The organism is Limnohabitans sp. 2KL-51 (assembly GCF_003063645.1).
GTDB lineage: Bacteria > Pseudomonadota > Gammaproteobacteria > Burkholderiales > Burkholderiaceae_C > Limnohabitans_A.
This window is the reverse complement of record NZ_NESJ01000016.1, coordinates 1-57,671: the sequence shown is the minus strand read 5'-3', so window position 1 is coordinate 57,671 and position 57,671 is coordinate 1. Positions and strand designations below refer to the sequence as shown.

Genomic DNA, 57,671 nt, shown 5'->3' with positions numbered 1-57,671 from the left:
CGGTGTGCATCCGCAACTTGTTCACGCCCGAAGAAGTGGCCCTGCTGCGGGACGGCATCGAGGCCAACCTGGCCCACCCCAGCCCGCGCGGCATGGTGGCCAGTCGGCCAGACGATCCGGGGCGGTTTTTTGAAGACTTTTGCAACTGGCAGGGCATCCCGCCGTACAAGCGCTTCATCTTCGACACGCCCCTGGCCGCACTGGCGCAGCGCCTGATGCAAAGCCAGACGGTGCGCCTGTACCACGACCACCTGTTGGTCAAGGAACCCGGCACGCGCCAGCGCACGCCTTGGCACCAAGACCAGCCCTATTACAACGTGGACGGCCTGCAAAACATCAGCTTCTGGATTCCGGTGGACCCGGTGTCCCGGCCGTCCACGCTGGAGTTTGTCGCGGGCTCACACCGTGGCCCTTGGCTCATGCCACGCACCTTCATGAGCAACCAGGCCAAATGGTTCCCCGAAGGCTCGCTGACCGAGTTGCCCGACATCGACAAGCACCGCGAAGACTTCCCCATCCTCGGCTGGGACTTGCAGCCGGGTGATTTGGTGTGTTTTCACATGCTCAGCCTGCACGCATCGGCCGGGGTGGACGGAACTCAGCGCAGGCGTGTGTACTCGGTGCGCTTTTTGGGCGACGACATGACTCACGCGCCAAGGCCCTGGGTTACCTCGCCGCCCTTCCCCGGGCTGGACCAGGAACTGCCCGCCGGGGTACCGATGGACCATGCGCTGTTTCCGCTGATGTCGGTTTGAGTTGACCAGCGTGCACTGAAAGCCGCCGCCCTTCGGGGTTCAGGCGGTTTTTTGCGTCCGGGGCCATTGACCTTGAATACACAGGGTTTTCACGCATCCACATCGCATTCTATTTTGTGTACAGTTTGGAACACAAAGAAGCACACATTTAGTTTTTTTTGCAGTTTTCCCCTCTGTTTACTTTTCAGGAGACCCCTCCATGAGTTCAACCATCCACCCCGTTGACGAGCATTTGCCCAATGGCAAGCTCGCCGCTTTGGGCCTGCAACATGTGCTGGTGATGTATGCCGGCGCGGTGGCCGTGCCCCTGATCGTGGGCCGCGCCCTCAAGCTCAGCCCCGAGCAAGTGGCGATGCTGATCTCAGCCGACCTGTTTTGCTGCGGCATCGTCACGCTGATCCAATCGCTCGGCGCCACACAGTGGTTTGGCATCAAGCTGCCCGTGATGATGGGCGTGACGTTTGCGTCTGTGGCCCCCATGGTGGCCATGGCCAACAACAACCCGGGCGTGCAAGGCGCGGGGCTGATCTTCGGGGCCATCATTGGCGCGGGGGTAATCTCCATCTTGATTGCGCCCATCGTCAGCCGCATGCTGCGGTTTTTCCCGCCTGTGGTCACGGGCACCATCATTGCCGTCATTGGCATCAGCTTGATGCGTGTGGGCATCAACTGGATTTTTGGCAACCCCTTCGGCCCCACAGCCCCCAGCATCCCCAACCTGGAACACCTGGCTTGGCTCGATGCCGCCAAACAAGCCGCCAGCTCAGGCGCAGTGCCCCCGGTGCCTGCAGGCATGAACATCGTGGGCTCGGTGCCCAACCCCAAGTACGCGCAGCTGTCGCACATCGGCATCGCTGCCATTGTGTTGGTGTCCATTTTGTTGATTGCCAAGTACGCCCGTGGCTTTGTGGCCAACATTTCGGTGCTGTTGGGCATCGTGATCGGTGGCGTAGTGGCCACGGCCGCTGGCCTCATGACGTTCGACAAAGTCGGCAAAGCCGGCTGGTTTGACTTGGTGCTGCCCTTCGAAATTGCCGCCCCCGTCTTTGACCCGATCCTGATCCTGACCATGACCTTGGTGATGATCGTGGTGATGATCGAGTCGACCGGCATGTTCCTCGCCTTGGGCGATCTGACGGGCAAAAAAGTCGATCAAAAAATGCTCACCGCAGGTCTGCGCACCGATGGTCTGGGCACCTTGATCGGCGGTATCTTCAACACCTTCCCCTACACCAGCTTCTCGCAAAACGTGGGCCTGGTGGGTGTGACGGGCGTGAAAAGCCGCTTCGTCTGCGTGGCCGGTGGTGTGATCCTGATCGTGCTGGGGCTGCTGCCCAAAATGGCGGCTCTGGTCGAGTCGCTGCCCACCTTTGTGTTGGGCGGTGCGGGCTTGGTGATGTTCGGCATGGTGGCTGCCACCGGCATCCGCATCCTGGCCAACGTGGACTACAAGGGCAACCGCAACAACCTGTTCATCGTGGCCATCTCGATCGGCTTTGGCATGATCCCATTGATTGCCCCGCGCTACCTGCAGTGGATGCCGCACAGCATCCACCCACTGATCGAGTCGGGCATTTTGCTGGCCTCCATCAGCGCCGTGCTCTTGAACCTGTACTTCAATGGCGCCAACGGCGACAGCAGCGAAGCCGTCGAAGCGGCCAAACAAGCCGATTCGCACTGAGTCCACTGAACGCTGAACAGCGTCACAAAGACCGCAAAAGCCAAGCCCAGCGCTTGGCTTTTTTGCTTTTTATGCAGGTAATCCGCATGGTCTTGTACACGCCAAATAGGTTACGCTTTCTCATTGATTCCTTTTCCTGAGCAAAAGAGACACCTTCCATGAGCCAAAAACCACTGTCCCCCGCCGAAGAAGCCCTGCGCGATGCGGCCCGCGATTACCACCGCTTTCCCACACGGGGCAAGGTCTCGGTCAACCCGACCAAGCCACTGTCCAACCAGCGCGACCTCTCGCTGGCCTATTCGCCCGGTGTGGCTTACCCCTGCCTGGACATCGAGGCCGACCCGTCCAAAGCGTTTGACTACACCTCGCGTGGCAACCTGGTGGCGGTGATCACCAACGGCACGGCCGTGCTGGGCCTGGGCGATATCGGACCGCTGGCAGCCAAGCCGGTCATGGAGGGCAAGGGCTGCCTGTTCAAGAAGTTCGCGGGCATCGACGTGTTCGACATCGAGCTGGCCGAGCGCGACCCGGACAAGCTGGTGGACATCATTGCCGCCATGGAGCCCACTTTAGGCGGCATCAACCTCGAAGACATCAAGGCCCCCGAGTGCTTCTACATCGAGAAGAAGCTGCGCGAGCGCATGAACATTCCGGTCTTTCACGATGACCAGCACGGCACCGCCATCATCGCCTCGGCAGCCATGCTCAACGGCCTGGAGCTGGTGAGCAAGGACATCGGCAGCATCAAGCTGGCCGTGTCGGGCGCAGGCGCTGCATCCATCGCCTGCCTGGATGTGATGGTGGGCTTGGGCGTGAAGGTCGAGAACATTTTTGTGTGCGACTCCAAGGGCGTGATCTACGAAGGCCGCCCCGGTGGCTACGACGAATCCAAAGCACGCTACGCCCAAAAGACCGACGCCCGCACCCTGGCCGACGCCGTCAACGGGGCCGACGTGTTCCTGGGCTGCTCAGCCCCCGGCGTGATGACGGTGGACATGATCAAGACCATGGCCCGTGACCCGGTGATCCTGGCGCTGGCCAACCCCGAGCCCGAGATCCGGCCTGAGCTGGCCAAAGCCGCCCGCCCGGATTGCATCATCGCCACCGGCCGTTCGGACTACCCGAACCAGGTCAACAACGTGCTTTGCTTCCCCTACATCTTCCGAGGTGCCTTGGACTGCGGTGCGACCAAAATCACCGAGGCCATGAAGCTGGCCTGCGTGCGCCAGATCGCCGATCTGGCCAAGGCCGACATCAGTGAAGAAGTGGCCAGCGCCTATGCTGGCAAAGAGCTGTCTTTTGGGCGCGACTACCTGATCCCCACGCCCTTTGATTCGCGCCTGATCTTGCGCATTGCGCCTGCCGTGGCGCAGGCTGCTGCCGACTCGGGTGTGGCCACGCGCCCCATCACCGACATGGACGCTTACCGCCAACAGCTGCAAAGCTTTGTTTCACAAACCGGTTTGTTGATGCGCCCCATTTTCAACGCCGCCAAGGCCGTGCCCCAAGCCGACAAGCGCGTGGCCTATGCCGATGGCGAAGACGAGCGCGCGCTGCGTGCCGCCCAAATGGCCATCGATGACCAACTGGCCCACCCCATCCTGATCGGCCGCCCCAGCGTGATCGCCGCACGCATCGAAAAAGCCGGGCTGCGCATGCGCCTAGGGGTTGATGTGGACAACGTGAACCCAGAAGACGACGTCAGATTTCGGCAGTATTGGGAGCACTACCACCAGCTGATGAAGCGCCACGGGGCCACGCCCGCGGTGGCCAAGGCAGCGGTGCGCCGCTCCAACACCATCATTGGTGCGTTGATGGTGTCGCTGGGCGATGCCGATAGCCTGATTTGCGGCCTGACCGGCAGCTACATGACGCACCTGGAGCGCATCGATAGCATTTTGGGCAAACGCGCAGGTGCGACCAATTACGCTGCCGTGAACGCACTCGTGAGTGACTTGGGGCCACTGTTCATCACCGACACCTATGTCAACGAAGACCCGAGCGCCGACCAGCTTGCCGAAATCGCGGCCATGGCGGTCAAAGAGATTCAACGCTTTGGCATTGTGCCCAAAGTGGCTTTCCTTTCGCACTCCAGCTATGGCTCGTCCAAGCGCGCATCGGCCCGCAAGATGCGTCTGGCGCGTGACCTGTTTGTGGCGCAGCACCCCGACATCGAATGCGATGGCGAGCTGCACGGCGATGCGGCATTGCAGCCCGAAATCCGCAATGTTTACCTGGAAGACAGCACGCTCAGCGGCTCGGCGAATTTGCTGGTCTGTCCCAACCTGGATGCGGCCAACATTTTGTACAACGTGCTGAAAACCACCACCAGCGGCGGCGTGACGGTAGGCCCGATCCTGATGGGTACAGCCGGCACTGCGCACATCCTGACCCCTGCGGCCACGGTACGCCGGGTGCTCAACATGACGGCACTGGCGGTAGCCCAGGCCCACAGCTGAGCCCCCAAAGCCCTACAAAGGTCCCACGAATTCCCCATTTTGGTGCCAAGCCAGAACCAGCCTGGAACCAAAATAGGGGGTTTCTAGGGGTACAACCTGACTAGCGACGTCAAGACCATGGCCGATAATAGGCACCGAATTTGCTATACAAGATTTACCGTTTCTTTGAACCTGGAGCCCCTCATGAACAAACGTTTCTTACTCAAGGCCACCGCCGCATTGGCCGCAGTTGCCGCTTTTGGCACCGCACAAGCCCAAACCACCCCCATCAAATTCCAGATGGACTGGCGCTTTGAAGGCCCCTCGGCCTTCTTTTTGCTGCCCGTTGCCAAAGGTTATTTCAAAGACGCCAAGCTTGATGTGACGGTGGACTCGGGCAACGGCTCTGGTGGTGCGGTCACCCGTGTGGCTTCTGGCACTTATGACCTGGGATTTGCCGACCTGGCTGCCCTGATGGAATTCCACGCCAACAACCCCGACGCGCCCAACAAGCCTGTGGCCATCATGATGGTCTACAACAACACCCCCGCTTCGGTGATGGCTTTGAAGAAGTCCGGCATCAAGACCCCCGCCGATTTGGCCGGCAAAAAGCTGGGCGCTCCGGTGTTTGACGCTGGCCGTCGTGCCTTCCCGATTTTTGCCAAGGCCAACGACGTGCAAAACGTCGCATGGACCGCCATGGACCCACCTCTGCGTGAAACCATGTTGGTGCGCGGCGATGTGGACGCCATCACTGGCTTTACCTTTACCTCGCTGCTCAACATCGAAGCGCGTGGCGTTAAAGCCGAAGACGTGGTCGTCATGCAGTACCCCGACTTCGGCGTCAAGCTCTATGGCAACGCGATCATCGCCTCGCCCAAGATCCTGAAAGAAAACCCTGCCGCCGTGAAAGCGTTCTTGGCCGCCTTCACCAAGGGCGCCAAGGATGTGATCGCCGACCCGGCCAAAGCCATTGAGACGGTCAAGGCACGTGACGGCATCATCAACGTGGCCCTGGAAACCCGCCGCTTGCAACTGGCGATTGACACCGTGATCAACAGCCCCTCGGCACGCGCCGAAGGCTTTGGCCAGATCAACGCGCCCCGCATGACGCTGATGGCATCGCAAGTGTCTGACGCCTTCAACACCAAGACCCGCGTCAAATCCGAAGACATTTGGAACGGCTCCTTCCTGCCCACAGCCAAAGAGCTGGACATCCTGCCCAAAGCCAAGAAGTAAATCAGCGTCAGCATCGGGCATGAGGTCCCGGCGTTCCGAGCCCACCAAAACCTGCACAGGTCGGTGGGCTTTTACAGGACGCAATGTGTATACACTATCGAACACCATTTTTTAAGCTTTCACCATGACCCAAGAATCATTCGTTGATTTCCAGAATGTCTGGCTGGCCTACAACGACGAGTTGCTGGCCGAAAACCACTTTGCGGTGGAAGACATCAATCTGCAGGTCAAACAAGGCGAGTTCATCGCCATCGTCGGGCCATCGGGCTGCGGCAAGTCCACCTTCATGAAGTTGACCACCGGCCTGAAGATGCCCAGCAAAGGCCGCATCCTGGTCGACGGACAGCCGGTGACCGGCCCACTCAAGATCAGTGGCATGGCGTTTCAAGCCTCGTCGCTCTTGCCTTGGCGCACCACGCTCGACAACGTCTTGCTGCCCTTGGAGATCGTGGAGCCTTACCGCACGAACTTCAAACAGAAAAAAGCCGAGTACGCAGAACGCGCCCGCAAGCTGCTGAACACCGTGGGCTTGGGCGGCTATGAAGACAAGTTCCCCTGGCAACTGTCGGGCGGCATGCAGCAACGCGCCAGCATCTGCCGCGCCTTGATCCATGAGCCCAAAATGCTGCTGCTCGACGAACCCTTCGGCGCGCTCGACGCATTCACGCGTGAAGAGCTCTGGTGCATCTTGCGCGACCTGTGGACCGAGCAAAAGTTCAACGTGATCTTGGTCACGCACGACCTGCGCGAATCGGTGTTTTTGGCCGACACGGTGTACGTGATGAGCAAGAGCCCCGGCCGCTTTGTCGTCAAAAAAGAAGTCGACCTGCCGCGTCCGCGCGACCTGGAGATCACCTACACCCCTGAATTCACCAACATCGTGCACGAGCTGCGCGGTCACATCGGTGCCATGCGCAAAACCGGTGCAGCGATCAACCAATAAGCGGGAGCCCCTCATGAACAAAAAATCCCTCGAAAGCTGGTCGCCCTGGATTTTGCTGCTGCTGAGCATCCTGATTTGGGAAGGCCTGTGCCGCGCCTTCAACGTGTCGGAATTCATCTTCCCCAGCCCCTCGCGCATCGCACAGCAAACCATCGAATACCGCGACGTGATCGCGGGCCACGCCTGGCGCACCTATTGGGTGACCATGGTCGGCTTTGGCATTGCCATCGTGGTGGGCGTGTTGCTCGGCTTCATCATTGGCAGCTCACGCTTGGCCTATGCCGCCGTGTACCCGCTCATGACCGCCTTCAACGCCCTGCCCAAAGCCGCCTTCGTGCCCATCTTGGTGGTGTGGTTCGGAATCGGCATCGGCCCCGCCATCTTGACGGCCTTCCTGATCAGCTTCTTCCCGATCATGGTGAACATCGCCACAGGTCTGGCCACGCTGGAGCCTGAGCTGGAAGACGTGCTGCGCGTGCTGGGTGCCAAGCGCTGGGACGTGCTGGTCAAAGTCGGCCTGCCCCGATCCATGCCTTACTTTTACGGTTCACTCAAAGTGGCCATCACTTTGGCCTTTGTGGGCACCACAGTGTCCGAGATGACCGCATCGAACGAAGGCATCGGCTACCTGCTGATCTCGGCGGGCTCGGCCATGCAAATGGGCTTGGCATTTTCTGGCTTGGTCGTGGTCGGCGCGATGGCCATGCTCATGTATGAGCTGTTCAGCTACATCGAAAAGCGCACCACCGGCTGGGCGCATCGCAGCTCGCAAGGCGAATAAGGCCAAGTCGTCATGACCTGGCACGCCAGCCTGAAGCTTGACTACACGCTGGAGTCCAACCGCAGCGTTGCCCGATACCTGCACAAGGGGCCGCTGCGCATCCTGCAAAGCCTCTACCCTGAAGGCGATACGGTTTGCCACAACGTGCTGGTGCACCCGCCCAGCGGTCTGGTGGGTGGCGACACACTCGACATACAAGTCACTGTCGCATCAGGGGCGCATGGTCTGATCACCACGCCCGGTGCCACGCGCTTTTACCGGTCTGAAGCCGGGCTGGCCACCCAGCAAGTGCATGCGCGTTTGGAGGCCGAAGCTCGGCTGGAATGGTTGCCGCTCGAAGCCATTGCCTACAACGGCTGTGATGCCCTCAACCGCGCCGTGTTTGAGCTCGCCCCCGGGGCAGAAATGATGGCCTGGGATATCACCGCCTTAGGCTTGCCCGTAGCTGATTTCCCCTTTGTGCAAGGCACGTTTCGCCAACACCTGGAGATTTCCGGTGTGTGGTTGGAGCGCGGCACCCTGAAGGCCACCGACACCCGACTGATGAACAGCCCCCTGGGCCTGGCTGGCCAGCGCTGCATGGCCACGCTGGTGTTTGCGGCGGGCAGCGCCATCGCCGACGAGCGCATCGAACGGGCCCTGGCCTGTGCTCGCACGCTGCTCGAAGCGTCTGAACTGCGCCTGACTGCAGGCGCCACCTCACCGCACAAACAAGTCATTGTGCTGCGCACCCTCTCACCGTTAACCGAGCCAGCCGTGCTGCTGCTAAGGCAGGTGTGGGCCGCGTGGCGCCGCGAGATGTGGGGCTTGCCGGGGGCTGTGCCAAGGCTGTGGAATCTGTGAGATGGAGCCAATTGATTTGAGCCATTTTTTGCCAACAAGCTGGATATCTCATCAAAAAATCCATCGGGATGGAACGATGGCTTTTTTAACCATCGAGGCAAAAATACCCCCCAATTTTCCGAATGTCCCAATTGAAACCCTAATCCTCAAAAAGAGCTTTCTGGGTAACATGATCGGATAAACAGCAACAACCCGAAAGCCAGCATCATGAAAATAGTTTTCACTCTGCTCCTCTCTTTGCTCTTGGGCTTGACCGCACAAGCGCAAGAATTTCCCATCAAGCCGATCCGAATCGTTGTGCCTTACAGCCCTGGCGGAGGAACCGACACAGTGGCACGACTCATGGCAGCTCACATTTCAAATTCATTGGGTCAACAAGTCATCGTCGAAAACAAAGCTGGCGCGTCGGCCAACATCGGTACTGAATTTGTTGCGAAAGCCCCTGCCGATGGTTACACCATTTTGGTGACAGCACCCAATTTCACCACCAGCGAAGCATTGTTTGACAAATTAGGATGGCGCTTTGAAGACTTCATCCCCCTCATCCATTTGGTTCGATACGGCAATTTTTTAGTCGCAGCACCCGGCACACCATTTACGAGCCTCGAACAAATGATTGCCAGAGCCAAATCAGCGCCAGGCGCTTTGTCGTTTGGCTCTGCCGGAACAGGCTCCAACTCTCACTTGGCCATGGAATTGCTTGCGCAGCGCACGGCTATCAACGTGCCCCATATCCCCTACAAAGGTTCTGGCCCCTTGAAAACAGACCTGCTGGGTAGTCACCTTCCCCTCGGCGTAGATGGACTGGGCGGCTTGAGCGAATTGATCCGTTCAGGGAAACTCAAGCCGCTGGCTGTGTTGGCGTCCAAACGCTCCACGCTTGCCCCTGAAATTCCTAGCCTCGGCGACTTCGGCATTCAGGATGTGGATGGCAACGGGTGGTATGGCGCACTCCTGCCTGCAGGTACACCCGCAGCAGTTGTCAACAAACTTCATTCGGCATTTGCTGCAGCATTGAATGCGCCGGAAATCAAAGACCGCATGACCACCATCGGTGTAGAACCTGTCGGTGGCTCCAAAGAAGATTTCAAAAACTATCTGACGGGCGAACGCAGAAAGTGGGCGCAGGTGATCAGTACCGCCAAAATCAAAGTCGACTGACCAAGATCAGATAAGTATTTGAGGTTTCCTCTGGGCTTGTATGACACGAATGAGCTCCTCAACTGAGCTCACTTAACTGGCTTATGAACAAAGTTTTTCCTGACACGCCAGCTTATCCAGAGTTGTTCAAACCGTTTGCTTTAGCAGGCAAACCTTTGAAGAATCGCATCGTGCACGCTGCCATTTTGACAGCGCTCGCACAAAAGGGGCGCGTGACAGACAAACTGGTCAACTACTATTCAAACCGCGCCAAAGGTGGTGCGGCCATGATTGTGACGGAACCTGTCGGTGCATTGACCAGACACCAGTCATCAGCACGCGTGTGTGCTTGGGATGACAGTGAACTCTCAGGCTTGGCCCGCTTGGCAGACAGCGTTGAAAGGCACGACTGTCGCATCCTTGCCCAAATTCAAGATCCTGGGCGTGCAAGGCACGTGGGCGGTCGACTGAAAGATGCGATTGGTGCATCGCCAGTCGCAGACGATTTGAGTTGGTCCATGCCAAGCGAACTGAGTATCTCTGGCATTGAAGAAGTCATTGCGTCTTTTGCGCAAACCGCCACCAGGCTTCATAGATGCGGCTACAGCGGAATTGAAATTTCTGCTGGACACGGTCATCTTTGGCATCAATTTTTATCGCCTTGGTCGAACCTGCGTGAAGATCGATATGGTGGTGAACTGATCAACAGAGTTCGAATATTGGATGAATTGGTGGATGCCATTCGCGCTTCAACCGACTCACATTTCATCATTGGTATGAAGTTACCAGGAGACGACGGCGTCAGAGGTGGCATCGACCTAGAAGAATCTTGCCGCATAGCCGCGCACTTTGCGCAAGTCGGAAACATTCACTATTTGTGCCCAACTCAGGGATCACACGGCCCCTCCCTTGAAATGCACATGCCCAACGATCAATATTCGCGGGTACCGTATCGCAGCATTTTCAACAGACTCAAAATGGCTGCGCCCAACCTGCCTCTCATGGCCGTGGCACGCATCACGGATCCATCCGAAGCGGATCAACTGGTGGCCAGTGGTCAGGTTGACTTGGTTGCTTTGGGTCGTGCACTCATCACCGATCCAGCCTGGCCACTCAAAGCGGCAAGCGGCAAAGCTCGCGACATTCGCTATTGCGTGGCCGCCAACAGCTGTTGGAACACCATCGTTCATCAAATGCCCATCGCCTGTGACAACAACCCGAGGGTGGCTGAACCTGATGAATTGTTATGGCAACCGCCTGTTGCATTGAAGAGCAAAACCATCGTGATCGTGGGCTCAGGGATTGCAGGCCTGGAAGCCGCCTGGATAGCCGCATCCAGAGGCCATCATGTTGTTGTCATGGGCAAATCTGAAGAAGTAGGCGGCAGTACACGCCGTCATGCAGAACTGCCCCATAGCGAATCGCTCAGCAGCATTTACGATTGGCAATTGAATGCATGCCAAAAAGCGGGGGTCGTCTTTGAATTGGGATCCACCGCCAACCTAGAGAAAATTGTTGCGCATAAGCCTGATGAAGTGATCTTGGCCACAGGAGCCCAAATGAGTGTTCCTCGGTGCTTACCGAAAAGTGTGTTGGATGAAGGTTTGTTTATGGATATCCGTCAGTCTCTTCAGACCATTCACGCCATCAAATCACAGCAAGCGGGCTGCGCTGTTCTTTTTGACATGGACCAAACCGAAGGCACCTATGCCGCTGCTTTTTTGTTAGCAAAAAAGTTCAGAAAAGTCATACTGATCACTCCAAGAGAAGGCGTGGCGCAAGAAACACCCCTGGTGACGCGTCAAAATATTCAACGCGCCATTTTTGAGAACCATATTGAGGTCAGGTATTTGTGCGAGCCTTGGTTCTCTCCTTCATTCAGTCAAGATGGCGGCTTGGGTTCGGTCAGTGTATTTGGTGGTGAACCTTCCCTCATAGAAGATGCCGCTTTCTTTTCATGGTCTAGCCCAAGACAACCGAACGCGCACTTAACATCAAAACTCTTAAGCGCTGGATTGATTGTTCACAAAATCGGAGACTGCAAAGTAGCAGGCTCTGTCATGCAAGCCACTTCCGATGGCAATGCCGTAGCCCTCAAAATTTGACTCCATCAAATTGGATTGCGCACGCCAGCTTGCGAATCAGCCCTTCCTATAGCTTGAAGCACCGTTAAATCGCCACCCACTGCTGAATGTTCTTCTCCCTCATCTCGCTGCCTGGCCCACGCGCGATCACTTCACCGCGCTCCATGACCAAATACTGATCGGCCAGTTCTTCGGCAAAGTCGTAGTACTGCTCGCACAGCAACACCGCCATGCGCTGGCCTTGCAGGCCCACATCGGCCAGCTGGCGGATCACGCGACCGATGTCCTTGATGATGCTGGGCTGGATGCCCTCGGTGGGCTCGTCCAGGATCAACAAGCGAGGCTTGGCTGCCAGTGCACGGGCAATGGCCAGCTGTTGTTGCTGGCCACCTGAAAGGTCACCGCCCCGGCGGTGCAGCATTTGTCTCAGAACAGGGAACAACTCAAACAACTCCGGCGGAATCGGTGTGCCGCCCGGCTGTGTGGCCAAACCCATCAGCAAGTTGTCTTCCACCGTCAAGCGGGCAAAGATTTCCCGGCCTTGAGGGACATAACCGATGCCGGCTGCGGCGCGTTCATAGGGTTTCGCATTCGTCAGGTCTTGGTTGTTGAGGGTGACGCTGCCGCTTTTGATCGGCACCAGACCCATGAGCGATTTGAGCAAGGTGGTTTTGCCCACGCCGTTGCGGCCCAGCAATACGGTGACTTGCCCTTGCACGGCGCTCAGGCTCACATCGCGCAGGATGTGCGAGCCACCGTAGTACTGGTGAATGTTCTTAACTTCAAGCATAGAAACCTCTTTGAAATGTCATGTCGAAGCCGACAGCTTTGGCAATCCATGGACTGCCGCGCTTCGCTCGCAGTGACAAGACCTGACACTCGCGCTGGTATGCATCATCGGCCGAGATAAACCTCAATCACCCGCTCGTCGGCCTGCACCTGGTCGAGAGTGCCTTGGGCCAGCACCGCGCCGTCGCACAGCACGGTGACGATGTCCGAAATGGTGCGGATGAAGCCCATGTCGTGCTCCACCACCATCAGCGAGTGTTTGCCTTTGAGGGTGAGGAACAACTCGGCCGTGCGCTCGGTTTCGTGGTCAGTCATGCCGGCCACGGGTTCATCGAGCAAGAGCAGCTTGGGATCTTGCATGAGCAGCATGCCGATCTCCAGCCACTGCTTTTGCCCGTGGCTGAGCAAGCCAGCGGGTTTGCTGACGCTGTCCGCCAGGTGGATGGTGTGCAGGACTTCGGCCAAGCGGTCACTTTGGCGTGAATCGAGCTTGAAGAACATCGAAGCTTTCACGCCTTTGGGTGTCTTCAAAGCGAGTTCGAGGTTTTCAAACACGGTGAGGTGCTCGAACACAGTGGGCTTTTGGAACTTGCGGCCGATGCCCAGCTGTGCGATTTCGGGTTCGTTGTGGCGCAGCAAATCAATCGTGCTGCCGAAGAACACGGTGCCTTCGTCGGGCCTTGTCTTGCCGGTGATGATGTCCATCATGGTGGTCTTGCCCGCGCCGTTGGGGCCGATGATGCAGCGCAGCTCACCGGGCGCAATGTCGAGCGACAACTTGTTGATGGCCTTGAAGCCATCAAAGCTCACGCTCACGTCTTCCAGATACAGGATGCGGCCATGCGTCACATCCACTTGGCTGGCGTCTTGGACCACGCGGCCATAGCCTGCGCTGCGGCCACCGGACTCTGTGTCTTCAACGCGTTGTTGGGCCATGCGGGCCACGCGTTCAGCGCCTTTCTTTAGCAAGTCGGGCGTCAAGCGGCACCGCCTTTCATCTTTTTGAGTTTGGCGACCAACCCCACCACGCCTTGCGGTAAATACAAAGTCACCGCGATAAAGAGCGCACCCAAAAAGTACAGCCAAAATTCAGGCGCACTCACCGTGAGCCAGCTCTTGGCCCCGTTCACCAAAAACGCTCCCACGATGGGGCCGATCAAGGTGCCGCGCCCGCCCACCGCCGCCCACACCGCGATTTCGATCGAGTTGGCCGCGCTCATCTCTCCGGGGTTGATGATGCCCACTTGCGGCACGTACAAAGCCCCGGCAATGCCGCACATCACGGCCGAGATCACCCAGATGCTCAGCTTGTAAGGCAGCGGCGAATAGCCCGAGAACATCACCCGCGTTTCGGCATCGCGAATCGCCATCAGCACCCGGCCGTACTTGCTGCTCACCAGCCAGCGCGAGAACAAATAAAAGCCCAACAAGGTCAAGCCGGTGAAGACAAACAGCGTCATGCGCATGCCGGGGGTGGCAATGGGTAAGTCTAGGATGCGCTTGAAATCAGTAAAGCCATTGTTGCCGCCCAAACCCGTTTCATTGCGGAAGAACAGCAACATGGCCGCATAGGTCAGGGCCTGGGTGATGATGGAAAAATAAACGCCCTTGATTCGCGAGCGAAAGGCAAAGTAGCCAAACACAAAGGCGATCAAGCCGGGCACCAACACCACCAGAACAAGTGTGGCGATGAAGCTGTCCGACAGCGTCCAGTGCCAGGGCAGCTCTTTCCAATTCAGAAACACCATGAAGTCGGGCAAGTCACTTTTGTAGTTGCCGTCTTGGCCAATCTGGCGCATCAGGTACATGCCCATGACATAGCCGCCCAAAGCGAAAAACAAACCGTGGCCCAGCGACAAAATTCCGGTGTAGCCCCAGATCAAGTCCATGGCCAGCGCGCAAATGGCGTAACACATGATCTTGCCAATCAAGGCGATGGCGTAGTCGCTCAAATGAAAGGCGCTGCTCTCGGGCACCCACAAGTTGAAAACCGGGGCCAGCACGCCGACCACAATCAGCGCCAGCAAAAACGCCGACCAGGCTTGGCGGCCCATCAAAGGGGCGGAGGTGGGGAGTTCCAAATTTTTCATGTTCATGGTCCTCTTCACGCTTCCGCGCTGCGCCCCTTCATCGCGAAGATGCCTTGCGGGCGCTTCTGGATGAAGATGATGATGAACACCAGCACGGCAATCTTGGCGAGCACCGCGCCCGTCCAGCCTTCCAGCAACTTGTTGACCAAGCCCAGGCCCAAGGCGGCGTACACCGTGCCTGCCAGCTGCCCTACACCGCCAAGCACCACCACCATGAATGCGTCCACGATGTAGCTTTGGCCCAGGTCAGGCCCCACATTGCCCACCTGGCTGAGCGCACAACCCGCCAGACCTGCAATGCCCGAACCCAATGCAAAGGCATAGGTGTCGATGCGCGCCGTGTTCACGCCCATGCACGAGGCCATGGGGCGGTTTTGCGTCACGCCGCGCACAAACAAACCCAGCCGGGTTTTGCCGATCAAGAGCGCCACCCCAACCAACACCGTCAGCGCAAACACGATGATCAGCACCCGGTTCCACGGCAGCTGCAAATTGGGCAACAGCTGCAGCGATCCACTCATCCAAGAGGGGTTTTCCACACCCACGTTTTGCGCGCCAAACAGGCTGCGCACGCCTTGCATCAGCACCAGGCTGATGCCCCAGGTGGCCAGCAGGGTCTCGAGCGGGCGGCCATACAAATGCTGCAGCACCGCGCGCTCCATCACCGCACCCACCAAGGCCGCTGTCAGGAAGGCCACCGGCATCGCGACAAAAAGGTAAGCGTCAAAAACGCCCGGCAAATGCTCGCGAAACAGCGCCTGCACCACATAGGTGGCATAGGCGCCAATCATCATCAGCTCGCCATGCGCCATGTTGATCACGCCCATCAGGCCATAAGTGATGGCCAGGCCCAGGGCCACCAACAACAAGATGGAGCCCAAGCTGAGCCCGGTGAACATGGCCCCCAAGCGCTCGCCCCAGCGCAGGCTGTCCTGCACTTTGACCAAAGCGGACTGGATTTGTTTTTGGACTGCAGGGTCTTGCTCTTGGGCCAGTTGCTGGTTGAGCAGCAGCAGGGTCTCGGGTTGTTTACTGCCCGCCAACTCGCGGGCGGCCAGCAAACGGTCATTCGCAGTCTCGCTGTTCAGCATGGCTGCTGCGCGGGCTTGGCGCACCAGGCTTTGTACCGTGGGGTCTTTTTCAGTCGCCAAAGCCTTGTCAAGCAAGGGGGCACGGCTGGCATCGGGTTCTTTGAGCAGCGCCAAGGCCGCTTGCCTGCGCACTTTCACATCGGGGCTGAACAACTTCAGGGCCGCCAGGGCCGTGTCAATCTCGCCGCGCAGGCGGTTGTTCAGCATCACTTCTTCGGCGTCTGGCGGCACAGCAACCGCTTGTCCTGTGACGGGGTCCAAGCCTTGCCCGTCGCGAACCACTATCACCTGATCTCCCGAAATTTTGACCACATCATCGGCCAAGGCTTGCAGGAAGACCGCTGTTTTTTCACTGCCTTGCGCCACAGCTTTGGCCAAGGCTTCCACGCGGGCATCGCTGTCTCCCACGGCCATCCCTCTGGCTTCGTCCATCGTCAGGGCTTGAGCTGCCGACAGGCCCCACAAGGCGATGACCATCAACGCCGCTTTCAACATCCATCTTTTCATCTTGCTCATTTCCGGGTCTGGCCACTGGCCACCGTCCATGTCGGGGCTAAAGCCACCGACCTACACAAAGACTATGTAGGTCGGAACTTCAGCGCCGACAAGCACTCACACTTTCAAAAAATCACTTTTTGGCAGGCTCGTCAGGCTTCTTGTCGTTGCCTTCGATGAAGGGGCTCCAAGGCTTGGCCTTGACGGGGCCGGGTGTCTTCCAGACCACGTTGAACTGGCCGTCCGCCTTGATCTCGCCGATGAACACCGACTTGTGCAGGTGGTGGTTTTTCTCGTCCATCTTGCTGGTGATGCCGCTGGGCGCCTTGAAGGTCTGACCTGCCATGGCGGCGATCACTTTGTCAGTGTCGGTGGACTTGGCTTTTTCAACCGCTTGCTTCCACATGTTGATACCGATGTAAGTCGCTTCCATCGGATCATTGGTCAAAGGCTTGTCTTTGTGACCGGCGATGTTCTTGGCCTTGGCATAAGCCCCCCACTTTTTGGTGAACTCGTCGTTGGCAGGGTTCTTGATGGACATGAAATAGTTCCATGCAGCCAAATGACCAACCAAAGGTTTGGTGTCCACACCGCGCAGTTCTTCTTCACCCACCGAAAAAGCCACCACAGGCACGTCTTTGGCCTTCAGGCCTGCGTTGCCCAGCTCTTTGTAAAAAGGCACGTTGGAGTCACCGTTGATGGTGGACACCACCGCGGTCTTGCCACCGGCAGAAAACTTCTTCACATCGGCCACGATGGTTTGGTAATCGCTGTGACCGAATGGGGTGTACTTTTCGTCGATGTCGCTGTCTTTCACACCCTTGCTTTTCAAGTAAGCGCGCAAGATTTTGTTGGTGGTGCGGGGGTACACGTAGTCGGTGCCCAGCAAGACCCAGCGCTTGGCGCCGCCGCCGTCTTTGCTCATCAAATAGTCCACCGCAGGAATCGCTTGCTGGTTGGGCGCAGCGCCTGTGTAGAACACGTTCTTGCTCAGCTCTTCACCTTCGTACTGCACGGGGTAAAACAGCAGACCGTTCATTTCTTCCACAACGGGGAGCACCGATTTGCGCGACACCGAAGTCCAGCAACCGAAGATGACCGAGACCTTGTCTTGGCCTAGCAGCTGTTTGGTTTTTTCAGCGAACAAAGGCCAGTTGGAGGCCGGGTCCACGATCACGGGTTCGAGCTTTTTGCCCAGCACACCACCCTTGGCGTTGATCTCGTCAATCGCCATGAGCACGGTGTCTTTCAATACGGTCTCGGAAATGGCCATGGTGCCGGACAGGCTGTGCAGCACGCCGACCTTGATGGTGTTGCCCGCTTGCGCTTGGGCTTGGGTTACCAATGTCAAACTGCCAGCCAAAATGGCAGTTGCAGTTGCGAGGGCTTTGAGATGGCCACGACGATTCAACATGAGATCACTCCAATCAGGAAAGTAAGTTGTTCAAACAAACACGCGAAGACTTGCAACGCTGATTCACTCTTTGCAAACGCCGTGCCAGCTTCAGGACGCCCCTTGATAAACCCCAAAATGGCATCTGATTTCCCTAGAAAATCAGACATCCTCTATAAAGAGGCACGCTCTTTGCTACATTGAGCCCATTCAATGCACCAGCTCAAGCAGAGCGCACCAAAATGGAACTCACTCCCCGAGAAAAAGACAAGCTGCTGATCTTCACAGCAGGCCTTTTGGCTGAACGCCGCAAGGCCCGTGGCCTGAAGCTCAACTACCCCGAAGCCATCGCCCTGATCAGCGCCGCAGTGATGGAAGGCGCTCGCGACGGCAAGACCGTGGCCCAACTCATGAGCGAAGGCCGCACTGTGCTGACGCGTGCCGATGTGATGGACGGCATCGCCGACATGATCCCGGACATTCAGGTGGAAGCGACTTTTCCGGATGGCACCAAATTGGTGACGGTGCACCAGCCCATTGTTTGACCTTCCCATTTCAACGCACAACAATCCGCCCATTCGGAGAACTTCATGACACAAAAAATCCAGACTCTTATCAAGTTGAGTACCTGCGCCCTGATGGCCGCTGCACCAACTTGGGCCTTGGCCCACACCGGGCACGACCACAGCGCACTGACAGGACTCGCTGAAGGTTTTCTGCACCCCTTGACCGGACTGGACCATCTCGCGGCCATGCTGGCCGTCGGTGTGTGGAGCGCCATCGCGGTGCGCCCGGTTTGGTTGGCCCCGCTGGCCTTTGTGCTCATGCTGGCCTTGGGGGCCGTGTTGGGTTTTGCGGGTGTGCACGTCCCTGCGGTCGAGCCGATGATTGCGGCCTCTTTGTTGGTGATGGGTTTGCTGTTGGCCTGGCGTCGAGGCATGCCTTGGGCGGCTGCCGCAGCCGTCGCCAGCGTTTTTGCGGTGTTCCACGGTGCAGCGCATGGCAGCGAAATGGCGGGCACGCCAACCTGGTCTGCCCTGGCAGGCATGGTCATGGGCAGCGCCCTGCTGCACGGCGCTGGTGTGCTGATCGGCCAACACATGGCTGGCCGTGTCTGGCTGCAACGCAGCGCCGGTGGTGCTCTGGCCTTTTCATCGCTGCTGGTCGGCTTGGTCTGAAGGATTGCACATGACACCCGGTGAACTTCTGATCGACCCCGGCCAACACGCCCTGAACGTGGGCCGCCGCACCTGCACGCTGGTGGTGCAAAACGCCAGCGACCGCCCCATCCAAGTGGGCTCGCACTACCACTTTGCCGAGACCAACGCGGGCCTGCGCTTTGACCGCGCTGCTGCACGCGGCATGCGCCTGAACATCGCCTCCGGCACCGCCGTACGCTTTGAGCCCGGCCAGCAACGCACCGTGGAGCTGGTGGACTACGCGGGCGACCGTGTGGTGTATGGCTTTCGGGGCTTGACCAACGGGCCGCTGGGCGACAACACACAGAAAGGGACCTGACATGGCCCACATCGACAAACGTGCTTATGCCGAAATGTTTGGCCCCACCGTGGGCGACCGCGTTCGCTTGGCCGACACAGCCTTGGTGATTGAGGTTGAAAAAGACTTCACACTGCAAGCGGGTGGCTACGGTGAAGAGGTGAAATTTGGCGGCGGCAAAACCATCCGTGACGGCATGTCGCAATCACAGCGCACCAACGCCGAGGGCGCGATGGACTGCGTGCTCACCAACGCGCTCATCATCGACCACTGGGGCATCGTCAAGGCCGACATTGGTTTGCGCGGCAACCGCATTGCCGCCATTGGCAAAGCGGGCAACCCCGACACGCAACCGGGCGTGGACATCATCATCGGCCCCGGCACCGAGATCATCAGCTGCGAAGGCTTGATCGTCACCGCAGGCGGCATTGACTCACACATCCACTTCATCGCACCCCAACAAATCGACGAGGCACTGGGCAGCGGCGTGACCACCATGCTGGGCGGCGGCACCGGCCCGGCCACCGGCACTTTTGCCACCACCTGCACACCCGGCCCTTTCAACATCGAGCGCATGATGCAGGCGGCCGACGCCTTTCCGATGAACCTGGGCTTTTTGGGCAAGGGCAATGCCAGCTTGCCTGCCGCGCTGCACGAGCAAATCAACGCGGGCGCGATTGGCCTCAAGCTCCACGAAGACTGGGGCACCACACCTGCAGCCATCGACAACTGCCTGACGGTGGCCGAAGAAACAGACACGCAAGTGGCCATCCACACCGACACACTCAACGAATCGGGCTTTGTGGAAGACACCGTGGCCGCCTTCAAAGGCCGCACCATCCACACGTTCCACACCGAAGGCGCGGGCGGTGGGCACGCGCCCGACATTTTGAAAGTGGTGGGCGAGGCCAATGTGCTGCCGTCATCGACCAACCCCACACGGCCTTACACCATCAACACACTCGACGAGCATGTGGACATGCTCATGGTCTGCCACCACCTGGACCCGGCGATTGCCGAAGACCTGGCCTTTGCCGAGAGCCGCATCCGCAAAGAGACGATTGCAGCCGAAGACATCCTGCACGACCTGGGTGCCATCAGCATGATGAGCAGCGACAGCCAGGCCATGGGGCGGGTGGGCGAGGTCATCATCCGCACTTGGCAAACCGCACACAAAATGAAGCAGCAGCGTGGCAGCCTGCCCGGCGACACCGCGCGCCACGACAACGCCCGCGTCAAGCGCTACATCGCCAAATACACCATCAACCCCGCCATTGCACACGGCATCAGCCACGATGTGGGCAGCATCGAAGTGGGCAAGTGGGCCGACCTGGTGATCTGGAAACCGGCCTTCTTTGGCGTCAAGCCATCTCTGGTGCTCAAGGGCGGCTTCATTGCGCTGGCGGCCATGGGTGACCCCAATGCCTCCATACCCACGCCCCAGCCGGTGCACTACCGCCCCATGTTTGGCAGCTTTGGCGGCGCGCTCACGCGCAGTGCCTTGACCTTCGTTTCCAACGCGGGATTAAAAGCGGGCATTGGTGAGCGTTTCGGCTTGCAAAAAACCTTGTCCGTGGCGCACAACATCCGGGGCGTGCGCAAGCAGCACATGGTCCACAATGCTTACCTGCCCCACATGGAAGTCGATGCACAAACCTATGCGGTGCGCGCCGACGGCCAGTTGTTGGTGTGCGAACCCGCCACCGAACTGCCCATGACCCAACGCTACTTTTTGTTCTGAAACACTCCCCTGTAGGAGCCCACCCCGTGGGCGATGGGCGTGGCACACGCCCCACAAAACCATCGCCCAAAAGGGTGGGCTCCTACAAAACCCAAGACACATGACCTCGCTTTTACATTGCTCCAAACTCATGCCGCAAGGCCGTGGCCTGGCACGTGTGCTGATCCAACGCGCCAGCACCCTCACGCTCGACTGGGACACTCGCCAAAAAAGCCGCTTTGACGCCACCGACAGCCAAGGCCGCAGTCTGGGCGTGTTTTTGCCCCGTGGCGCCGTGGTGCGCGGCGGTGACGTGCTGGTGGCAGAAGACGGCTCGCTGATCCGTGTCGAAGCTGCGCCGCAAAGCGTGCTGCGCATCACATCGTGCACAGAACACGGCTCGCCCTTTGACCTGACACGCGCCGCCTACCACCTGGGCAATCGCCATGTGCCCATTGAGCTGCAACCCGACCACCTGAAGATCGAGCCCGACCATGTGCTGGCCGACATGCTGCGCGCCATGCACATGACGGTGGTGACGGTGTCTGAATCCTTCGAGCCCGAAAACGGTGCCTATGGTGACCACGGCGCGTCCTCACACGGGCATGGGCATGGTCATGGGCACAGTCACGAACATGGTCATGCGGATCATTCTGTCGCAGCCCACGCCGAGCCCCATGTGCACGGGCCCGACTGCCAACACGAACACGCGGCACCTGCATCCAAGCCGTCAGCTGGCAAACGCATCGCCATCCCGATCCGCTCTGCCCCTGCTGAACCCCACGTGCACGGCCCCGGCTGCGGACATGAGCACTGAGACTGCGCCCTCGGCCCTGCTGCAACTGATCTGGCTTGCTTCGCCTGCATTGCCGATCGGTGGCTTCTCGTATTCCGAAGGGCTGGAGGCGGCGATCGAACAAGGCTTGGTGCATGACGAAGCCAGTGCCACCGATTGGGTGGTGGACCAGCTGCACCTGACGCAGTCACGCGGTGATATGGCCGTGCTGGCGCAAGCCATTCCGGCTTGGCAGCACATGGACACTCAGCGCCTGCAAGCCCTGAACGACTGGGTCATGACCACCCGAGAAACCGCCGAAATGCGCTTGCAAGCCGAGCAAATGGGTCGCTCCTTGCTTGACTGGCTGCGCAACCTGCATCAAGCCAGCGACGCCCAATTGCAATGCTGTGCCCAATTGCCACCCACTTACCCGCTGGCCATGGCGCTGGCTTTGTCTTTGGCGTCTGCGCCGCTCGACCAAGCCCTGCAAGCAGGTGCCTTTGGCTGGGCCGAAAACATGACCCAAGCCGCCCTTAAGGCTGTGCCCTTGGGCCAAAGCGCCGGGCAGCGCATGCTGGCACGCCTGGCCCGCGAAATTCCGCAAGCGGTTCAAACCGCCATTCACCTGAACGATGAAGACCGCCAAGCCTTCACCCCCATGCTGGCCATCTTGTCATCTCGCCACGAAACCCAATACTCCCGGATCTTCCGATCATGAACACCTCGTCTGCACTGCACCACATTCCCCACCGCACCAAAAAACTGCCGCCCCTGCGCGTGGGCATTGGCGGGCCTGTGGGATCCGGCAAAACCACGCTGCTGGAGATGTTGTGCAAAAACATGCGCGAGCGCTGGGACCTGATCGCCATCACCAACGACATTTACACCAAGGAAGACCAGCGATTGCTGACGGTGAGCGGCGCGCTTGCCGCCGAGCGCATCATGGGCGTGGAAACCGGTGGCTGCCCGCACACCGCCATCCGCGAAGACGCGTCGATCAACCTCGAAGCGATTGACCGCATGCTGGAAAAATTTCCGAACGCCGACGTGGTCTTCATCGAGAGCGGCGGCGACAACCTGGCCGCCACCTTCAGCCCGGAACTCTCCGACCTGACGATTTACGTGATCGACGTGGCCGCAGGTGAAAAAATTCCCCGCAAAGGTGGCCCAGGCATCACCAAGAGCGATTTGTTCGTGATCAACAAAACCGACCTGGCCCCGCATGTGGGTGCAGATTTGCAAGTGATGCGCGACGATACCAACCGCATGCGCCCCAACCGCGAAACACGCCCCTGGGTGATGACCAACCTGAAAACGCTGGATGGCCTGGCCGAAGTGGTGGCCTTCATAGAAAAGCGGGGCATGCTGATTTAAGGCAGCCCGCGCAGCCCACGCAGTTCAATGACCACCATCGGCCATGAAGGACTGAAAGGCGGTGATCGAATCCACATGGGTTTGCCCCTGCAAATCCAACAATTGCGCCCAGACCTGCTCCATGTCGGTGCCTGCCACCGACGGGGTCTCAACCGGCCAAGACCTGGCATACCGACCACCCCCCGCCACCAGCACCTGGCCGTTGATGGCGCACTCGGGACTGAGCAACCAGGCCGCTGCCGGGGCCAGCGCCTCGGGGGCCAGCACATCCGCCCAAGCAGGCGGCAAATGCGATGCGGTCATTTGCGAATGCGCATAGGGCGACAAGGCATTGCAATGGATACCGTGTTTGACACCCTCCAGCGCCAGCGAGCGCATCAGCGATTCGATCGCCCCTTTGGAGGCAGCGTAAGCCGTCAAACCATGGTTGCCAAATCGGCCAGCGCTCGACGTGCTGACCAAGGCGCGGCCATAGCGCTGTGCACGGAACACGGGCCAGGCCGCGTGCAACAAGGACAAGGTGCTAACCACGCCCGAGTCGATGATGGTTCTGAGTTCATTCAGGCTCAGGGTATGAAAGACCGCCTGCTGGGCCACGGCCGCATTGGCATACACCATGTCCAGGCGACCCCATTCGTTCATGGCCTGCGCTACCATGCGGGCGCCAGCATCGGGGTCCAGCGCATCGTCATGGTTGGCAAGCGCTTGCCCGCCTTGCGCGCGGATCATCGCCACCACCTGGGCCGCGCTGGTCTGCTCATCATCTTCACCCATATGACGGCGGTTGTTGATCAACACCAAGGCCCCACGGCTGGCCAATTGCAGGCTGACCGCCCGGCCAATGCCCTTGCCCGCACCGGTCACGATCACCACGCGCCCTGTCAATGAGGTGGAGGTGGCTTGTCTTGCTTCGTTCATGAAAACTCCTCTTGTGAAAACCGGGTACATCAGGGACTGGCACAAGGTCTGCCCTTGAAAACAATCAGGATTGAATGCGGGAAGTGCACCAAAAAGTAGTCACCAAAGTTACTGCCCATCCGCTCAAACCCCGTTGCTTTCCTCACAGAACTTACATAGTATGAGTTCATTAGAGACAGTAAATCAACTTGGGAACGAGATGACCATCGACATCGTGAACACACTCACCAGCGACTTGGAGCCGGGCGACCACCCCTATCTTCAAGGCGCTTGGACACCCTTGCTCGAAGAAGTCAACGCCACCGACTTGAAGGTCCTGGAGGGAGCCATTCCGCTGGACATCGATGGCGTCTATTTGCGCAACACCGAAAACCCGGTCTTGCAAGCCAAAGGCAAATACCACCCCTTTGATGGTGATGGCATGTTGCACATGGCGGCCTTCAAAAATGGCCAGGTCAGCTACCGCAACCGCTTCATCCAGACCAAAGGCTTGCAAGCCGAACTGGAAGCGGGCCGGGCCTTGTGGGCGGGCTTGATGGAAGACCCAGCCTTGTCCGAGCGCGCGGGCTGGGGCGCTCACGGCAGCCTCAAAGATTCTTCGAGCACCGATGTGGTCGTGCATGCCGGACGCGCCTTGACCACGTTTTACCAATGCGGAGAAGGCTACCGCGTCGATCCGCTGAGCCTGGCGCATGAGGGCATCCCGCCCTGGTCACCGCTGGACGGCATTTCTGCCCATTGCAAAGTGGACGAAACCAACGGCGAGTTGCTGTTTTTCAACTACTCCAAGCATGCGCCCTACATGCACTATGGCGTGGTCGACAAGCACGACAAGCTGGTGCATTACGTGCCCATTCCTTTGCCGGGCCCACGCTTGCCGCACGACATGGCTTACACCGAAAACTACGCCATCCTCAACGACTTCCCTCTCTACTGGGACCCCGAGTTGCTGAAACAAGGCAAGCACGTGGTGCGTTTTTTCAAAGACACGCCCTCACGCATCGCCATCATTCCACGGCGCGGCCAGCCCCAAGACATCGTCTGGTTTGAAGCCGCGCCCACCTTTGTGCTGCACTGGCTCAATGCCTACGAAGAGGGCGACGAGATAGTGCTCGACGGCTATTTCCAAGACAACCCCATGCCACGCAACTACGAAGGCGCGCCTGCGGGCTACGAGCGCATGATGTCTTATCTGGATCAGAAAAAAATGGGCTGCCACCTGCACCGCTGGCGCCTCAACCTGAAAACCGGCAAGACCACGGAAAAGCGTCTGGATGAGCGCATTCTGGAGTTCGGCATGTTCAACCAGCGCTACGCCACAAAGCCTTACCGCTATGCCTACAGCGCCGTGCAAGTGCCCGGCTGGTTCTTGTTCCATGGCTACGTCAAACACGACTTGCAAACCGGCGACTCCTGGGAGATCCGCTTGCCCGAAGGCCAATACGCCAGCGAAGCCCCCTTTGCCCCACGCGTGAACGCACAAGACGAAGACGATGGTTACTTGGTGAGTTTCATCACCAACGAAAAAACCCAGCGCTCGGAAATCATCCTGATCGACTCCAAGAAGTTTGAGGCCGGTCCGGTTTGCCGCATCGAGTTGCCGCACAAACTGTGCAGCGGCACGCATGCCTGCTGGGCCAGTGGGGCTGATTTGGAAGGCGGCGGTTTGCTCTCCGGGCAAGCACACTGATTCCACCCCACCACCATCCACCGAAACGCACACAGATCCGGAGAACACCATGGGACTTGAAACCTTCGTTGAAACGCCCCCTTACCTGCTTGACAACCCGAATTTGCAGGGTGGTTTTGCCCCTATCGATCAGGAGTTGGTGGTGCAAGATTTTGAAGTCATCGGCAAGATCCCAAAAGACTTCAGCGGCATGTACGTGCGCAACGGCCCTGTGCCACAACACACCCCCAAAGGCAAATACCACTGGTACGACGGCGACGGCATGTTGCACGCCGTGCATTTCCGTAACGGCCAGGTCACTTACCGCAACCGATGGGTCGACACCGATGGTTTGCAGGCCGACCAAGCGGCGGGGGTTAGCCTGGCCCCTGGACTCAAACAACGCCTGCCCGAAGGCGCATTGCCTGACGATGCGCTGAAAAACACCTCCAACACCGATGTGAAATTTCACAACGGCAAATTGCTGTCCATGTGGTACCGCGGTGGCGCTGTTTACCAGGTCGATCCCTTGACGCTGCAGACCGTGGGCAAGCTCGAATCCGATCCACGCTTGAAGGGTCTGCAAATCTCGGCCCACTCACGCGTGGACGAACGCACGGGTGAGTACCTGTTTTTTGCCTATGGCAACCAACACCCCTATATGCATTACGGCGTGCTCAGTGCCACCGGCGAATTGAAAACCCTGGTTCCAGTTGAACTGCCGGGGCCCCGTTTGCCGCACGACATGGCCATCACCGCCAACTACAGCGTCCTGCACGACTTCCCGCTGATCAACAACCCCGAGGCCTTGAAGGCGGGTCGTTACAGCCTGGAGTTTCACCCCGAATGGAAGTCGCGTTTTGCCGTCATTCCCAGACACGGCAGCGCGCAAGACATCCGGTGGTTTGAAGCCGACCCGCGCTACATGCTGCATGTGGCCAATGCCTGGGAAGAAGTCAACGACAAGGGCGAAACCGAAATCGTGATGCTGGGCACGCCTTACGCCATGCCCAAGCAGTTTGACGGCAGCCTGGATGTCAAGCGCTTGCTGTTCACCATTGGCACCCAAGGCACCGAATACGAGTTTTACCAATGGCGCTTTAACCTGGCCACTGGCCAGACCCGCGAAAGCGTGGTGGACGACATCCTGAACACCGAGTTCCCGATGATCAACGCCTGGTACCAAGGCTACAAAAACCGCTACACCTACCATGTGCTGATGGGCCGAGCGCGCACCGTGGAGCAACCCCACTTTGCAGGTTTGGCCAAGTACGACCTGGAAACCGGCAGCGCTGTGACTTACCACCCTGGTGAAGGTTATTGGTTCAGCGAAGCCCCGTTTGCAGCGCGTGACAACCCGCAGGCAGAAGACGATGGCTACCTGATTGGCTTTGTCTGGAACGGCCTGAAAGACCGGTCTGAAGTCTGGATCATCGATGCACAACAACTGGCCAATGGGCCGGTGGCTCGGGTCATCTTGCCGCAGCGAGTGCCCCATGGCTTTCACAGCACCTGGGTGCGTGAATCGCTCCTGCCCACCGCTTGATGGCTTGGCGCGTCACATGAACACAGCTGTCAAAACCCCCACGGCGCAAGACCTGCACGGCGTTTGGACCTTGGTGCGTTGGGAAATCACCTACGACGATGGTCGCCCCACCACCTACCCTTTTGGCCCCGATGCCACCGGCCTGATCCAGTACACGCACGACGGCGGCATGGCCGCTTGCATTGCCCGCTCGGGTCGCGCACCCCTGTCCAGCGCCAGCGTGCGCAGCGCGCCAGAGGCTGAGCGTCTGGCCGCGTTCGAGAGTTTCTTTCAGTACGCCGGGCGTTATGAAGTGCGTCAACACGAAGGCCGGGCCCAGGTGGTTCACCACGTCAGCCATGCGCTGAACCCCAACTTTGTGGGCAGCGACCAGATTCGCAACATGGACTTTGCAGCCGATGGCACGCTGACCCTGTCGGCATCCGACCCGGTGCCTGGCACCACCACCCTGCGCCACCACCGACTGATCTGGAGACGTTGATGACCCTCTTCGAAAAGCACCAGGCTCGCTTTGAACTGGCCCAGCAAGCCTGTGCCACGCGCCACTGCTGGAGCCCTTACCCGGAAATGCCCGACAAGTACCCCGAGGCTGGGCATGCCAAAAGCGCTGGCCTTGCCGCTTTCGAACAGCACCTGAAAAACGGCCGGTTTGACTTGGACCAACCCGGCATCATGAACTGGATCGGCGAAGAAATATCGCCCTACACCCAGAAAGCCTTGGGTGTGGTCTACCCGCAATCGGACATCCACACCCTGTTCGACGCCGCCGAAAATGCAATGGACAGCTGGGCACAAGCGCCTTACACGCAGCGCATTGGCGTGCTGATGGAAGTGCTTGAAGTCTTGTACCGTGACCACCTGTTTGAAGTCTTGCACGCGGTCATGCACACCGCAGGGCAAAGCTACAACATGGCCTATGCCGGTTCGGGCGTGAACGCGCTCGACCGCAGCATTGAAGCCTTGGTGTATGCCGAACAAGCCATGCGCTCGGTGGCCCCTTCGGCACACTGGTCCAGGCGCTTTGGCAGCTCGGAGATCCATCTGCAAAAAACCTACCGACTGGTGCCCCGTGGCACGGCTGTGTGTTTTTCCTGCGCGAGTTTCCCCACTTGGAACGCCTGGCCTTCCATGATGGCGAGCCTGGCCACCGGCAACCCGGTGATCCTCAAACCCCACCCGGCCACCGTGTTGCCTATGGCCATCACGGTCAAGGCCTTTCGCCAGGTGCTGCAGGCTGCAGGCTTTGACCCCAACCTGGTGACCCTGGCCATCGACACCACAAGCGAGCCGATTGGCAAAGTGCTGATCAAACACCCCAAAACGGCCATTGTGGACTTCACCGGCAGTGTGCGTTTTGGCCAATGGGTGGAACAAAACGCCCACCCCGCATTGGCCTTCACCGAAACAGCCGGTTGCAACACCGTGGTGCTGGAGTCGGCGCAAGACCTCGACGCGGCTTTGCGCAATCTGGCCACCACCATGTGCCTGTTCAGTGCGCAAATGTGCACCAGCCCGCAAAACATCTACATCCCGCAATCGGGCGTGAACACACCGCAAGGCACGGTGCCTTTCAATGAAGTCGCCCAACGCCTGGCCGCAGCCGTGCAGGCCCTGACCTCGGACCCGAAAAAAGCGTCCATGATTTTGGCCACCATCCAGTCGCCACAAACCTTGGCTTTGCTGCAAGACCTGCAAGCGCAAGGGCAGCAGCGCGGCCAGGTGTTGCTGTCACCCCATCCCTACCCGCACCCGGAATTTCCGGACGCCCGCACCAGCACGCCACTCATGCTGCAGGTCAGCACGCGCGAGCGTGACCTGTACGCCGAAGAGCGTTTCGGACCGATCAGTTTTGTCATCGCGTGTGAGGACGCAGAAGACGCCCTGAAACAAGCCACGCAAGACGCCCGCAGCCAAGGGGGTTTGACCGCATTTTTGTATTCCACACGTGAAGACTTCATCGCCCAAGCGGAGGCCGCCTATGCCCGCGCAGGCGCCCAGCTGACCATCAACCTGGTGGGGGCCATGCCTTTGAATTTTGCAGCGGCTTACAGTGATTACCACGTCACGGGTCTGAACCCGGCGGGCAATGCCACACTGACCAACCTGGCTTTTGTGGCGGGTCGGTTTGGCATTGTGCAGTCGCGCCGCCCGGTCACACCAGAAAGTGGCACCAACCCATGACCCACGACCGCATGACCAACCCACGCTTGCCCCTGCGACTGCCGGTGTTTGCTGCACCCATGTTTTTGATCTCGGGCCCCGAGATGGTGATGGCCGCTTGCAAGGCGGGCATTGTGGGGGCCTTTCCCACCCCCAATGCACGCCCTATTGAAAAACTCGACGAGTGGATGAAAACCATCACCGAAGGCTTGGCGGCCGCCCGTGATGTGCAAGGTGCCGACACCGTGGGCCCTTGGTGTGCCAACCTCGTCACCCACTCTTCCAACACACGTTTGGCGCAAGACCTGGAATTGATCGCGCGCTACAAACCGCCGGTGGTGGTCACGGCTTTGGGCAGCCCCAAACCCGCCATCGAGGTGGTGCACAGTTATGGCGGCCGGGTGTTCGCCGACGTCATCAACCTGACGCTGGCCCAAAAAGCCGTCAAGGCCGGGGCCGATGGCCTGGCTTGCGTCTCGGCGGGTGCAGGGGGCCACACCGGTTTTTTGTCGCCGTTTGCGTTTGTCAGCGCCATCCGCGAGTTCTTCGATGGCGAAGTGGTGTTGGGCGGCGGCATCAGCGACGGCTGGGGCATTGCTGGGGCCATCGCAGCAGGCGCCGATTATGTGTACATGGGCACGCGTTTCATTCCGGCCACTGAAAGCATGGCGCCCGATGCCTACAAACAAATGATCGTCGACAGCACGGTGGACGACCTGATCGTCAGCGCTGGGGTGACCGGCACCTCGGCCAGTTGGCTCAAGCCCTCGCTGCGACTGAACGGCCTGGACCCGGACAACATGCCCGATGCCCCTTCCCGTCAATACGACAGCAGCACTTCCTTCGCTGGCAAGAAATGGCTAGACGTTTGGGCAGCAGGCCAGGGCCTGGGCACCATCCACCAAACTGCCCCCATGGCCAGCATCGTGGAGCAGTTGGCCCTTGAATTCACCACCGCAACGCAGCGCCTGCAAGCCCTGCCCTACCCCCAAAGGAGTTTCCAATGAGCGCACCCGTTTACATTTTGGGCGGCTACCAGTCCGACTTCGCCAAGTCCTGGTCACGCCAAGGTCAGGACATCTCTGACATGGTGAAAGAAGCCACGCAAGGCGTGCTGGACCATGCTGGCCTCGACACCTCGGCCATTGAGAGCATTCATGTGGGCAATGCCTTTGGTGAACTGCAGCGCCAGCAAGCCCACCTGGGCTCTATGGTGGCGCAAATGACGCCCGAACTCTGGGGCGTACCGGCCATGCGCCATGAAGGCGCCTGCGCGTCTTCATCTCTGGGCGTGCTGGCGGCCATGGCCGAAATCGAAGCGGGCCGTTACGACTGCGTGCTGGTGATGGGCGTCGAGGAGTTCAAGAACACCTCGGGCAATGTGGCCTCGGTCAACCAAAACTCTGCAGCCTGGCAGGGGCACGAAGACATTGATTGCACCTACATGTGGCCCGCCGCCTTTGGTTTGCTGGCACAAGAGTACGAGCGACGTTACGGGCTTGACCGCAAACACCTCAACCGCATTGCCGAAATCAACTACGGCAACGCCAAACGCAATCCCCTGGCGCAAACCCGAAAGTGGGAATTTGATGCCCTGAGCTTCACCGATGACGACGAGGCCAACCCGATCATCGAGCCCGGCACACGCCGCCAGGACTGCGGCCAAATCACCGACGGGGCCTGCGCCGTGGTGTTGGCCTCAGCCCGTTTTGCCCAGGCCTATGCCCAAAAACGCGGCCACGGCGTGGACCAACTCGCCCGCATTGCGGGCTGGGGCCATCGCAACGCGGGTCTGCGCCTGCGCGACAAGATCGAACGCAGCCAAGGCCAGACTTATATTTTTCCCCATGTGCGGCAAACCATCGAAGACACCTGGCGCCGTGCCGGTGTGTCGGGCATCGACGCGATGAGCGGCATCGAAACCCACGACTGCTTCACCACCACCGAATACATGGCCATCGACCACCTGGGCCTGACGGCCCCAGGGCAAAGCTGGCAAGCGGTCGAAGACGGCTCCATCGCACCGGGTGGTCGCTGCCCGGTCAACATGAGTGGCGGCCTGATTGGTTGCGGCCACCCGGTGGGCGCTACCGGCACACGCATGCTCTGGGACGCGACTCGCCAAGTCACCGGCCAAGCCGAGGCCTGTCAGATTGAAGGCGCCAAGCGCATCCAAACCTTGAACATCGGTGGCTCTTGCGCCACGGTGGTGAGTTTTGTGGTGGAGGCAGGACAAGCATGATCGAAGCCTTGTGGCAACAGCACGGTCAAACCCTTCTGTTGACTTGGGCCTTGCTTGCCACCGTATGGCTGTGGGCCATGCCGCGCGAAAACATCCGTTGGATTGACCGGGCCTACCCAGTGCTGCCCTTGGGCGTGGCAGCCGTGGGCGCCAGCGGGCAACTGGCACCGGGGTTGTTGTCGGATTTTTTGCAGTTGGGCCTGTGGCTGTGGCTGTGGCTCACCGTGGTGTGGGTCATCAGCCTTGTCAAACGCGATGCCAGCATCATGGACATCGCCTACGGCCTGTTGTTGTTGGCAGCACCCTGGTGGCTTTACCAGCATTTGGGGGCTGACGGTCAGGCATCGCATCTGCTTTTGCTGGCCATGGCCACTGTCGGTTTCGGCCGTTATTCGCTCTACATTCTGTGGCGCAACCTGCCGCACGGCGAAGATCCGCGCTACGCCCGGTGGCGTCAGCGCTCAGGCGCTCGCTTTTGGTGGTGGAGCTATTTCCAAATCTTTTTGCTGCAAGGCGTGGTGATCTGGGTGTGGGCCATTCCCTTGTTGTTTGGCATGACCTCTTCTGGCCCCATAGGCTTTTGGCATGTGGCGGGGGCTTTGGTGTGGTTGGTCGGTTTTGTGTTCGAAGCCGGTGCGGACTGGCAGCTGACACGCTTCAAGCGCCTGCGCACAGACCGCTCGCAATTGCTCAACACCGGTTTGTGGGCCTTGACACGCCACCCCAACTATTTCGGCCAGACCTGCATGTGGTGGGGCTACAGCGTGTTCGCGCTGTCCCATCCTTGGGGCTGGCTGTCGGTGGTCCCAGCGGTTTACGTGACCTGGTTCATGAACAAAGGGTCGGCCACCTCGCTCATGGAGCGCCATATGGCCAAAAGCAAACCCGGCTACGCAGCATATTGCGCCAATGTGCCGGCATTTTTTCCGCGCCTGCCGGCCAAGATATCTCAACCCAAGGACAACGCATGAGCCAAGCCCTCATCATCGAAGCCCTGCGCACCCCCCGGGGGCGAGGCAATGACAAAGGCGCGCTGCGAAGCCTCAAACCCGTGGATTTGCTGGCCCAGCAACTCAAGGCACTGGCCCAGCAAACCGGCATCGATACGGCGCAGGTGAGTGACGCCATCATCGGCTGCGTCACGCAAACGGCCGATCAAGGTGCCAACATCGGCAAACTCGCCCTGGTTCGTGCAGGCTGGAGCGACCAGGTTCCCGGCCTGAGCATCAACCGCTATTGCGCCTCGGGTCTGAGCGCTGTTCATTTGGCTGCACAGCAGGCCATGGACAACGACAGCTTGGCTGTGGGAGGTGGCGTGGAGATGATGTCGCGCGTGCCCATGGCCTCTGACCAGGGCCCCCTGACGCACGACTTCGAATTTCAGCAACAAACCACGCTGGTGCCCATTGGCATTTCAGCCGACACGATTGCCACGATGGAAGGTTTTGACCGCGCCCAATGCGACGCCTATGCCTTGGCTTCCCAACAACGTGCCGTGGCGGCTTTGCAATCAGGCCGCTACCGTTCGGTCACACCCGTACTCGATGCCGATGGCGCTGTGCTGCTGGCCCAAGATGAAACGCCCAGGGCACAGACCACACTCGAGAGTCTGGGTCAATTGACGCCCGCCTTCGCGGCCATGGCCGAGAAATACGGCATCGACAAACTCATGTGCCAACGCTATGGCCTGAGCCACGTTGACCATGTGCAACACGCTGGCAACTCCCCCACCATGGCCGATGGTGCCTCGGCCGTTCTGCTTGCCAGCCCTGCGGCTGCAAAGCGCCTGGGGCTGAAAGCGCGAGCCCGCATCCTGGCCACCGCCACCGTGAGTGTGGACCGCACCCTGGCCCTGACAGGTGCGGTGCAAGCCACCGAAAAGGCCCTGGCACTGGCGGGCATGACCGTGCAGGACATTGATCTGTTCGAGGTGAATGAATCCTTTGCCTCGCTCATGTTGCACTACATGAAGCACCTGAACGTTCCTCACGACAAGCTCAACGTGAATGGCGGTGCCATTGCCCTGGGCCACGCCATGGGCTCCACGGGCAGCGCCCTCGTGGGCATGGCCCTGGACGAACTGGAAGCCCGGCAAGCGCGCCGTGCCGTGATCAGCCTGTGTGGCGCCGCCGGCTTGGCTGTGGCCATGGTGGTTGAGCGCGTCTGATCGTCCAGACCTTCACACGCGCTCAATTGGACACATGATCAGTAACCCCGACCTGGAACTGACGCACGCAGCGCTGGCGTCCAGTACGCTCAGCCACGGCCTAAAGGTCTTGGGTGACCGCTGGACGGTGCAGGTCTTGCTGTCGGCTTTTCTGGGCATTCGCCGGTTTGATGAACTGCAGAGCTTCTCCAGCATTCCCCGCCCTACCTTGTCAGATCGTTTGCGCTCTCTGGTGCAAATCGGAGTGCTCAAAGCCCGTCCATACCAGGAAAAGCCACCTCGCTACGAATACCACCTCAGCCGAAAAGGGCTGGGCCTGTACGACGCCACCTTGATGATTTGGGCTTGGGAAAAAAAATGGGGTCAACGCGCCCAGGACCTGCCCAAAACCCTCTTTCACCAGACCTGCCAACACAGCTTCAGCCCGGAGTTGTGTTGCAAAGCCTGCGGTGAAGAAGTCAGCATGAAAGACTTGGACTACAGCCTGGTGCCCAATGCCCGTCTGCGTCACCAGCCACTGGAAGGCGTGCGTGCGCCGCGCATGTCTGGGCGCGAAGCCACCGAGATGAGTCTGGGGCTGCGCGTGGACCGCTGGAGCTTGTTGATCCTCACGGCGGTGGTGCTGGGATGCCACTATTTTGACCAGATCACACTCGCGCTGGGCATTGGCCCCAAGGTGCTGTCGCGTCGGCTCTCGGACATGATCGAGGCCCGATTGTTGCAATGCGAAACCGATGCCCAGGACGCCCGCAGGCGCCTGTACCGCCTGACCCCCAGCAGCCGCGACCTGTTCGGCTACATCGTTTGCTTGTCCAACTGGGCCGCAGAGTCACACCTGCACGAAACCAGTTCGATCCGTCCGCGCCACCGGGCTTGTCATCACAGCTTTTCTCCCATGGTGGCGTGTGATCACTGTCACCAGAACCTGAACCCCTGGGAAGTCTCCTTCCCGACATCCAACGGAAAAACGCCATGAATGACTTTTGGCTCACCTTTGCCCAGCTGACCGTCAACGGCATCGCCGTGGGGGCCATCTATGCGCTGGTGGCACTGGGCCTTGTGCTGATTTACAAAGCCACCGAAGTGCTCAATTTTGCCCATGGTGACTTGCTGGTGGTCTCGGCCTTCAGTGCCTGGGGCTTGATCACGGTGTGGGGCTTGCCGTTTTGGCTGGCCTTGATGATCACCGTGCTGGGCGTGGCCCTGTTTGCTTTTGCACTGGATGCCTTGGTCATCCGTCGCATTGCAGGCCAGCCGCAATTTGCGGGGGTGATGCTGACCATTGCACTGGCCTTCATGATCCGTGGCGCTGTGAGCATGCTGTTTGGCCCCGAGTCACGCAACTACCCCACACCCTGGAGCCAGCAGAGCACGCAATTGGCAGGCCTGTCGATTGCCAACTTGCAATTGGTCATTCTGGGCGTGTCCATGATGGTGACCTTGGTGCTGTTCTTCTTTTTCCGCTTTACCCGACTCGGTGTGGCCATGCAGGCGTCTTCACAAAACCAACTGGCCGCTTACTTGAACGGCGTGCGCGTCAAGCGCGTGAACTCCATGGTCTGGGCCCTAGGCGGCGTCACGGCAGCCTTTGCAGGTGTGCTGTTGGCGCCCATCACCTTGGTGGACATCAGTTTGTGGTTTGTCACCCTCAAGGCCTTGTCGGCCCTGGTGCTGGGCGGCTTTGGCAGCATTCCAGGCGCGATTGTGGGCGGGCTTCTGATTGGCCTCATCGAACAGTACGCCGGGGTCTACATGCCCGATGGCACCAAAGACATCGTGGCCTATCTGGTGCTGATTGCCGTGCTCATTGTGCGACCCCATGGCTTGCTGGGCGAAGCCCATGGCCGGCGCGTCTGAAACAAGAAAGAACCCCACCGATGCGTTTTGACTACCACACCCAATACCGCGAAGGCTTCGCCCTGTGGCGCAGCCCGTTTGACCGCAACCTATACGCCTTGCTGCTGCTCGTCTTGTGTGCCCTGCCGTGGTTCTTGACGCCTTTCTTGCTCGGCGAGATGGCCTATGTGTTCATTCTGTGCGTGGCCAGCCTGGGCTTGATGTCGCTGACCGGCCTGACCGGACAAGTGTCATTGGGGCATGCCGCCTTCATTGCGATTGGGGCCTATGGCCACGCCTGGTTCCTGTCCAAAGGCGTGCCCTTGCCGGTCTCCATGATGTTGGCCGCAGTGCTCAGCGCCTCTGCCGGTTTGCTGGTGGGCATACCTGCCATTCGGGTCTCGGGTCTCTACCTCGCCATGGTGACCCTGGCCTTTGCCATCATCGTGGAACAGATCATCGGTCACTGGAGTTCGGTCACCGGCGGTTTTACCGGCCTGGCGGTGAATGACCCTGTCTTTCTGGGCCTGTCACTCAGCGGCTCCAAGGCTTTTTATTATTTCTCTCTGATCACGCTGGTGCTGGTGCTGCTGGTCTTGCTCAACATTTTGCGCTCGGGCATGGGCCGCGCCTTGATCGGCGTGCGTGAATCCGAAGCCGCTTCTTATGCCTTGGGCATCCCGGTTGAGCGCATGAAGGCGGGCGCTTTTGCCTTGTCAGCGGGCATCACCGGGCTGGCTGGCAGCATGCTGGCACACCACCTGAAATACCTCACGCCCGATGGCTTCACCTTGCTGCTGTCGCTAGAGCTTGTGTTGATGGTCGTGATCGGCGGCTTGGGCAGTTTGCGCGGCGCGGTGCTGGGGGCAGTTCTCATCAGTTCCCTGCCCACCGCCATCTCCCGCATCAAACCGTTTTTGCCCGATAGCGTGGCCAAACAGTTTGGCCTGGAGACCTTCATCTTTGGCTTGGTGCTGGCCCTTTTTGTGCTGTTTGAGCCCATGGGGCTGAATGGACGCTGGCTCAAGATCCGCAGCCTGCTGGAATCTTTTCCGATCTACCGAAAAGACACCTTCAAGCGCAACAAGCGATACATGAAATCGGAGCGTTACCGTTGAAAACATCCAACGCCACCCCCCCGCTGCTGACCGTGGACAAACTGTCGCTCACTTTTGGCGGCGTGCAAGCCATTGCCGATTTGAGCCTGGAAGTCAGGCCCGGCGAAGTGCTGGCCGTGATTGGACCCAACGGTGCGGGCAAAACCTCGCTGCTCAATGCGGTCACCCGCGTGTTCGATCCCAGTGGAGGACAAATCCACTTCAAGGGCCAGGACCTGACCCAAATGCAGCGCCACCAAATCGCCACCCTGGGCATTGCACGCACCTTCCAGAACATTGAGCTGTTTGAAGCAGCCACGGTGCTGGACAACCTTTTACTCGGACGCCACCGTTTCTTTCAGGGCCATTGGTGGCAACAAGTTTTGCGCACACCGGCCCTGACCCGACTCGAAGAGGCCGCCCACGCCGAAGTGGAAAAAATCATCGACTTTCTGGACCTCACGCCCTGGCGGCATGCGCCCATTGCAGGCCTGCCTTACGGCGTGCGCAAAGTGGTGGAGCTCGGACGTGCCTTGTGCGCCCAGCCAGAGCTCTTGTTTCTGGATGAACCGGCCTCGGGCCTGAACCCAGAAGAAACGCGTGAGCTGGCCTTCTGGATCGACGACATCCGCAGCGAACTGGGCATCACCGTGGTCATGGTGGAACACGACATGTCCCTGGTCAGCGCCGTGGCCGATCGGGTCATTTGCATGGCACAAGGTCGGGTATTGGCACAAGGCAGTCCGACCGAAGTTCAAAGTCATCCGGCCGTGATTGCCGCTTATTTGGGAGCTTGAGCATGAGTGCCTTGCTGGAAGTACGCAACCTGGAAACCTGGTACGGCCCCATTGCGGCCATGCAAGGGGTCAACCTGCAGGTTGAAAAAGGACAAATGGTCACAGTGCTGGGGGCCAATGGCGCGGGCAAAACCACCTTGCTCAACACCTTGGCCGGGGTGATCGACCCGTTCAAAGGCCAAGTTCTGCTGAACAACCAAACCATCCACGGCCTGGACGCCGATGCGGTGTGCCGACGGGGTGTGGTGCTGGTGCCCGAGGGTCGTCAAATTTACCCCTTCCTCAGTGTGCGGGAAAACCTCAACATGGGGGCCTACACACGGCGCGACGCCGATGCGATTCGACAAGACCTAGAGCGCGTTTTTCAATGGTTTCCGCGTTTGTTGGAACGGGCGCAACAACACGCTGGTTTGTTGTCCGGAGGCGAGCAGCAGATGCTGGCGATTGGTCGCGCCTACATGGCGCAACCGCAGCTGCTGATGCTCGATGAGCCCTCGCTGGGTCTGTCGCCCTTGCTGACCAAAGAGATTTTCAACATCATCAGCCGCATCCGCCAGGAAACGGGCACCGCGGTTTTGGTGGTCGAGCAAAACGCCGCCATTGCACTGGCGCATGCGGACTACGGCTACATCATGGAGTTGGGCCGCATCGTGGCGGCCGACAGCTGCGCTGTGCTGAGTCAAAAAGCCGATGTGCGCGAAGCTTATCTGGGCGGTCACAGCACCCAAGGCATCAGCGGCACGTCGCAACGCTGGAAACGCCGCAAAACCTGGCGCTGAAGCCGCACACCATGAACACCGCAGACACCATGAACGCTCCTGCCGCCATCTCTTTTCTGGGCGAAGACACGCCCGCCAAAGTCTTTCGCCAGCGCTGCCGCACCTGGGCCGATCAACCGGCCTTGCGCTACAAGCAAAGGGGCCTGTGGCAAAGCACCACATGGGCCGAATATTTTGCCCGCGCACGGGCAACCGGCCTGGCCATGCAAGCGCTGGGTCTGGAACGCGGTCAAGTGGTCTGCGTTCTGGCCGAAAACCGACCCGAATGGCTTTACGTCGACATGGGTGCCCAATGCATGGGCCTGGTCGGCAATGGCGTCTACCCCACCTCGTCAGCAGGTCAACTGCAACACATCCTGCTGGACTCGGGCAGCCGAATGCTGTTTGTTGAAAACCAAGAGCAGCTCGACAAGGCCATGGAGATTCGCACCCAATGCCCGCAGCTGCAGCGCATTGTGGTGATGGACCGTGAAGGCTTGCGCGGCTTTTCCGATCCGGATGTGGAATTTTTTGATGAATTTCTGGCACGCGGCATGGCCTTGGCCGACACCCGTCAAGCCCTTTTTGAAGCCTCGATCGACAGCACCCAAAGCGAGGACCTGGCTTTTTTGGTTTACACCTCGGGCACCACCGGGGCACCCAAGGGGGCCATGACCCTCAACCGCAACCTGGTCTTTCAACTGAGCCTGGCCACCGACTACCTGGACATCCAGCCGGGTGACAAATCCGTGTCCTTTTTGCCGCTGTGCCACATCGCCGAGCGCATGTCTTCTGTTTACAACCCCTTGGCATTGGGGCTGGTGGTCCACTTTCCGGAAAACTCGGGCACGGTGTTCAACGACATGCGTGAGGTGGCCCCGCATCTGGTGTTTGCACCGCCCCGTTTTTGGGAAAAAATGTACTCCCAAATCGACTTGTTCATGCGCGATGCCATCGCCCCGGCCCGCTGGGCTTACCACACCACACGCGCCATGGGCGCGGCCAGAGTCGAAGCCCAGTTGCAGGGCCAAGCCACCAGACCACCCGGCCTTTTGCTCCAGGCCATGCAGTGGCTGGCCTTGCGCAATGTGCGGATTTTTTTGGGTTTGCAAAACGTCAAAAGTGCACTCACCGGTGCCGCGCCTGTCCCCCCGGATTTGATCCGCTGGTATTTGGGTTGCGGCATCGAACTGCGCGAAGCCTTTGGCATGACGGAGACCACCGGCTTTTGCACCGCCACGCCCAAAGGCGCCATTCGGCTGGGCTGGGCAGGCGTCAAAGCCCCGGGTACCGAAATTCGAATTGGCAAGGACAACGAGGTCTTGGTGCGTGGCCCCAACGTGTTCGGCGGTTATTGGAACCTGCCCGACAAAACCCGCGAAAGTCTGGACGATGAAGGCTGGCTGCACACCGGCGACTGCGGCGAAATCAATGCCGAGGGCTACCTGGCCATTCGCGACCGCATCAAGGACATTTTGATCACCTCGGGCGGCAAGAACATCACCCCCAGCCACATCGAAAGCCTGCTCAAGTTCAGCCCTTACATCACCGATGCCGTGGTCATTGGCGATGGCCGCAAATACCTCACTTGCCTGGTCATGATCGACCAGGAACATGTGGCCCGTTATGCCCAAGAGCACCAAGTGCCCTACACCGACTTTGGCAGCCTCACACGAGCCCCCGAAGTGGTCGCACTGATCCACAGCGAAATCGAACGCATCAACCCGCAACTGGCACGGGTCGAGCAAATCAAGTCTTTCAAAATCATCTCGGAACTGCTCACCGCCGAAGACGAAGAGCTCACGCCCACCATGAAACTCAAACGCAAAGTCATTGCCAGCAAATATGCGGCGTTGATTGACAGCATGTACCCCAACTGAGGTGACCGCTCAGGGTAAGCACGCATGCGTAAACCAGGCCTAGAGACTATCTTTTAACCACCAGGAGACCACCATGAAATTGAACCGAAGACTTCTTATCCTCGCCACCACCGGCTTACTGGCCAGCGGGGTGCAAGCCCAAGCCACTCAAGGGGTGAGCGACACCGAAATCGTGATTGGCACCCACATTGACTTGTCGGGCCCAGCCGCCCCCGGCATGCCCATGCTTCGCAACGGCATGCAACTGCGCGTTGACGAACTCAACGCCGCAGGTGGGGTTCACGGGCGCAAGATCAAACTCATTGTGGAAGACAACGGCAGCCAGCCCCAACTGGCCGTGCGGGCCGTGCAAAAGCTGATCAAGAGCGACAACGTTTTTGCCATCGTCAACCCCTTTGGCTCCGGCCCCAATGCAGCCACAGTCAAACTCGCCAACGACGCAGGCGTCATGGTCTTTGCGCCATGGGGTGCATCGGGCATCATCCAAAAAGTCAGTGGCAACAGCCCGCTGTTGTTCACCACCGTCATGAACTACGACACCACCACCGCCTCGGCGTTGACCTGGGCCGTGAACAACTGGAAAACCCAAAAAATCGGCGTCATCTACCAAGAAGGCCCCTTTGGTGATCTGGTCCGAGGCGGCATCACCCAAGCACTCAAGGGTGGCGGTTTCACTGTGGCGGCCGAAGCGGCCTACAAAGTGGGTGACATCGATTTTTCATCCCAAGTGGCCAAAATGAAGGCTGCCAACGTCGACCTGATCGTGGCCGGCACCGTGGTGCGTGAAACCCTGGGCGTCATGAGCGAAGTGAAAAAACTCAACTGGTCGCAAGTCAAGGTCTTGACCACCATTCCAGGTCGCTCCAGCATCGTCGCCCGATTGGGCAAGGACAGTGTGGAAGGCCTTTATGGCATCGGTGGCTGGAAACTCCACGAGGCCGACAGCAGTGACCCCGTGGCCAAAAAATTCATGGCCGACTTCAAAGCCAAGTTCAACATGGACGCCGATGAGAACGCAGCCAATGCGTACTCCTACACCTCGTGGTTCATTGCGGGCTTGCAAGCAGCCGGGCGCAATCTGACCTCGGCAGGTATGGCCAAGGCCATGCCCGCTGTGGCCCATCAGGACTTCACCACCTTCACGCGCCAAAGCTTCACCAACAACCACGTCGGGCCGGAGATGGTCTCTATCGACCAGATCAAAGGCGGCAAGTGGGTTCAAGTGGCCGCACCCGGCAGCAAATGATGGCTTAAACAAGGGGCGCTCTCGGGCGGCCCCCTTGCTGATCAGGCTACAATCTGGCCCCATGGAAGCGTGGCAGAGTGGTCGATTGCACCGGTCTTGAAAACCGGCGACTTGAAAAGGTCCGTGAGTTCGAATCTCACCGCTTCCGCCAATCACCATTTATAAATGCGCCTTTCGGCGCATTTTTCATTTCTGTAGGCCATTTTGTAGGCCATTTTTTCAACGTTAGCGGAACTGTTCTCGCTCTTTTCTAAAGTGCGCCTGTCGAGTCGTCGGAAGCTTGCGACGTCATTTGTAAGCCCGCCCCCAGCAAGATCGTGGTGATAGTAGTCTCGAACCGAATTTCCCCCGATAGTAGGTGCGCCAGCAGTGATAGTAGACATCTCGGGCTGGGTGATAGTAGTCACCCTTGATAGTAGTTCCGCTGACAAAGGTGGCAGAAGATGGTGATAGTAGCTGCTACCCACCCCCAGTAGGTCCCCCAAGCCCAGGGGGGTGGGGGGATAGCTTCATGGTGGTTCCTCACAGCAAAGGTCAATTTTTTTAGTCCAAATAAGCTGCAGAGAAGTTGAACAGAAGAATCCCTACTCTGCCTCACATGAAGCCTTCTGCCTTTTGTACGCTGCCACCAGATCGCATCATTGATTCCAGCCCTCTTGGGCTGGTAATTCGCGATGGCTTTCCGATTTCACCCGGTCACACGCTGATCATTCCAAAGCGTCACGTTGGCTCTTTCTTTGAGCTTGAGCTTGAAGATCGCTCCGAACTACTGGCCCTTCTCGACAGAGCGAAGCTTTTGCTGGATAAAGAGTTCAGCCCACAGGGCTACAACATCGGCATAAACGACGGGCCAGACGCTGGGTAGAAGGTGTTGCACCTGCACATCCATTTGATTTCCCGGTGTGCAAACGAACGGGCAGACCCCCGTGGCGGTGTCAGGTGGATCACTCCAGAGAAAGCTGATTACTGGAGCCAAAGGTGAAGCCGGAGTTTCAGCTTGCCTTCCTGTCCAAACTCCAACGCCTTTTTGCAGAGGGTGATTTAACAGCCACCTACAAGTTCGCCCTGTTGATCGCCCTCGCAGACTTATCCGTCGAAGTGGGGCGTGACCCCTGATGGCCACCCAAATTCCCCCACTTATGGCCACCTCAAACTCCCCCACCTGAATTGATCGGGGACAGGGTCTCAACGCCGACACCGTCGGCACCTGTGGGCAGGACGCATGTTCTGGCTTTCCTCGAAGGAAGGCCAAGGAGTGAATGTCTTGAAACCCAACCAACGCGCCACCGTCATTACGCTGCTGGAGCGCAACACCCCACAGCGAGAGATTGCCCGCATCACCGGCATCGACCGCAAAACCATTCGCAGCTACCACGCCCGCTGGCTGCTTGATCCTTCAAACTCCCCCGGGGTGGCCACCGGCTCTGAGGCCGTGGCCACTCAAATTCCCCCACCCTGGCCACCGGCTCTCGTTTCCACTTCCTCCAGCCTGTGCGAAGTCCACCGCGTCTTCATTGAGGCCCAACTGCGCCTTCGCCGCAACGCCACCGCCATCTTCCAAGACCTGGTCGATGCCCACGGCTATTCAGGGGCCTACAACTCCGTCAAACGCTTTGTTCGGGCACTGCGCCACAAAGAGCCCGAGCAGTTTGACCGTCTGTCCTTCCTGCCCGGCGAGGAGATGCAAGTCGATTACGGCGAAGGCGCACCGACCTTGGTGCCCGGCACCGATCGCTACAAGAAGCCACGTCTGTTTGTGGCCACACTGCGCCACTCCCGGCGCAGTTTCCGCCGCGTGGTCTGGAAGTCCAGTCAACAAGTGTGGGCCCAGCTGCACGAGCAGGCGTTTCGCTACTTCGGCGGCTGCCCCCAGTACGTGGTGTTGGACAACCTCAAAGAGGGCGTGCAGAGGCCCGATTTGTACGAGCCTGAACTCAACCTGGTGTATGCCGCCATGCTCGAGCACTATGGCGTGGTGGCCGACCCCGCCCGCGTGCGCGACCCCAACCGCAAGGGCACGGTGGAGCACGCCATCGGCCACACCCAAGCCACCGCCTTGAAGGGCAGACGCTTTGAATCGATCGAGGCTCAGAACGAGCACCTGGAGCATTGGGAAACGAATTGGGCCGCCAAGCGCATTCACGGCAGCGAGCGCCAACAGGTGCAGGCCATGTTCGAGGCCGAACGTGCGCACCTCAAGCCCTTACCCCTGCTGGGCATGCAGTACTTCACGCAAGGCGTGCGCACCGTGTGCGACGACAGCTGCGTGCGGGTCGATCACAGCAGCTACGCAGCACGCCCTGCGGCCATCGGCTCCAAAGTGCTGGTGCGCATCTTTGAGCGGCGCATCGAGATCCGGGATGTGCAAGGCGCTTTGCTGCGCACACATGCCAAAGCCGAGCGGCCAGGCTCGGTGGTGCTGCCTGCGGATGAGCGGGTGTTCAACCCATCGCGCGAAACTCGGTTGATCCTTCGCCAGGCCAAAGAAATTGGCGAGCACGCCAGCCGCCTGTGTGAGCTGATGTTTGCAGCCGAAGGTCGGGTGGGCCAAAGAAAGCTCTGGGGCATCGTGGGATTGACCAAACGCTACCCGGCCCGTTGCATTGATGGTGCCTGTGCCCAGGCCTTGGAGCAAGGGGTCTACAGCTACAAACATGTCAAAGCCTTGGCCGAGCGCTTGTTTGACCAAGCCATGGTGGCCATGGACGAGGCAGCCAACATGGTCAGCTCAGTGCACGCTGACACCACGGCCCTTGAGGGCACTTTGGTTCAGCAGCACGAGTTGATCCGCCAAGCCGACGAGTATGCAGATTTGTTCACCCACGCAGCCTTGGTTGCCAGCGCTGTGGTGGCCAAGGCCATGGATGAGAAAGCAGGAGGCCAATCATGAACATGACCGAAATCGACAACGCTTTACGCCAGTTGCGCCTGTCGGGGATGCAGCAAACCCTTTCCACCCGGGCGATGCAGGCCCAGGCCAGCCAGGAGCCGTTTTTGGAGACCTTTGCCGCCTTGCTGCAAGACGAGCTAGAGCGGCGCAACTCCGTCCAGATGGAGCGCCGCTACAAGCGCTCGGGACTGGATGAGATGGCCTCGTTGGCGGACTTGGACTGGCGCTTTAACCCCAAGATACCCCGGGCTGCGTGCTTTGAATTGAACACCTTGAAGTTCATCACCCAAGGGGCCAATGCACTGATTGTGGGCAAACCGGGCACCGGCAAGAGCCATGTGGCCAAAGCGCTGGCGTACCAGGCCACGCTGCAAGGCTACGACGTGCGGTATTTGGAGGCGGACACCGAGTTTGCGCGTTATGCGCTGGCGGGCAGCCAGGACAGGGCGAACATGCTCAAAGAGTGGGTCAAGCCGGATTTGCTGATCGTGGACGATTTGTTTCTGGCCAGGCGGATCACGGCGGAGGCAGCAGAGGCGTTGCAGGCCATCGTGCACCAACGCTACAAGCTGCGCCGAGCCCTGGTGGTGACATCGAACCGGGTGGTGCAGGACTGGGGCAAGTATCTGGGGGATGCCACGATGGCCAGCACGATTTTGGACAGGCTGATGCACCGCTGCGCGATGCTGGAGTTTGAGGGCAAGAGCTACAGGCTCAAGGAGGCGGCGGCACGCTTGGCCATCCAAGCTGAAGGGTCATAATCTGGCAGCGCTGCCTGGGGGAATTTGGGGTGGCCACGGGTGGGGGAATTTGGACTGGCCATCAGGGGCGTGACGACAACGAACCGTTGAAATTGCCCTACCGAAGCATTGGTTTGAAGCTCATCCAACTGTAATGGCAGCAAGCGGTCCCATTTACTGGGGGCGCCATCCTGATGCAAGGCTTGGGCGTCAAGCCCGAGGTGGTGTACGCAGACCTGGGCTACCGGAGTGTGGACAAGGACAAGCCGCACATCGAGATCAAACACCGGGGCAAGGACAAGCGGCTGACCGATGACGAGCGCAGACTGCTCAAGCGAAGACATGCGATCGAGCCGATCATCGGGCACCTCAAAGCTGATCACCGTATGGACCGCTGTCACCTCAAAGGCACAGAGGGTGATGCACTGCATGCGGTGCTGTGCGCGGCGGGATACAACACCCGATGGCTGCTGCGGATAATTGTCAAAAAAGGCCTTGGCCTTTTGTTGTGCCTGCGGCAAGCGAGCGGTTTGACGGGCTTGTTTGGGAAATTGGCCGAAATCTTCGGCCTCAAACGACTGCAAAACTCAGGTCAGCGTTGGGCGTTAGCTTGAAATGAATTTTGCAGTGGCGACTCTTTAGCCACACGGTGAGTCAGAGAAACGGCGAAGTTCGACCAATTTTCATCCATCCGACGCGGATCCTTTCTTCAAGCCGTCTATTTTCCGAACAAGGTGTGCGTTGCCTTCTTGTAAGGCTTGTCGCGCGCTTTGCTTGTCCAGCATTGCTTCTCCTGCGTGCTGCAGGTCAGACCACCGCGCATGGTGAAAATCGTCGGATCGAAGTTTTCTGAGCCCACCTTGCCGATCTCGGCCATCAGCTTCCGCTCGGCCTTCTCGCCCAGGTATAGCTTAGTCAATCCGACCGAGACGCCCATGTGGTCTGCACAAAATCCGGACTGCGGATCGCAGATGGCGCCTTCCTTGAAGTGATATTCGATGCCAGCCCAGGCGGGTATCGTCATGCCCAGGGCAAGACAAATGGCAAGGAAGCGACGCATGCAGATCTCCAATTACCCTGACAATTTTAGAAGGGTTCCGCCAAAAACATTCGCGTGCCCGAGAGGATCGGGCTGATAGCGGAACCATGGAAAGTTCAGGGTGTCATGGCGCGAGCTGCCGACGCCTCAAGCGCCATACGCTCGCCATCAACATCAACAAGGCCAGCGCCGTTGTTGACAAAAACCCCAGGGCGGGCACCGGCGCCGCAACAACATTCAGCGTCATTGTCAGGTTCCCTTGGCTTTGGTTGTAGCCATTGTCCCTGATCACCGTCACCCCATAGGTCCCGGCAGATCCTGTCGGGGTGCCGCTGATTTCACCCGTAACGGCGTTGAGGCTGAGACCCGAAGGCAATGGTGTGGAAGGATCGACGGTATAGGTGGCCGGGGACGGGCCTTCGACAGTCGGGACCAAGGACAAAGCGGTGCCAATCGGTCCCGAGTATGGTGGATAACTGACAGAATTCAGGGGCGGGCTGGTATTGATGCTCACCGCGGATTCCACGAAATCCAGGGACGGCGAGAAGACATTGACCCCCGTGCTGTAGCGAACGACAAGGCTGGAGACACCGCTGCTGTTGGGCGTGCCGGAAATGACACCCGTGGCCGGATTCAGCGTCAAGCCTGCCGGCAGGCTTCCGCTTGCAAGCGAAAAGACGCCGCCTGACCACAATTTATTGACGACCGGTTTGAAGGTGAGCGATTGCCCGATTACGCCCCCAGTATGTGAGGGATAGGCGACAGTAGGCGTTATCCAAAGCGGCAAGAACGCCAGCCGGACTTGATTGGGCTGCGTGCATTGATCCCAGCAAGCCTTCACGGTCACGGTCGGCACTCTTCCCGGCGCCGTGAGCGCTGCGCCGGTAATCACGCCGGTGCCCGGATTGATCGAGAAGCCGGCGGGCAATGGATCACCGCTGGAATCCACGCTGTAGATTGCGCCGGCAGGTATCAGGGACGTGGTCGGCACCACCGACACCATGGTGCCAACGGCGGCCTGCAATACCGAGTAGTGCAGTTGAGGAACCGGCGTGGCCGTATCCTGGATGACCAAGCGGACGTCCGCCTCGGCATAGAAACCGGTCACCCCATCCGTTACGCGGATCGTTACAGTTGTATCCCCGACGTCCGTCGGGATGCCGCTGATCGTGCCGTTGGGGTTGAGGCTCATGCCCACTGGCAAGGTGCCTGAGAACAGGGTGTAGGTCCCGGCGCCGACCAGGCTGTGGATCATCGGCGTGAGAGTGAGCGCGGTGTTACGCGGCCAGGGATTGGGCGCCGCGTAGGTCAAGGTCGGCGGAGACCAGACCTGGCCGTTCGCGGTGCCGGGGAGGCCCGACCCGATGGCATTGCTGGCAACGACCTGTACTTCGTAAGTCGCGCCGGAAATCAATCCAGAAAATACCGCTTGGTTGGTCCCGAAGAGTACGACGTTGCCACCGACGCCCGCACCGCCAACCAGCTTGTAGGTGACGAGGTAAAAAGTGATCGGCGAGTTGCCGTCGAAGGGCGTAGTCCAGTTGACCCTCAGTGTCCGGTCGCCCGGCTGGAGCGTGACGACCGGGGTGCCAGGAGCCGTTATGAGGCCCGTTCTCTTCACCACCGTATTGCTGAGGGGACTCATGCCTCCGGGCGGCGTCGAATAAATGGCTACCATCCTGAAGTCGTAATCGATATTCGGGACGAGCCCATGAACTGTCGCAGCCCTAATGGCCGGGTCAGTAACGAGTGGGCCCTGTAGCCAGGTCGGATCAACCGATTTCTTGTATTCCAACTGGTACCCCGTAACGGAGCCCGTGCTCGGCGGCTTGACAGTGGTCCAGGACAGATCCACCGAATTGACGCCGGCACTGGGCGCATCGAGGTGCGGTTTCTCGGAGACCTGCACGGCTCCGATGTCGCGCTTGCCGTCGCTGCCACAACGCGGATTGCCGAACACATCGGTCGTGATGGGGGAACCGTCTATCGGATTCACCAGAGGACTGGCAAGGCAGTTGATCTTGTTCAGCAAGACGCCCGGCACCTGCGGTGACCAGAGCAGCCGCTGGTCGTATGTTGAAAAGGGGATCAGGCCGAGATCGGAAACGAGGCCGGGGGTGCCTGAGAGCGCATTCGGCAAGAGCGACGCGATGTCGTTGACACCGAAGCTGGCCCTGGGTTGAATCCAGGTATTGGCGTCGCTGGTGGCGGTACCAACAGGATCCCAACTCGGTGAGCCGATCGGCTTGACCAGGGCGGCCTGCAGGTCGGCACCGCCAATGGCGCTGCTCTTGAAGTTCAGAGAGCCGCCTTCAAGAAAGAACGGCAGAGCCTGCCCGGGACAAGCCCCCGCTTTTTCGTAAGCACTCACGGTGGAGCAAGCGCTGACATTCGACGTATAAAAGGTGCTTGCCTCGGCGTCGAATGTGCCTCCAATGTTCTGGATCTGATCCCAGAATATGATGTTTCTTGAAAAGCCAAGGAGGGCTCGGGAAGACCATGCGCTGTTGACGAATTTGGTTACGTTGCCAGCAAGGTTCTGAAATCCACCGGCCTCATGAAAAGTGGACGAAGCGACATTCAGCCGGCCCCCTATTCCTGTATAGATCCACTGGCCGACCTGATAACGCATCTCTACGCGCTCCAGATCGACCCGGGAACCCTGGAGGGCGGAAATGACGGAGGGAGTAGAGGCGGCGTAAAAGCCTGGAGCTGGCTCTCCCCAGGAATCCTCGAAAAGGGTGTCCGCTACCTTGAGCTTGGCGTTGGGATTCACCACGATCCATGTCGGATTGCAGTTCCCAACAGGATAGTTCTCGGAGAAGCGCGAGTTCTTTACCTCCAACTCGGCCCCATCATAGATACGAAACCAAGCGTTCATCCGTTCTACGGTGATGCCGTCGATCGTGACTTTCACATTAGGGTTGTCCCTGCCTCGCTCACCGATCTCGAACAACCAGCCCGAAGGTGCGGCAATCCAGTGATCAAGCGAGGTCGGACAATGTCCTGTGATTTGGTTGCCGATGCCTCCAGAGATGATGTATTGGTGGCTCCTGACCTTCGAACCCTTTCCCGCACCGTCCTTCTTAAACACGATATCGACGGACTCGGTAATCTTCCCGACGTAGAAGTCTAAGTGCTTGGTGCCGGGGGCTGCCCCACACTGGAGGGGGTCGGGGCTGATCACCAACCCCGGATCGACCTCGATCCGGTCCCTTCCGGGATTGCCGTTGGCCGCGAGAATCGCTTGCCTGAGGCTGCCGGCCCCATCGCACTGGTTACTGGTCACAGTAAAGGTGTCCGCACTGGCCTGCTGGGAGAGAGCCAAAAGGAACGCGCAAGCGAGAACCCCAGCGATTGGTGTTTTCATGTTATCTAAATGCTTAATTCATGAAATAGGCAAGTGCAATCAACATTGCCATAATGGCAATGATTCGCCACGCGCTTGCTTGGGAGTTGGAGCCGGAATTCAACAATGTCACAGGCTCTGAGGTGGCCAGAATTGGCTCATCTTTGTTCGGGGCCACCTGTGCCGCTTCCGTTACATCCGAGGGAGGCTCCTCATTGACGAGCTCTAGGTGGTCGAATGCCAGTCCCAGTTTGCGCAGGAGTTTGACCCCAGTCGTGTACTTGATGCTTTCCGAATAAAAGGCCGAGCAACCACCCGTTTCCAGCTCTTGCAGCTGTTTCAAACTCAGCGTGTTCTCCATGGCTAAGGTAGTTTGCTCAAGACCGGCCGCCTGGCGCCCCTCCACCAGCAAACTCGCATAGTCTGCTGACCAGATTTGAGATCTGCTGGTACTGGGCGAAGTCATTTTGATGGGCAATGATTGGTTAAGAATGTCCATTTCTACTACTGTAGTCAAGCAATCCAAGCTAGTGCATGTAACGCGTTACATTCAAGATTGTTTTGAAGGCCTTCACAGTCACCTATGCAATTTCAGTTGTCAGCCCTGATTTTTTTAATGCGCCTTTTTTCTCATGAAGCACCATTCCCTCCAATTCGATAACTCAGTCAAAGCGGTTTTGGGTTCCGAGACCTTCAAGCGGGCTTCAAAAATCTGCAAACTGCTCGAATTCTTGGCAGACAGAACTGCTGCTTTAGGGGCAGAGAACGTCACCGCTCAATTGGTGGCAACCGCGTTCTTTCAGCTCACTGCGCAACAAGCCGAGAAGTCCTCCATTCACCGTGTCCAAATTAGTCGCCTCAAGACGCTACTAACTGACTTCTACCGGCAAGAGGGACGCAACCAAAGCTGGCAATTGAGCATCCTTGCAGGTTGTTACGGCCTTGATTTGGTGCCCAGTGCGGACGACCAATCCAATTTTTCGCCGCGTCTGGCCATCATTCCGTTTCAGAACCTGGGAGGAGACTCTTCGCAGCTGGAGATATGCATCGGTATGGCGCATGACTTGATTCACATGTTGGCGCAGACCCGTACGCTGAGGCTGATTTCTATGACCCATCAAATGGACTATTCAGAAGCCTCGCGTGCCAAGTTTTTATCGGCCGCGAATGAGAACGCCGATTACGTCTTGGATGGCTCCGTCCGGTTCAAACCCGGAGGGTATGAAATCTTGTCCAAACTGACGGATGTGAAGACTTGCCAAGTGATGTGGTCACAAAAATTCGAGCTCCCAAGCGATCCATCTCAGTTGTTCGAGTTTCAAAATGAAATCGCCCTCAAGATTGCAGCTTCGCTGGCTACGCCTTCAGGGGTCATTTCACGCCTGGTTCGAAACAAGCCCTCAGACGGGTCGGCTTATGCGGCCGTTCTCCACTTTTATGCCCACACTGAAAAGTACACCCCCCAATCGCATGCGATTGCCAAAGCGTCTCTGCTGTCAGCAGTCCAAAATGCACCGCTGTATGCAGAAGCCTGGGCTTGCCTGTCTGGTATTCACTGGAACGAGCATGTCTTCGGTTTTGAAAAGGCTCTTACGCACAGTAAGGCCTTGAACGAATCCATCCGGTGCGCCATGCATGCTTTGACGTTGGCCCCGGACTGTGTTACAGCCATCTACGCATTGGCGTCATCGCATTATCAAAGAGGCGAAAAATCACTATTTAAAGAATATTCAAGCAAAGTATTGAAGCTGGCGCCTTACAGATCAGACATCATGGCAGGGATCGGGGTGTTCACTGCATGCAATGGGGACTGGGAGGATGGCCTCGTGCTCATGGACCGCGCCCGGGAACTCACCCCATTGCATCCAGATTGGTACTGGCTCCCGTATTACGCCAACGAATACCGTCAAGGGAACTTGGACAAAGCGCTGAATTACCTTTCGAAGGTCAATCCACAGACATTTCCGCAAAGTCTGCTGTTTTTTGCAGCCATTCAAGCTCGGCAAGGTAAATACCCTGCTGCGCTGAAGACGTTCAGTGCCTTGAAAAAAATCTTTCCTGATCTTTCTGAGAATCTTCCAACTTATCTGCAACGTCTGTTTCCACATCACGAGATGGGTCATCTGTTGCTTGCCGACTTACTTGATCTACAAGCGGAGTCTGCAAGTGAAACTGGTAGCGGCTTGTCCATGCCGAATTTGTAATGTCTGTTAACGGCCGACTTCTGTCCGACAGCACATATGACCCGATGACCGCTCACGCAGACATCCACCCCAGCTCAACGTTTGTCCACTTTGGGTCGAATTCTGCTAGTCAATTTTTACTCAATCGTTGAGTTGCCCTTTGCGCCTATTTTTCAACGTCGGACTGGTACCACAAAGCGCAGAAGCTCTGACTACCGTCATTCCAGTTGCGGCGGCGCTCATAGCCCAGCCGTCTTAGCGCTATACCCAGCTCGCCTGGATGGCATTTCCCGCGCCATTTGCCTGCCAGCATGGTTCGAAGTGCAGGCAGTGATAGGCCTTGGCTCTTGATCTCTGCGGGGATGGTTGCCAGCAGCTTGGCAAGGCGGTCCTCCAGCGGGGTGAGGCGCTCGGTCCACTCAGCCTCAGATTTTTGGTTGCTGGCCTCGCGGGTTGCTAACTTGTTGGAAATTTGGGTTTCGGATTGTGCGCGGACGGAGTCCATATAAGTGCTCATTTTTACCTCCTGTGGTGATAACATGTTTTCCGGCATGGGACGATAACTTCTGTCGGTTTTGTCACTGGGCAACCCCTGCCACCCGTGAAATCCACCAACGAAACTTAAGCACTGACAAAAATGCCATACGGCTATTTAATTGATCAGTCACTTTTGTCAGTTCATAGAAGATATTGAACTTAAAGAGGGGCGGTAGCCCCTCTCCACTGACAAAACTGCCATTACCCCCCAGTTGCCACCTTTGGGTTGATCATGAACCGCACGGTCGGCCGCCCATCATTTGCACTGACTTTGTCGTCACGAACCGCACGCAGCCACCCCAAGTCTTGAAGAACTTCAGTTGCTTCAGTTGCCTCCTTGACCGTGGCGAGTAGTGACCAGTTTTTTCGGTACACATTGCGGACAGTAAAACCGTCCTGCAGGTCACCCTGCTTTATGTGCTTTGCCAGAGCCTTAGCTGCATCTTTCGATCCTGCTGTTACAGCTGCGTAAGCACGCTCAGCATGCGACAACAGAAATTTCTTCCACGCAATGGCACGTTTCAGTGAATCAATTCCGATTCCCCCGGTGCTACCAACAATCAAATGGTCCAAAAGTGCGAGTGCAGGCACAAGCTTTCGGTATTTGCTGATGTGCGACTCCATGAAAGGAGAGTTGACCCCATTGCGTAATTCGTTTTCCAACGCAGTCCACCATAAATTAAAGCGCTCCTGTGCTTCCTCTGTGAACTGCAAAACTGGGATGCTGTCTGTGTAGACTTGCCTTGCGCCTAGGGATATAGGGTTTAAAACAGCTAGTCGAAAAAAAACATCGTTTGCTGCGTCTGCAGCAGCTAGGTCCACCTGACGGTCGACCATGTTCCACTTTTCGTTCAAGTCTGGATAAACAAGCAACTGCAGTCGTTGAGCAAGCCCATCGTCGCCTTTCCCGCCGGTTACGGCTGAGTGCAGATACTCACGCAACTTTGTTGGCTGAAGTCCCCCGAGCAGTGAAATGGATAACCGTGGAATATGTAGCGTCCCGCGTTCTACACGATCGAAGGTGTAGCTTTGCTTGCCGTTCCATGCCTCCAAATAAAAGGCTCTTGCAGCTTCCTGTCCCTTTTCATCAAGGCGAACCAGCAGACCGGAGAGTTCGTCTTGAAATACCAGTACACCGTGCGGGTTGCCTGATAGTACTTGGCCAAGTTTTTGATAAGTTGCATCGTTGAGTAGATGTCGCGGTGGCTCAGGTTTTTGTGGTTCAACCGGGAGTTGATTGATTGAAACGCCGGCACCCTTTTTGATCTGTGCTTCAAGCTGTTTCTTCGTTGCTTCATAAATCATCCGATCAATTTCATACTTTGCCAACGTCGTAGCAAAGGCCGCCTGAGCAGTAGATTCCAGCTTCCGTACGGGTGCAAGGACTTGATCAAGTGCTGGCGACTTCATGACTCCAGGTCGACCAACTACGGCACCCCATAAATTCGGCACCTCTACCCAACCAGTGTCATGCTTTTTAGGCTGCACCCCGATCCGATTACCAACTACAGCGCCTGCGCCTACCAGTGCACCAACTGCAAGATATTCAATAGGGCATTGCATACGCTCGGCGATATCTTTGATCCAAGGTGCAAAGACATCGGGAAGCAAACGCTCGTCAAACTTAATCACACCTGGCAATGAGGCGCTGATTTCTGTCGGGTCAGGCCACACTTCTGGTTCGTTTGCTGAGGTTTGCTGATATCTGCGTGAGCGATCGAGGACGACCTCTTCGTCGAGGGGTGGTGAAATATGCAACTGGTTGTAATCGAGTAACGTTCGCTCGACTGTTGACTGATCAAGCCCCTTGCCCCGCAGATGCCCAGCGTACCGTAGGATGTAATCCTCACGTCCTTGGCCATCCGAGATCTGGTCGGGGATTGTGAAAACTCCGGTATTGGCTGCTGGTTTGGTGTTCACTATGCCCCCAGTGGACTGCTTGCCAATCGGGTTCAGGGCCAAATCAGTCAGCCACTTTGGCGCGGGAGCTATCCAATCAAGCTGGGGCAGCCCCTCGCCCTGCCACGTGTAGAACTTGCCATTTTCATGTCGGCTTGGTGCAGCAACAACATACCCACCGTTAGCTCTGATATCAATGCCAGGTGCAATGTTTCCAGCGCGACTTTTGATGTCAAGCTCTTGCGTCTGCCGAAATACATAGTGCGCACCGTTACCGGTAGTCTGTGTGAGCGTTTGAGGCAATACTCCGTATTGAGCTTCAAGTGCCTGGAGCGATGTTGCCCCTCCGTCCCGGTCATCTCGATCGAGGACAAAGATACCGCTCACCCAGCCCGTAGCCAAGCCAAGGTTGTAAAAAGTGTTGGTGAACCACTCGCGAATTTGCTCCACGTCAGAGCTGGCATCACGATGCCCATGAGGTACCAAACGTGAAAAGGGATGCTTACCGGGTTTGCATTTGGGGTTGACGGAGGAACCACCGCATGAGCACGCGCCAGCTGGCGTAATGTAGTGCAGGGGGAAAACACGCATCCCCAGCGATGCATAGTTCAGAGCGTGGTCGAGTGTCGACATTTGGATCATGGTTTTAAGCCTTGCTTTCTGAGACGCAAATTTGTTCGCTAATAGGGCGCGGCGTTGGCGGCGTCAGACCCTCTGATAGGTAGATCTTTTTAAGAATTCTTAAAGCCTCTTCGGTGGAAAATGCCCGCCCACGTTCTGCTAATTCCATTACGAACGTGACAAGACGCCCTTCGGGAGTTGACATATTCACGCAGCGGCTAAACAAGGTTTCGTTCGGTTTCAGGTGCCAATGCTCAAGACGCAACCCTGCATAGCCTTGGTTGTGTATTTCGACGAGTGTCTCCAATGCCTGCCGAGTGGCGCGTTCTGATGGCCACAATGTTGAATCAACTACCTCTGCTGCGTATGGATCGCCTGTTATGGGGTGAATCCCAATTGCAATTCCTGAGGCCGTTATTTTGTTCATGCCTTCACTCCTTCGAACTTGGATGAAAGCCACTGGTCAACCAGGGCAGCATCCCAGACGCTGACGCGCTCTGAGAGCTTTACAGGTCGTGGAAATTTTTCGGCTTGGATGAGGCGATACAGGTGTGTTTTGCTAACCCCTGTGCGTTCGATAACACTGTCGATGCGCAAGGCTTTGCGCGGAGTGATGTGCTGTTCCATGAGACTCCTTGGTTGAAAGAGTCCTCATGATTTCGCTAATATTTTTTAACCCAAGTGCTATTTGGCCAATTCAACTCTTCGCTTGGTGATGTACCTGCGAATTGTTCTTTTACTTGGTGCTGGTGAATCGTTTTTAGGCCAAGATTCGAACGTTAGTTTCGCAGCTCGATTCATGGATTCGTCGGAGTAGTCATCGACAATCTTTGCAGCAACAAGCTCCCATATTGGCGTTGATTCGCCCTTTGCCTTTCCTCCTTTTCTTCCCATCTCTCTCATGGATGGCAATCGTGCATCTACCGCCAAAATTTCGTTTTCCGTTATCCCATCGCACGCACCGTTCATAAGCACTGCAGCCTCTGAAAATTTAATGCGTAGACTCTTGCGGTAAGGCTCCACTTTTTCCACTGTGGCATTCAAATCTTGTAGAACGATCTGCCAGATCTCGCTCTGGTTACCACCACGACCGCGCACTCGATCTCTTATGTAGGCTGGCGGATTTTTGAGCGTCCCTATTTTTGGTGGGCGTCCTCTCAGTTTGGCACTCATTAGCTACCCCCACAGTAATTTGCCCAGTCATTCATCATGTGAAAGCGCTTGTCGAGCATGTCTCCTCGACGGTACGCAGCCTCCACCTTATTGCTGATGCTGTGCGCCAGTGCGAGCTCACAGGCCTCATTGGGGTAGTTCGTTGTCTCGGCTAGCCAGTCCCTGAAACACGACCTGAAACCGTGAACCGTGTATGTGTTGCCACTAGACCTACGCAAAACGGCGGTCAAAGTCATGTCCGAAAGAGGAGTGTTCGGCTTGCTGCTCGGGAAAACGAGGTCTGCGCCATCTAGGCGCGGAAGGGAAGTGAGTAATTCAACCGCAACTTCCGAGAGTGGCACACGATGTTCCTGAGCCATCTTCATTCTCTGGGCCGGTATCACCCAAAGTTTGCAGCCGAGGTCGATTTCATTCCAAACAGCCCCACGGATTTCACCGGACCTGCAGGCTGTCAGGATTAACAACTCAAGTGCTTTAGCACCCATCCCGCTACGCCCCCTCAGTTCTTTCATAAAGCCCGGTAGCTCTTGATAGGGCATTGCAGGATGATGCGTGACTTTGGCCACTTTGCTGGGCTTCGCCAGTGAGTGTTCCAGATGGCCCTTCCAGCGGGCCGGGTTCTCTCCTTGTCGGTATTTGTTGAAGGTTGCCCAGTCAAGCACCGACTCGATCCGTCCTCGCAGCCTTTTTGCTGTCTCTGTTTTTGTGTTCCAAATCGGCGTGAGCACGTTCAGAATCAAAGCTTCATCGATTTCACCTACGGGGATATCTCCAAAAACCGGGTATGCGTACTGGGCCAGTGTGTTTGTCCACTGCTGCGCATGCTTCGGGTTTCTCCATTCGCTCTGGTGAGCATCAATGTATGTCGTTGCACATTCTCTGAAGGTCTTGGTGCGCCGTTGCCCGAGGCGTTGCGCCATGCGTGCTTCTTGACGGAAGGTGAGTGGGTCTGAGGGGGCGGTGGGGTGTTTGAGTTGCTCACGCAATTCAGCCGCTCTTTTTCGGGCTTCGGCCAGTGGCACTGCGTGCAAAGGGCCAAGCCCCATCTGCCTGCGACCGCCCACAGGCGATGTGAACCGAAAGACCCATGACTTGCTAGCGCCACGGACCAGCAGGTAGAGGTTCCCCCCATCGGCGTGGATGCCGTCCTTTAGGTGCTTGAGTGCCACTGCTGCCAGCTTGCCTGGCATGTGATTGGTCTTTCCCATGTCCCCGATCCTGTGAGCCATTCTGTAGGCCATATGTTAGGGGATGATGTGGAATTACAAGGGTCTACCTGAAACTAAAATTGAGCTAAGTATCTGTCGAGTAATATATTTATTTGATTTTTAGACTGTATGGGACTTCATGGTTATGGCGGATGGTTTCCACCGCTTCCGCCATCTAAGAACCCTAAGTGATTGATTTACTTAGGGTTTTTTCAATTGCACTCAATAAAAGATACACTGAAAGATACACTTTTTCACTGCTTACTTGCTTAATAAATAGGCAAAACTCACAAGATTAACACTTGCAGTTAACTAGGACAAGAGTAATTTTGGACTGCTTTGTCAGTGTGTTTTGAAAATTGACTCGACTGAAGCAAGTACTCACAAAAAGCGCATTAGAGCGACTTTTTTGTGGGACTTTGCACTCTATCTGTGTGGAGTGAATTTGATAGATTTCCTCACTAGTGTCCCAACGTTGGGAAGAGGTTTTGTTGAATAGGGTGTTGGCCGATTTCAGGCCCATCCTGCAGTTTGCCCAGCAGGGTTGATATTGGTGTGGTTTCAAACATATTCAGGTCTAGCACT

At 58.0% G+C, this 57,671-nt stretch carries 50 protein-coding genes, 1 tRNA gene and 1 pseudogene (1 of these 52 running past the window's edge); 37 read left to right on the top strand and 15 right to left on the bottom strand.

The window, feature by feature from the left end; translation table 11 throughout:
* The 9 genes from B9Z49_RS16495 to B9Z49_RS16450 all read left to right on the top strand — a co-directional run.
* Window positions 1-755, top strand: partial view of a phytanoyl-CoA dioxygenase family protein gene (locus tag B9Z49_RS16495; RefSeq protein WP_108354526.1) — the 3' portion only. Its footprint begins 88 nt before the window's first position; 755 of the gene's 843 nt are visible here — the last part of the coding sequence; the start codon falls outside the window, past its left edge; the stop codon is at window positions 753-755.
* A gap of 199 nt (window positions 756-954) precedes the next feature.
* The gene (locus B9Z49_RS16490) at window positions 955-2,436 is read left to right on the top strand and encodes a nucleobase:cation symporter-2 family protein (protein ID WP_108354525.1); all 1,482 of its coding nucleotides are present in this window, start codon (window positions 955-957) and stop codon (window positions 2,434-2,436) included.
* A gap of 158 nt (window positions 2,437-2,594) precedes the next feature.
* Window positions 2,595-4,895 (top strand): NADP-dependent malic enzyme, encoded by a 2,301-nt coding sequence (locus B9Z49_RS16485; RefSeq protein WP_108354524.1) that lies wholly within the window; start codon window positions 2,595-2,597, stop codon window positions 4,893-4,895.
* A 183-nt stretch (window positions 4,896-5,078) separates the two neighbouring features.
* A complete protein-coding gene (locus B9Z49_RS16480) occupies window positions 5,079-6,113 on the top strand; it encodes an ABC transporter substrate-binding protein (protein WP_108354523.1) in 1,035 nt (344 codons plus the stop codon).
* A 124-nt stretch (window positions 6,114-6,237) separates the two neighbouring features.
* Complete coding sequence (locus B9Z49_RS16475; RefSeq protein ID WP_108354522.1) at window positions 6,238-7,056, top strand: ABC transporter ATP-binding protein; 819 nt, start codon at window positions 6,238-6,240, stop codon at window positions 7,054-7,056.
* A 13-nt stretch (window positions 7,057-7,069) separates the two neighbouring features.
* Window positions 7,070-7,837, top strand: coding sequence for an ABC transporter permease (locus tag B9Z49_RS16470; RefSeq protein WP_108354521.1), 768 nt, complete (start codon window positions 7,070-7,072; stop codon window positions 7,835-7,837).
* 12 nt (window positions 7,838-7,849) lie between these two features.
* On the top strand, window positions 7,850-8,680 hold the full coding sequence (locus B9Z49_RS16465) for an urease accessory protein UreD (RefSeq protein WP_108354520.1): 831 nt from the start codon (window positions 7,850-7,852) through the stop codon (window positions 8,678-8,680).
* A 207-nt stretch (window positions 8,681-8,887) separates the two neighbouring features.
* Window positions 8,888-9,841: a tripartite tricarboxylate transporter substrate binding protein gene (locus B9Z49_RS16455; protein ID WP_108354518.1), complete on the top strand. Its 954-nt coding sequence runs from the start codon at window positions 8,888-8,890 to the stop codon at window positions 9,839-9,841.
* An 83-nt stretch (window positions 9,842-9,924) separates the two neighbouring features.
* The gene (locus tag B9Z49_RS16450; RefSeq protein ID WP_108354517.1) at window positions 9,925-11,925 is read left to right on the top strand and encodes an NAD(P)-binding protein; all 2,001 of its coding nucleotides are present in this window, start codon (window positions 9,925-9,927) and stop codon (window positions 11,923-11,925) included.
* 64 nt (window positions 11,926-11,989) lie between these two features.
* Here B9Z49_RS16450 and urtE read toward each other — a convergent pair whose 3' ends face one another.
* The 5 genes from urtE to urtA form a co-directional block, all read right to left on the bottom strand.
* A complete protein-coding gene (gene urtE, locus B9Z49_RS16445) occupies window positions 11,990-12,694 on the bottom strand; it encodes an urea ABC transporter ATP-binding subunit UrtE (RefSeq protein ID WP_108354516.1) in 705 nt (234 codons plus the stop codon).
* Window positions 12,695-12,798: 104 nt separating this feature from the next.
* A complete protein-coding gene (gene urtD, locus B9Z49_RS16440; RefSeq protein WP_108354515.1) occupies window positions 12,799-13,674 on the bottom strand; it encodes an urea ABC transporter ATP-binding protein UrtD in 876 nt (291 codons plus the stop codon).
* Window positions 13,671-14,783: an urea ABC transporter permease subunit UrtC gene (urtC, locus tag B9Z49_RS16435; protein ID WP_108354573.1), complete on the bottom strand. Its 1,113-nt coding sequence runs from the start codon at window positions 14,781-14,783 to the stop codon at window positions 13,671-13,673. The genes urtD and urtC overlap by 4 nt, the downstream gene beginning before the upstream one ends.
* A gap of 14 nt (window positions 14,784-14,797) precedes the next feature.
* Window positions 14,798-16,381: an urea ABC transporter permease subunit UrtB gene (gene urtB / locus B9Z49_RS16430; RefSeq protein ID WP_108354572.1), complete on the bottom strand. Its 1,584-nt coding sequence runs from the start codon at window positions 16,379-16,381 to the stop codon at window positions 14,798-14,800.
* A gap of 121 nt (window positions 16,382-16,502) precedes the next feature.
* Window positions 16,503-17,780, bottom strand: a complete 1,278-nt coding sequence (urtA, locus tag B9Z49_RS16425; protein WP_108354571.1) for an urea ABC transporter substrate-binding protein — start codon at window positions 17,778-17,780, stop codon at window positions 16,503-16,505.
* A 224-nt stretch (window positions 17,781-18,004) separates the two neighbouring features.
* Between urtA and ureA the strand changes: the two genes are divergently transcribed.
* From ureA to ureG, 7 genes are all read left to right on the top strand, one after another.
* Window positions 18,005-18,307: an urease subunit gamma gene (gene ureA, locus B9Z49_RS16420; RefSeq protein ID WP_108354570.1), complete on the top strand. Its 303-nt coding sequence runs from the start codon at window positions 18,005-18,007 to the stop codon at window positions 18,305-18,307.
* A 45-nt stretch (window positions 18,308-18,352) separates the two neighbouring features.
* Window positions 18,353-18,940 (top strand): HupE/UreJ family protein, encoded by a 588-nt coding sequence (locus tag B9Z49_RS16415; RefSeq protein WP_108354514.1) that lies wholly within the window; start codon window positions 18,353-18,355, stop codon window positions 18,938-18,940.
* 10 nt (window positions 18,941-18,950) lie between these two features.
* Window positions 18,951-19,280, top strand: a complete 330-nt coding sequence (locus B9Z49_RS16410; protein WP_108354513.1) for an urease subunit beta — start codon at window positions 18,951-18,953, stop codon at window positions 19,278-19,280.
* Between the two features lies 1 nt (window position 19,281).
* Window positions 19,282-21,000 (top strand): urease subunit alpha, encoded by a 1,719-nt coding sequence (gene ureC / locus B9Z49_RS16405; protein ID WP_108354512.1) that lies wholly within the window; start codon window positions 19,282-19,284, stop codon window positions 20,998-21,000.
* Window positions 21,001-21,100: 100 nt separating this feature from the next.
* On the top strand, window positions 21,101-21,796 hold the full coding sequence (gene ureE, locus B9Z49_RS16400; protein WP_108354511.1) for an urease accessory protein UreE: 696 nt from the start codon (window positions 21,101-21,103) through the stop codon (window positions 21,794-21,796).
* Complete coding sequence (locus B9Z49_RS16395; protein ID WP_108354510.1) at window positions 21,786-22,475, top strand: urease accessory protein UreF; 690 nt, start codon at window positions 21,786-21,788, stop codon at window positions 22,473-22,475. Before ureE ends, B9Z49_RS16395 begins: the two co-directional genes overlap by 11 nt.
* Window positions 22,472-23,131 carry an urease accessory protein UreG gene (gene ureG / locus B9Z49_RS16390; RefSeq protein WP_108354509.1) on the top strand — a complete coding sequence of 220 codons (660 nt, stop codon included), beginning with the start codon at window positions 22,472-22,474 and terminating at the stop codon, window positions 23,129-23,131. The genes B9Z49_RS16395 and ureG overlap by 4 nt, the downstream gene beginning before the upstream one ends.
* A gap of 24 nt (window positions 23,132-23,155) precedes the next feature.
* On the opposite strand, the gene B9Z49_RS16385 is transcribed toward ureG, so the two are convergent.
* Window positions 23,156-24,049, bottom strand: a complete 894-nt coding sequence (locus B9Z49_RS16385) for an SDR family NAD(P)-dependent oxidoreductase (protein WP_158273525.1) — start codon at window positions 24,047-24,049, stop codon at window positions 23,156-23,158.
* Window positions 24,050-24,248: 199 nt separating this feature from the next.
* Here B9Z49_RS16385 and B9Z49_RS16380 point away from each other — a divergent pair, with 199 nt between their 5' ends.
* The 20 genes and pseudogenes from B9Z49_RS16380 to B9Z49_RS22270 all read left to right on the top strand — a co-directional run.
* A complete protein-coding gene (locus B9Z49_RS16380) occupies window positions 24,249-25,739 on the top strand; it encodes a carotenoid oxygenase family protein (RefSeq protein ID WP_108354507.1) in 1,491 nt (496 codons plus the stop codon).
* A gap of 49 nt (window positions 25,740-25,788) precedes the next feature.
* On the top strand, window positions 25,789-27,264 hold the full coding sequence (locus B9Z49_RS16375; protein WP_108354506.1) for a carotenoid oxygenase family protein: 1,476 nt from the start codon (window positions 25,789-25,791) through the stop codon (window positions 27,262-27,264).
* 16 nt (window positions 27,265-27,280) lie between these two features.
* Window positions 27,281-27,745 (top strand): lipocalin-like domain-containing protein, encoded by a 465-nt coding sequence (locus tag B9Z49_RS16370; RefSeq protein WP_158273524.1) that lies wholly within the window; start codon window positions 27,281-27,283, stop codon window positions 27,743-27,745.
* Window positions 27,745-29,445 carry a phenylacetic acid degradation protein PaaN gene (gene paaN, locus B9Z49_RS16365; protein WP_108354504.1) on the top strand — a complete coding sequence of 567 codons (1,701 nt, stop codon included), beginning with the start codon at window positions 27,745-27,747 and terminating at the stop codon, window positions 29,443-29,445. The genes B9Z49_RS16370 and paaN overlap by 1 nt, the downstream gene beginning before the upstream one ends.
* A complete protein-coding gene (locus B9Z49_RS16360) occupies window positions 29,442-30,431 on the top strand; it encodes a nitronate monooxygenase family protein (protein ID WP_233254670.1) in 990 nt (329 codons plus the stop codon). Before paaN ends, B9Z49_RS16360 begins: the two co-directional genes overlap by 4 nt.
* Window positions 30,428-31,666, top strand: a complete 1,239-nt coding sequence (locus B9Z49_RS16355; RefSeq protein ID WP_108354503.1) for an acetyl-CoA acetyltransferase — start codon at window positions 30,428-30,430, stop codon at window positions 31,664-31,666. The genes B9Z49_RS16360 and B9Z49_RS16355 overlap by 4 nt, the downstream gene beginning before the upstream one ends.
* On the top strand, window positions 31,663-32,637 hold the full coding sequence (locus B9Z49_RS16350) for a DUF1295 domain-containing protein (protein ID WP_108354502.1): 975 nt from the start codon (window positions 31,663-31,665) through the stop codon (window positions 32,635-32,637). The genes B9Z49_RS16355 and B9Z49_RS16350 overlap by 4 nt, the downstream gene beginning before the upstream one ends.
* Window positions 32,634-33,833 (top strand): acetyl-CoA C-acyltransferase, encoded by a 1,200-nt coding sequence (locus tag B9Z49_RS16345; RefSeq protein WP_108354501.1) that lies wholly within the window; start codon window positions 32,634-32,636, stop codon window positions 33,831-33,833. Before B9Z49_RS16350 ends, B9Z49_RS16345 begins: the two co-directional genes overlap by 4 nt.
* 34 nt (window positions 33,834-33,867) lie before the next feature.
* The gene (locus tag B9Z49_RS16340) at window positions 33,868-34,809 is read left to right on the top strand and encodes a helix-turn-helix domain-containing protein (RefSeq protein ID WP_108354500.1); all 942 of its coding nucleotides are present in this window, start codon (window positions 33,868-33,870) and stop codon (window positions 34,807-34,809) included.
* A complete protein-coding gene (locus B9Z49_RS16335) occupies window positions 34,806-35,690 on the top strand; it encodes a branched-chain amino acid ABC transporter permease (RefSeq protein ID WP_108354499.1) in 885 nt (294 codons plus the stop codon). The genes B9Z49_RS16340 and B9Z49_RS16335 overlap by 4 nt, the downstream gene beginning before the upstream one ends.
* 20 nt (window positions 35,691-35,710) lie before the next feature.
* Window positions 35,711-36,787 carry a branched-chain amino acid ABC transporter permease gene (locus tag B9Z49_RS16330; RefSeq protein WP_108354498.1) on the top strand — a complete coding sequence of 359 codons (1,077 nt, stop codon included), beginning with the start codon at window positions 35,711-35,713 and terminating at the stop codon, window positions 36,785-36,787.
* Window positions 36,784-37,563: an ABC transporter ATP-binding protein gene (locus B9Z49_RS16325; protein ID WP_199225087.1), complete on the top strand. Its 780-nt coding sequence runs from the start codon at window positions 36,784-36,786 to the stop codon at window positions 37,561-37,563. Before B9Z49_RS16330 ends, B9Z49_RS16325 begins: the two co-directional genes overlap by 4 nt.
* A 2-nt stretch (window positions 37,564-37,565) precedes the next feature.
* The gene (locus tag B9Z49_RS16320) at window positions 37,566-38,342 is read left to right on the top strand and encodes an ABC transporter ATP-binding protein (protein WP_108354497.1); all 777 of its coding nucleotides are present in this window, start codon (window positions 37,566-37,568) and stop codon (window positions 38,340-38,342) included.
* Between the two features lie 11 nt (window positions 38,343-38,353).
* Complete coding sequence (locus B9Z49_RS16315) at window positions 38,354-40,201, top strand: long-chain fatty acid--CoA ligase (RefSeq protein ID WP_199225086.1); 1,848 nt, start codon at window positions 38,354-38,356, stop codon at window positions 40,199-40,201.
* Between the two features lie 73 nt (window positions 40,202-40,274).
* Window positions 40,275-41,447, top strand: a complete 1,173-nt coding sequence (locus B9Z49_RS16310; RefSeq protein WP_108354496.1) for an ABC transporter substrate-binding protein — start codon at window positions 40,275-40,277, stop codon at window positions 41,445-41,447.
* Window positions 41,448-41,510: 63 nt separating this feature from the next.
* Window positions 41,511-41,598, top strand: a tRNA-Ser gene (locus B9Z49_RS16305).
* A 447-nt stretch (window positions 41,599-42,045) separates the two neighbouring features.
* On the top strand, window positions 42,046-42,312 hold the full coding sequence (locus B9Z49_RS16300; protein ID WP_233254669.1) for an HIT family protein: 267 nt from the start codon (window positions 42,046-42,048) through the stop codon (window positions 42,310-42,312).
* Between the two features lie 357 nt (window positions 42,313-42,669).
* Entirely contained in the window at window positions 42,670-44,337 is a 1,668-nt protein-coding gene (istA, locus tag B9Z49_RS16290; RefSeq protein WP_233254668.1) for an IS21 family transposase, read from the top strand.
* Window positions 44,334-45,098 (top strand): IS21-like element helper ATPase IstB, encoded by a 765-nt coding sequence (gene istB / locus B9Z49_RS16285; protein ID WP_108354495.1) that lies wholly within the window; start codon window positions 44,334-44,336, stop codon window positions 45,096-45,098. The genes istA and istB overlap by 4 nt, the downstream gene beginning before the upstream one ends.
* Window positions 45,099-45,301: 203 nt before the next feature.
* Window positions 45,302-45,691: pseudogene (locus tag B9Z49_RS22270) on the top strand (transposase); the annotation flags it as partial.
* Between the two features lie 104 nt (window positions 45,692-45,795).
* On the opposite strand, the gene B9Z49_RS16275 reads toward B9Z49_RS22270, so the two are convergent.
* The 3 genes from B9Z49_RS16275 to B9Z49_RS16265 form a co-directional block, all read right to left on the bottom strand.
* Window positions 45,796-46,137: a YcgJ family protein gene (locus B9Z49_RS16275; RefSeq protein ID WP_108354494.1), complete on the bottom strand. Its 342-nt coding sequence runs from the start codon at window positions 46,135-46,137 to the stop codon at window positions 45,796-45,798.
* Window positions 46,138-46,240: 103 nt separating this feature from the next.
* A complete protein-coding gene (locus tag B9Z49_RS16270) occupies window positions 46,241-49,486 on the bottom strand; it encodes a putative Ig domain-containing protein (RefSeq protein WP_108354493.1) in 3,246 nt (1,081 codons plus the stop codon).
* Between the two features lie 13 nt (window positions 49,487-49,499).
* A complete protein-coding gene (locus B9Z49_RS16265) occupies window positions 49,500-49,964 on the bottom strand; it encodes a hypothetical protein (protein ID WP_108354492.1) in 465 nt (154 codons plus the stop codon).
* A 133-nt stretch (window positions 49,965-50,097) separates the two neighbouring features.
* Between B9Z49_RS16265 and B9Z49_RS16260 the strand changes: the two genes are divergently transcribed.
* Complete coding sequence (locus tag B9Z49_RS16260) at window positions 50,098-51,669, top strand: hypothetical protein (protein WP_108354491.1); 1,572 nt, start codon at window positions 50,098-50,100, stop codon at window positions 51,667-51,669.
* Between the two features lie 145 nt (window positions 51,670-51,814).
* On the opposite strand, the gene B9Z49_RS16255 is transcribed toward B9Z49_RS16260, so the two are convergent.
* The 6 genes from B9Z49_RS16255 to B9Z49_RS16240 form a co-directional block, all read right to left on the bottom strand.
* On the bottom strand, window positions 51,815-52,165 hold the full coding sequence (locus B9Z49_RS16255; RefSeq protein WP_146188549.1) for a hypothetical protein: 351 nt from the start codon (window positions 52,163-52,165) through the stop codon (window positions 51,815-51,817).
* 221 nt (window positions 52,166-52,386) lie between these two features.
* Complete coding sequence (locus B9Z49_RS16250; RefSeq protein WP_108354489.1) at window positions 52,387-54,726, bottom strand: DUF3987 domain-containing protein; 2,340 nt, start codon at window positions 54,724-54,726, stop codon at window positions 52,387-52,389.
* Between the two features lie 4 nt (window positions 54,727-54,730).
* Window positions 54,731-55,132, bottom strand: coding sequence for a hypothetical protein (locus tag B9Z49_RS21655; protein ID WP_146188548.1), 402 nt, complete (start codon window positions 55,130-55,132; stop codon window positions 54,731-54,733).
* Complete coding sequence (locus B9Z49_RS16245) at window positions 55,129-55,332, bottom strand: AlpA family transcriptional regulator (protein ID WP_108354488.1); 204 nt, start codon at window positions 55,330-55,332, stop codon at window positions 55,129-55,131. Before B9Z49_RS16245 ends, B9Z49_RS21655 begins: the two co-directional genes overlap by 4 nt.
* 57 nt (window positions 55,333-55,389) lie before the next feature.
* Window positions 55,390-55,878, bottom strand: coding sequence for a hypothetical protein (locus B9Z49_RS21650; protein WP_146188547.1), 489 nt, complete (start codon window positions 55,876-55,878; stop codon window positions 55,390-55,392).
* Window positions 55,878-57,086: an integrase arm-type DNA-binding domain-containing protein gene (locus B9Z49_RS16240; RefSeq protein ID WP_233254667.1), complete on the bottom strand. Its 1,209-nt coding sequence runs from the start codon at window positions 57,084-57,086 to the stop codon at window positions 55,878-55,880. The genes B9Z49_RS21650 and B9Z49_RS16240 overlap by 1 nt, the downstream gene beginning before the upstream one ends.
* Window positions 57,087-57,671: the final 585 nt, after the last annotated feature.

What these genes read in the sequence shown, in the direction of transcription:
- B9Z49_RS16245 (WP_108354488.1), bottom strand. Translation starts at nt 55,332, where the DNA reads ATGGAACAGCACATCACTCCGCGCAAAGCCTTGCGCATCGACAGTGTT.
- urtC (WP_108354573.1), bottom strand. Translation starts at nt 14,783, where the DNA reads ATGAAAAATTTGGAACTCCCCACCTCCGCCCCTTTGATGGGCCGCCAA.
- B9Z49_RS16315 (WP_199225086.1), top strand. Translation starts at nt 38,354, where the DNA reads ATGAACACCGCAGACACCATGAACGCTCCTGCCGCCATCTCTTTTCTG.
- B9Z49_RS16335 (WP_108354499.1), top strand. Translation starts at nt 34,806, where the DNA reads ATGAATGACTTTTGGCTCACCTTTGCCCAGCTGACCGTCAACGGCATC.
- B9Z49_RS16455 (WP_108354518.1), top strand. Translation starts at nt 8,888, where the DNA reads ATGAAAATAGTTTTCACTCTGCTCCTCTCTTTGCTCTTGGGCTTGACC.
- paaN (WP_108354504.1), top strand. Translation starts at nt 27,745, where the DNA reads ATGACCCTCTTCGAAAAGCACCAGGCTCGCTTTGAACTGGCCCAGCAA.
- B9Z49_RS16310 (WP_108354496.1), top strand. Translation starts at nt 40,275, where the DNA reads ATGAAATTGAACCGAAGACTTCTTATCCTCGCCACCACCGGCTTACTG.
- B9Z49_RS16385 (WP_158273525.1), bottom strand. Translation starts at nt 24,049, where the DNA reads ATGAACGAAGCAAGACAAGCCACCTCCACCTCATTGACAGGGCGCGTG.
- ureG (WP_108354509.1), top strand. Translation starts at nt 22,472, where the DNA reads ATGAACACCTCGTCTGCACTGCACCACATTCCCCACCGCACCAAAAAA.
- B9Z49_RS16485 (WP_108354524.1), top strand. Translation starts at nt 2,595, where the DNA reads ATGAGCCAAAAACCACTGTCCCCCGCCGAAGAAGCCCTGCGCGATGCG.
- B9Z49_RS16475 (WP_108354522.1), top strand. Translation starts at nt 6,238, where the DNA reads ATGACCCAAGAATCATTCGTTGATTTCCAGAATGTCTGGCTGGCCTAC.
- B9Z49_RS16415 (WP_108354514.1), top strand. Translation starts at nt 18,353, where the DNA reads ATGACACAAAAAATCCAGACTCTTATCAAGTTGAGTACCTGCGCCCTG.
- B9Z49_RS16240 (WP_233254667.1), bottom strand. Translation starts at nt 57,086, where the DNA reads ATGGGAAAGACCAATCACATGCCAGGCAAGCTGGCAGCAGTGGCACTC.
- B9Z49_RS16260 (WP_108354491.1), top strand. Translation starts at nt 50,098, where the DNA reads ATGAAGCACCATTCCCTCCAATTCGATAACTCAGTCAAAGCGGTTTTG.
- B9Z49_RS16340 (WP_108354500.1), top strand. Translation starts at nt 33,868, where the DNA reads ATGATCAGTAACCCCGACCTGGAACTGACGCACGCAGCGCTGGCGTCC.
- B9Z49_RS16350 (WP_108354502.1), top strand. Translation starts at nt 31,663, where the DNA reads ATGATCGAAGCCTTGTGGCAACAGCACGGTCAAACCCTTCTGTTGACT.
- B9Z49_RS16450 (WP_108354517.1), top strand. Translation starts at nt 9,925, where the DNA reads ATGAACAAAGTTTTTCCTGACACGCCAGCTTATCCAGAGTTGTTCAAA.
- B9Z49_RS16375 (WP_108354506.1), top strand. Translation starts at nt 25,789, where the DNA reads ATGGGACTTGAAACCTTCGTTGAAACGCCCCCTTACCTGCTTGACAAC.
- B9Z49_RS16265 (WP_108354492.1), bottom strand. Translation starts at nt 49,964, where the DNA reads ATGGACATTCTTAACCAATCATTGCCCATCAAAATGACTTCGCCCAGT.
- B9Z49_RS21650 (WP_146188547.1), bottom strand. Translation starts at nt 55,878, where the DNA reads ATGAGTGCCAAACTGAGAGGACGCCCACCAAAAATAGGGACGCTCAAA.
- B9Z49_RS16370 (WP_158273524.1), top strand. Translation starts at nt 27,281, where the DNA reads ATGAACACAGCTGTCAAAACCCCCACGGCGCAAGACCTGCACGGCGTT.
- B9Z49_RS16270 (WP_108354493.1), bottom strand. Translation starts at nt 49,486, where the DNA reads ATGAAAACACCAATCGCTGGGGTTCTCGCTTGCGCGTTCCTTTTGGCT.
- B9Z49_RS21655 (WP_146188548.1), bottom strand. Translation starts at nt 55,132, where the DNA reads ATGAACAAAATAACGGCCTCAGGAATTGCAATTGGGATTCACCCCATA.
- B9Z49_RS16490 (WP_108354525.1), top strand. Translation starts at nt 955, where the DNA reads ATGAGTTCAACCATCCACCCCGTTGACGAGCATTTGCCCAATGGCAAG.
- B9Z49_RS16360 (WP_233254670.1), top strand. Translation starts at nt 29,442, where the DNA reads ATGACCCACGACCGCATGACCAACCCACGCTTGCCCCTGCGACTGCCG.
- ureA (WP_108354570.1), top strand. Translation starts at nt 18,005, where the DNA reads ATGGAACTCACTCCCCGAGAAAAAGACAAGCTGCTGATCTTCACAGCA.
- B9Z49_RS16330 (WP_108354498.1), top strand. Translation starts at nt 35,711, where the DNA reads ATGCGTTTTGACTACCACACCCAATACCGCGAAGGCTTCGCCCTGTGG.
- B9Z49_RS16355 (WP_108354503.1), top strand. Translation starts at nt 30,428, where the DNA reads ATGAGCGCACCCGTTTACATTTTGGGCGGCTACCAGTCCGACTTCGCC.
- B9Z49_RS16465 (WP_108354520.1), top strand. Translation starts at nt 7,850, where the DNA reads ATGACCTGGCACGCCAGCCTGAAGCTTGACTACACGCTGGAGTCCAAC.
- urtB (WP_108354572.1), bottom strand. Translation starts at nt 16,381, where the DNA reads ATGAAAAGATGGATGTTGAAAGCGGCGTTGATGGTCATCGCCTTGTGG.
- ureE (WP_108354511.1), top strand. Translation starts at nt 21,101, where the DNA reads ATGACCTCGCTTTTACATTGCTCCAAACTCATGCCGCAAGGCCGTGGC.
- B9Z49_RS16395 (WP_108354510.1), top strand. Translation starts at nt 21,786, where the DNA reads ATGAGCACTGAGACTGCGCCCTCGGCCCTGCTGCAACTGATCTGGCTT.
- B9Z49_RS16255 (WP_146188549.1), bottom strand. Translation starts at nt 52,165, where the DNA reads ATGAGCACTTATATGGACTCCGTCCGCGCACAATCCGAAACCCAAATT.
- istB (WP_108354495.1), top strand. Translation starts at nt 44,334, where the DNA reads ATGAACATGACCGAAATCGACAACGCTTTACGCCAGTTGCGCCTGTCG.
- B9Z49_RS16345 (WP_108354501.1), top strand. Translation starts at nt 32,634, where the DNA reads ATGAGCCAAGCCCTCATCATCGAAGCCCTGCGCACCCCCCGGGGGCGA.
- B9Z49_RS16320 (WP_108354497.1), top strand. Translation starts at nt 37,566, where the DNA reads ATGAGTGCCTTGCTGGAAGTACGCAACCTGGAAACCTGGTACGGCCCC.
- B9Z49_RS16380 (WP_108354507.1), top strand. Translation starts at nt 24,249, where the DNA reads ATGACCATCGACATCGTGAACACACTCACCAGCGACTTGGAGCCGGGC.
- B9Z49_RS16470 (WP_108354521.1), top strand. Translation starts at nt 7,070, where the DNA reads ATGAACAAAAAATCCCTCGAAAGCTGGTCGCCCTGGATTTTGCTGCTG.
- B9Z49_RS16410 (WP_108354513.1), top strand. Translation starts at nt 18,951, where the DNA reads ATGACACCCGGTGAACTTCTGATCGACCCCGGCCAACACGCCCTGAAC.
- urtE (WP_108354516.1), bottom strand. Translation starts at nt 12,694, where the DNA reads ATGCTTGAAGTTAAGAACATTCACCAGTACTACGGTGGCTCGCACATC.
- istA (WP_233254668.1), top strand. Translation starts at nt 42,670, where the DNA reads ATGTTCTGGCTTTCCTCGAAGGAAGGCCAAGGAGTGAATGTCTTGAAA.
- B9Z49_RS16300 (WP_233254669.1), top strand. Translation starts at nt 42,046, where the DNA reads ATGAAGCCTTCTGCCTTTTGTACGCTGCCACCAGATCGCATCATTGAT.
- B9Z49_RS16275 (WP_108354494.1), bottom strand. Translation starts at nt 46,137, where the DNA reads ATGCGTCGCTTCCTTGCCATTTGTCTTGCCCTGGGCATGACGATACCC.
- B9Z49_RS16480 (WP_108354523.1), top strand. Translation starts at nt 5,079, where the DNA reads ATGAACAAACGTTTCTTACTCAAGGCCACCGCCGCATTGGCCGCAGTT.
- B9Z49_RS16250 (WP_108354489.1), bottom strand. Translation starts at nt 54,726, where the DNA reads ATGATCCAAATGTCGACACTCGACCACGCTCTGAACTATGCATCGCTG.
- ureC (WP_108354512.1), top strand. Translation starts at nt 19,282, where the DNA reads ATGGCCCACATCGACAAACGTGCTTATGCCGAAATGTTTGGCCCCACC.